Annotated in this window: 58 protein-coding genes and 1 tRNA gene; 32 read left to right on the top strand and 27 right to left on the bottom strand. The window is 66.1% G+C overall.

Annotated elements, in window-relative coordinates; all coding sequences use genetic code 11:
* Nucleotides 1–294 precede the first annotated feature (294 nt).
* The 3 genes from J2X50_RS12425 to J2X50_RS12415 all read left to right on the top strand — a co-directional run bounded on the left by J2X50_RS12425 (nt 295) and on the right by J2X50_RS12415 (nt 2714).
* Complete coding sequence (locus tag J2X50_RS12425) at nt 295–933, top strand: PAS domain-containing protein (protein ID WP_429095264.1); 639 nt, start codon at nt 295–297, stop codon at nt 931–933.
* A gap of 119 nt (nt 934–1052) precedes the next feature.
* Complete coding sequence (locus J2X50_RS12420) at nt 1053–1670, top strand: PilZ domain-containing protein (RefSeq protein WP_429095261.1); 618 nt, start codon at nt 1053–1055, stop codon at nt 1668–1670.
* Between the two features lie 441 nt (nt 1671–2111).
* The gene (locus J2X50_RS12415) at nt 2112–2714 is read left to right on the top strand and encodes a transglutaminase-like cysteine peptidase (RefSeq protein ID WP_429095259.1); all 603 of its coding nucleotides are present in this window, start codon (nt 2112–2114) and stop codon (nt 2712–2714) included.
* A 104-nt stretch (nt 2715–2818) separates the two neighbouring features.
* Here J2X50_RS12415 and J2X50_RS12410 read toward each other — a convergent pair whose 3' ends face one another.
* Nucleotides 2819–3349 carry a gamma carbonic anhydrase family protein gene (locus J2X50_RS12410; RefSeq protein WP_429095256.1) on the bottom strand — a complete coding sequence of 177 codons (531 nt, stop codon included), beginning with the start codon at nt 3347–3349 and terminating at the stop codon, nt 2819–2821.
* A gap of 203 nt (nt 3350–3552) precedes the next feature.
* Here J2X50_RS12410 and J2X50_RS12405 point away from each other — a divergent pair, with 203 nt between their 5' ends.
* Nucleotides 3553–4278 (top strand): hypothetical protein, encoded by a 726-nt coding sequence (locus J2X50_RS12405; RefSeq protein WP_429095254.1) that lies wholly within the window; start codon nt 3553–3555, stop codon nt 4276–4278.
* A 30-nt stretch (nt 4279–4308) separates the two neighbouring features.
* Here J2X50_RS12405 and J2X50_RS12400 read toward each other — a convergent pair whose 3' ends face one another.
* Nucleotides 4309–4512 (bottom strand): DUF3126 family protein, encoded by a 204-nt coding sequence (locus tag J2X50_RS12400; protein WP_067961526.1) that lies wholly within the window; start codon nt 4510–4512, stop codon nt 4309–4311.
* 127 nt (nt 4513–4639) lie between these two features.
* Complete coding sequence (gene cysE, locus J2X50_RS12395; RefSeq protein ID WP_429095251.1) at nt 4640–5488, bottom strand: serine O-acetyltransferase; 849 nt, start codon at nt 5486–5488, stop codon at nt 4640–4642.
* 154 nt (nt 5489–5642) lie between these two features.
* On the opposite strand from cysE, the gene J2X50_RS12390 reads away from it, so the two are divergent.
* Both J2X50_RS12390 and J2X50_RS12385 read left to right on the top strand, forming a co-directional pair.
* Nucleotides 5643–6425: an enoyl-CoA hydratase-related protein gene (locus J2X50_RS12390; RefSeq protein ID WP_429095248.1), complete on the top strand. Its 783-nt coding sequence runs from the start codon at nt 5643–5645 to the stop codon at nt 6423–6425.
* A gap of 4 nt (nt 6426–6429) precedes the next feature.
* Nucleotides 6430–7020: an HD domain-containing protein gene (locus J2X50_RS12385; protein ID WP_429095246.1), complete on the top strand. Its 591-nt coding sequence runs from the start codon at nt 6430–6432 to the stop codon at nt 7018–7020.
* Between the two features lie 2 nt (nt 7021–7022).
* Here J2X50_RS12385 and J2X50_RS12380 read toward each other — a convergent pair whose 3' ends face one another.
* From J2X50_RS12380 to J2X50_RS12370, 3 genes are all read right to left on the bottom strand, one after another.
* Entirely contained in the window at nt 7023–7793 is a 771-nt protein-coding gene (locus J2X50_RS12380) for an alpha/beta fold hydrolase (protein ID WP_429095553.1), read from the bottom strand.
* 21 nt (nt 7794–7814) lie between these two features.
* Entirely contained in the window at nt 7815–8336 is a 522-nt protein-coding gene (locus J2X50_RS12375) for a DUF192 domain-containing protein (protein ID WP_429095244.1), read from the bottom strand.
* Nucleotides 8337–8403: 67 nt separating this feature from the next.
* Nucleotides 8404–8973 (bottom strand): cold-shock protein, encoded by a 570-nt coding sequence (locus tag J2X50_RS12370; RefSeq protein ID WP_429095242.1) that lies wholly within the window; start codon nt 8971–8973, stop codon nt 8404–8406.
* A gap of 247 nt (nt 8974–9220) precedes the next feature.
* On the opposite strand from J2X50_RS12370, the gene J2X50_RS12365 reads away from it, so the two are divergent.
* Nucleotides 9221–9658: a VOC family protein gene (locus J2X50_RS12365; protein ID WP_429095241.1), complete on the top strand. Its 438-nt coding sequence runs from the start codon at nt 9221–9223 to the stop codon at nt 9656–9658.
* 48 nt (nt 9659–9706) lie between these two features.
* On the opposite strand, the gene J2X50_RS12360 is transcribed toward J2X50_RS12365, so the two are convergent.
* Together J2X50_RS12360 and ilvA are read right to left on the bottom strand one after the other, a co-directional pair.
* Nucleotides 9707–10246 (bottom strand): DUF1697 domain-containing protein, encoded by a 540-nt coding sequence (locus J2X50_RS12360; protein WP_429095238.1) that lies wholly within the window; start codon nt 10244–10246, stop codon nt 9707–9709.
* On the bottom strand, nt 10243–11499 hold the full coding sequence (gene ilvA / locus J2X50_RS12355) for a threonine ammonia-lyase IlvA (RefSeq protein WP_429095235.1): 1257 nt from the start codon (nt 11497–11499) through the stop codon (nt 10243–10245). Before ilvA ends, J2X50_RS12360 begins: the two co-directional genes overlap by 4 nt.
* A 146-nt stretch (nt 11500–11645) precedes the next feature.
* On the opposite strand from ilvA, the gene J2X50_RS12350 reads away from it, so the two are divergent.
* A complete protein-coding gene (locus J2X50_RS12350; RefSeq protein ID WP_429095232.1) occupies nt 11646–13103 on the top strand; it encodes a TrkH family potassium uptake protein in 1458 nt (485 codons plus the stop codon).
* A 180-nt stretch (nt 13104–13283) separates the two neighbouring features.
* Nucleotides 13284–14366, top strand: coding sequence for an alpha/beta hydrolase (locus tag J2X50_RS12345; protein ID WP_429095230.1), 1083 nt, complete (start codon nt 13284–13286; stop codon nt 14364–14366).
* 136 nt (nt 14367–14502) lie between these two features.
* Here J2X50_RS12345 and ade read toward each other — a convergent pair whose 3' ends face one another.
* Nucleotides 14503–16314 (bottom strand): adenine deaminase, encoded by a 1812-nt coding sequence (gene ade / locus J2X50_RS12340; RefSeq protein WP_429095227.1) that lies wholly within the window; start codon nt 16312–16314, stop codon nt 14503–14505.
* 125 nt (nt 16315–16439) lie between these two features.
* On the opposite strand from ade, the gene J2X50_RS12335 reads away from it, so the two are divergent.
* The 6 genes from J2X50_RS12335 to J2X50_RS12310 all read left to right on the top strand — a co-directional run bounded on the left by J2X50_RS12335 (nt 16440) and on the right by J2X50_RS12310 (nt 23546).
* Nucleotides 16440–18284, top strand: coding sequence for a sensor histidine kinase (locus J2X50_RS12335; protein WP_429095225.1), 1845 nt, complete (start codon nt 16440–16442; stop codon nt 18282–18284).
* Entirely contained in the window at nt 18281–19639 is a 1359-nt protein-coding gene (locus J2X50_RS12330; RefSeq protein WP_429095222.1) for a sigma-54-dependent transcriptional regulator, read from the top strand. Before J2X50_RS12335 ends, J2X50_RS12330 begins: the two co-directional genes overlap by 4 nt.
* A 214-nt stretch (nt 19640–19853) precedes the next feature.
* A complete protein-coding gene (locus J2X50_RS12325; RefSeq protein ID WP_429095219.1) occupies nt 19854–20831 on the top strand; it encodes a tripartite tricarboxylate transporter substrate-binding protein in 978 nt (325 codons plus the stop codon).
* 246 nt (nt 20832–21077) lie between these two features.
* The gene (locus tag J2X50_RS12320) at nt 21078–21539 is read left to right on the top strand and encodes a tripartite tricarboxylate transporter TctB family protein (protein WP_429095216.1); all 462 of its coding nucleotides are present in this window, start codon (nt 21078–21080) and stop codon (nt 21537–21539) included.
* A 10-nt stretch (nt 21540–21549) separates the two neighbouring features.
* Nucleotides 21550–23061: a tripartite tricarboxylate transporter permease gene (locus J2X50_RS12315; RefSeq protein ID WP_429095214.1), complete on the top strand. Its 1512-nt coding sequence runs from the start codon at nt 21550–21552 to the stop codon at nt 23059–23061.
* 167 nt (nt 23062–23228) lie between these two features.
* The gene (locus tag J2X50_RS12310) at nt 23229–23546 is read left to right on the top strand and encodes a hypothetical protein (protein WP_429095211.1); all 318 of its coding nucleotides are present in this window, start codon (nt 23229–23231) and stop codon (nt 23544–23546) included.
* A gap of 123 nt (nt 23547–23669) precedes the next feature.
* On the opposite strand, the gene J2X50_RS12305 is transcribed toward J2X50_RS12310, so the two are convergent.
* Complete coding sequence (locus tag J2X50_RS12305; protein ID WP_429095210.1) at nt 23670–24437, bottom strand: hypothetical protein; 768 nt, start codon at nt 24435–24437, stop codon at nt 23670–23672.
* Nucleotides 24438–24668: 231 nt separating this feature from the next.
* Here J2X50_RS12305 and J2X50_RS12300 point away from each other — a divergent pair.
* Nucleotides 24669–24753: transfer RNA gene (locus J2X50_RS12300), tRNA-Leu, on the top strand.
* 89 nt (nt 24754–24842) lie between these two features.
* Here J2X50_RS12300 and J2X50_RS12295 read toward each other — a convergent pair.
* Nucleotides 24843–25412, bottom strand: coding sequence for an NUDIX domain-containing protein (locus J2X50_RS12295; protein ID WP_429095207.1), 570 nt, complete (start codon nt 25410–25412; stop codon nt 24843–24845).
* A 256-nt stretch (nt 25413–25668) separates the two neighbouring features.
* Between J2X50_RS12295 and J2X50_RS12290 the strand changes: the two genes are divergently transcribed.
* A complete protein-coding gene (locus J2X50_RS12290; RefSeq protein WP_347966576.1) occupies nt 25669–25791 on the top strand; it encodes a hypothetical protein in 123 nt (40 codons plus the stop codon).
* 101 nt (nt 25792–25892) lie between these two features.
* On the top strand, nt 25893–26132 hold the full coding sequence (locus J2X50_RS12285; protein WP_429095206.1) for a DUF2188 domain-containing protein: 240 nt from the start codon (nt 25893–25895) through the stop codon (nt 26130–26132).
* Nucleotides 26133–26175: 43 nt separating this feature from the next.
* Here the strand turns inward: J2X50_RS12285 and J2X50_RS12280 are convergent, their stop codons facing one another.
* Nucleotides 26176–27150, bottom strand: a complete 975-nt coding sequence (locus tag J2X50_RS12280; protein ID WP_429095203.1) for an alpha/beta fold hydrolase — start codon at nt 27148–27150, stop codon at nt 26176–26178.
* Between the two features lie 226 nt (nt 27151–27376).
* Nucleotides 27377–28006, bottom strand: a complete 630-nt coding sequence (gene wrbA, locus J2X50_RS12275) for an NAD(P)H:quinone oxidoreductase type IV (protein ID WP_429095201.1) — start codon at nt 28004–28006, stop codon at nt 27377–27379.
* A gap of 179 nt (nt 28007–28185) precedes the next feature.
* Between wrbA and J2X50_RS12270 the strand changes: the two genes are divergently transcribed.
* The 5 genes from J2X50_RS12270 to J2X50_RS12250 all read left to right on the top strand — a co-directional run bounded on the left by J2X50_RS12270 (nt 28186) and on the right by J2X50_RS12250 (nt 35604).
* A complete protein-coding gene (locus J2X50_RS12270) occupies nt 28186–28926 on the top strand; it encodes a competence/damage-inducible protein A (protein WP_429095199.1) in 741 nt (246 codons plus the stop codon).
* A 95-nt stretch (nt 28927–29021) separates the two neighbouring features.
* Nucleotides 29022–29861 (top strand): universal stress protein, encoded by an 840-nt coding sequence (locus tag J2X50_RS12265; RefSeq protein WP_429095196.1) that lies wholly within the window; start codon nt 29022–29024, stop codon nt 29859–29861.
* Between the two features lie 114 nt (nt 29862–29975).
* Nucleotides 29976–30473, top strand: coding sequence for a xanthine phosphoribosyltransferase (gene gpt / locus J2X50_RS12260; protein WP_340037532.1), 498 nt, complete (start codon nt 29976–29978; stop codon nt 30471–30473).
* A 156-nt stretch (nt 30474–30629) separates the two neighbouring features.
* Nucleotides 30630–31115 (top strand): NUDIX hydrolase, encoded by a 486-nt coding sequence (locus J2X50_RS12255; RefSeq protein ID WP_429095193.1) that lies wholly within the window; start codon nt 30630–30632, stop codon nt 31113–31115.
* Between the two features lie 682 nt (nt 31116–31797).
* The gene (locus tag J2X50_RS12250; RefSeq protein WP_429095192.1) at nt 31798–35604 is read left to right on the top strand and encodes a vitamin B12-dependent ribonucleotide reductase; all 3807 of its coding nucleotides are present in this window, start codon (nt 31798–31800) and stop codon (nt 35602–35604) included.
* A 353-nt stretch (nt 35605–35957) separates the two neighbouring features.
* On the opposite strand, the gene J2X50_RS12245 is transcribed toward J2X50_RS12250, so the two are convergent.
* Nucleotides 35958–36227 carry a GIY-YIG nuclease family protein gene (locus J2X50_RS12245; RefSeq protein WP_429095189.1) on the bottom strand — a complete coding sequence of 90 codons (270 nt, stop codon included), beginning with the start codon at nt 36225–36227 and terminating at the stop codon, nt 35958–35960.
* A gap of 199 nt (nt 36228–36426) precedes the next feature.
* Here J2X50_RS12245 and J2X50_RS12240 point away from each other — a divergent pair, with 199 nt between their 5' ends.
* Nucleotides 36427–36609 (top strand): YegP family protein, encoded by a 183-nt coding sequence (locus tag J2X50_RS12240; protein ID WP_340037538.1) that lies wholly within the window; start codon nt 36427–36429, stop codon nt 36607–36609.
* Nucleotides 36610–36685: 76 nt separating this feature from the next.
* On the opposite strand, the gene J2X50_RS12235 is transcribed toward J2X50_RS12240, so the two are convergent.
* The 6 genes from J2X50_RS12235 to J2X50_RS12210 form a co-directional block, all read right to left on the bottom strand.
* Nucleotides 36686–36934 carry a hypothetical protein gene (locus tag J2X50_RS12235; RefSeq protein WP_429095187.1) on the bottom strand — a complete coding sequence of 83 codons (249 nt, stop codon included), beginning with the start codon at nt 36932–36934 and terminating at the stop codon, nt 36686–36688.
* Nucleotides 36935–37022: 88 nt separating this feature from the next.
* Nucleotides 37023–37487, bottom strand: coding sequence for an aminoacyl-tRNA deacylase (locus J2X50_RS12230; RefSeq protein WP_429095184.1), 465 nt, complete (start codon nt 37485–37487; stop codon nt 37023–37025).
* Nucleotides 37488–37741: 254 nt separating this feature from the next.
* Complete coding sequence (locus tag J2X50_RS12225) at nt 37742–38659, bottom strand: alpha/beta fold hydrolase (protein ID WP_429095182.1); 918 nt, start codon at nt 38657–38659, stop codon at nt 37742–37744.
* 1068 nt (nt 38660–39727) lie between these two features.
* Nucleotides 39728–40213, bottom strand: a complete 486-nt coding sequence (locus J2X50_RS12220; RefSeq protein WP_429095179.1) for an SRPBCC family protein — start codon at nt 40211–40213, stop codon at nt 39728–39730.
* 89 nt (nt 40214–40302) lie between these two features.
* On the bottom strand, nt 40303–40551 hold the full coding sequence (locus J2X50_RS12215; RefSeq protein WP_347966717.1) for a ParB N-terminal domain-containing protein: 249 nt from the start codon (nt 40549–40551) through the stop codon (nt 40303–40305).
* Nucleotides 40552–40620: 69 nt separating this feature from the next.
* Entirely contained in the window at nt 40621–41094 is a 474-nt protein-coding gene (locus J2X50_RS12210; RefSeq protein ID WP_340037546.1) for a hypothetical protein, read from the bottom strand.
* A 226-nt stretch (nt 41095–41320) separates the two neighbouring features.
* On the opposite strand from J2X50_RS12210, the gene J2X50_RS12205 reads away from it, so the two are divergent.
* Nucleotides 41321–41491, top strand: a complete 171-nt coding sequence (locus tag J2X50_RS12205) for a hypothetical protein (protein WP_340037548.1) — start codon at nt 41321–41323, stop codon at nt 41489–41491.
* A 67-nt stretch (nt 41492–41558) separates the two neighbouring features.
* Nucleotides 41559–42602, top strand: coding sequence for a DUF1176 domain-containing protein (locus J2X50_RS12200; RefSeq protein ID WP_429095175.1), 1044 nt, complete (start codon nt 41559–41561; stop codon nt 42600–42602).
* Nucleotides 42603–42653: 51 nt separating this feature from the next.
* On the opposite strand, the gene J2X50_RS12195 is transcribed toward J2X50_RS12200, so the two are convergent.
* The 7 genes from J2X50_RS12195 to J2X50_RS12165 form a co-directional block, all read right to left on the bottom strand.
* A complete protein-coding gene (locus tag J2X50_RS12195) occupies nt 42654–43508 on the bottom strand; it encodes an alpha/beta hydrolase family protein (protein ID WP_429095551.1) in 855 nt (284 codons plus the stop codon).
* Between the two features lie 267 nt (nt 43509–43775).
* Nucleotides 43776–45386, bottom strand: a complete 1611-nt coding sequence (locus tag J2X50_RS12190) for an NTP transferase domain-containing protein (protein WP_429095172.1) — start codon at nt 45384–45386, stop codon at nt 43776–43778.
* On the bottom strand, nt 45383–46093 hold the full coding sequence (locus J2X50_RS12185; protein ID WP_429095169.1) for an XdhC family protein: 711 nt from the start codon (nt 46091–46093) through the stop codon (nt 45383–45385). Before J2X50_RS12185 ends, J2X50_RS12190 begins: the two co-directional genes overlap by 4 nt.
* Nucleotides 46094–46097: 4 nt before the next feature.
* Nucleotides 46098–46433, bottom strand: coding sequence for an XdhC family protein (locus J2X50_RS12180; protein ID WP_429095166.1), 336 nt, complete (start codon nt 46431–46433; stop codon nt 46098–46100).
* Between the two features lie 20 nt (nt 46434–46453).
* Nucleotides 46454–47698, bottom strand: coding sequence for a vWA domain-containing protein (locus tag J2X50_RS12175; protein ID WP_429095163.1), 1245 nt, complete (start codon nt 47696–47698; stop codon nt 46454–46456).
* A gap of 173 nt (nt 47699–47871) precedes the next feature.
* A complete protein-coding gene (locus tag J2X50_RS12170) occupies nt 47872–48801 on the bottom strand; it encodes an AAA family ATPase (protein ID WP_429095160.1) in 930 nt (309 codons plus the stop codon).
* Nucleotides 48802–48820: 19 nt separating this feature from the next.
* On the bottom strand, nt 48821–49315 hold the full coding sequence (locus J2X50_RS12165) for a flavin reductase (protein WP_429095158.1): 495 nt from the start codon (nt 49313–49315) through the stop codon (nt 48821–48823).
* Between the two features lie 155 nt (nt 49316–49470).
* Here J2X50_RS12165 and J2X50_RS12160 point away from each other — a divergent pair, with 155 nt between their 5' ends.
* The 6 genes from J2X50_RS12160 to J2X50_RS12135 form a co-directional block, all read left to right on the top strand.
* Entirely contained in the window at nt 49471–50532 is a 1062-nt protein-coding gene (locus J2X50_RS12160) for a branched-chain amino acid ABC transporter substrate-binding protein (RefSeq protein WP_429095155.1), read from the top strand.
* On the top strand, nt 50529–51536 hold the full coding sequence (locus J2X50_RS12155) for a P1 family peptidase (RefSeq protein WP_429095152.1): 1008 nt from the start codon (nt 50529–50531) through the stop codon (nt 51534–51536). Before J2X50_RS12160 ends, J2X50_RS12155 begins: the two co-directional genes overlap by 4 nt.
* 71 nt (nt 51537–51607) lie before the next feature.
* On the top strand, nt 51608–52318 hold the full coding sequence (locus tag J2X50_RS12150) for a DUF2259 domain-containing protein (protein ID WP_429095149.1): 711 nt from the start codon (nt 51608–51610) through the stop codon (nt 52316–52318).
* 14 nt (nt 52319–52332) lie between these two features.
* Nucleotides 52333–52860, top strand: a complete 528-nt coding sequence (locus J2X50_RS12145) for a hypothetical protein (RefSeq protein WP_429095146.1) — start codon at nt 52333–52335, stop codon at nt 52858–52860.
* 60 nt (nt 52861–52920) lie between these two features.
* Complete coding sequence (gene purB, locus J2X50_RS12140; protein WP_429095144.1) at nt 52921–54222, top strand: adenylosuccinate lyase; 1302 nt, start codon at nt 52921–52923, stop codon at nt 54220–54222.
* Nucleotides 54219–55033, top strand: an 815-nt coding sequence (locus tag J2X50_RS12135; protein ID WP_429095141.1) for a hypothetical protein, incomplete at its 3' end; no start/stop codon positions are given. The genes purB and J2X50_RS12135, both read left to right, overlap by 4 nt.

The following is a 55033-nucleotide window of genomic DNA, read 5'->3' as shown; positions in this document are numbered from 1 at the left end:
GCCGTCCAGGGTTTTCCCCTGAACGGCTGGTCGAGCCCCCTTGCCCGCCCCCAAACCTTTGACTGAAGTGCTGCCGGCCGCCAGGCGGCCAACATCATGGAGTGACCGCAGCCTGCCACGCGGCGCCCGCCGCGGCAACGTAAACCACTTGTTAACCTTAACGTCCCCCACCCGTTAACAACTGTTACTGTGACTGGCACGGGTCCTGCTCCGCCGCTCATGTAGTTCTCAAGAGTGAAGCGATTCTGTCCAGCGATGGCACATCCCGAACAGGATCGCTCGGAGCGGAGCAAGATGAAACAGAAAGGATCGCTGGCACTGTTCCAGTATTGGAACCGCCTTCGCGACGGCCGGCCCGCACCCAGACGCACGGAAATCGAGCCTGCCGACATCAAGGGCCTCCTGGCCGACACCTTCATCCTCGAACGCGATGCCCGCGGCGAGGCCGTGTTCCGGCTCGCGGGCACGCGGCTGTGCGCCACCTTTGGGCGCGAACTCAAGGGATTCTGGTTCCCGTCGCTGTGGCGGCAGAAGGACCAGCGCCTGATAGCGCGCCTTGCCTACGGCGTGTTCCAGCAGAAATCGGTGGTCGTGATCGGCTTCGAGGGCTTCACCGCGAGCCGGCGCTGCGCGACCTTCGAAATGCTGCTCCTGCCGCTCGACGGCGGCGTCGAGAACCCGCGCAGCCTGGGCGCCCTGTCGAGCGCCGACCGCCCCTTCTGGCTGGGCTCCGACCCGATCACGGACGCCTCGATCGAGAGCGTGCGCGTCGTCGACCCGAACGTCGAGCCGATGTATCTGAAGAACCGTCCCGCCGTGACCGTCCCCTCGCTGGCGCCCAGCGATGCGACGCTCGAGGGCGAGACGAACCCGCTCGACGGGGCGCGCCGCATCCGCCACCTTTTCGTGCTCGAAGGCGGACGCGAGGAATAGCCGGAAGCGGCTTCCGCAGGGGTAGCCGCTACGCGCTTTATTAACCTCTTTGGCGCTAGCTTGTGACGATGGCTCCCTGCCGCTCACGGCCCTTGGGAGTTTGCGGCAAAGAGGGTGAAATGAGGCCAGCGGCGACCGAATACGCGCCGTCACGAGCGGAACGGCGCAACTTCCAGCGCGTCCGCGTCAAGATTTATGGCCGGTTCATGCTCGAGGATCGCAGCGAGCATGCCGGACAGGTCATCGACATGTCTCCCGGCGACGTCGCATTCCGCACCGATCACTCCGGCGCTCCGGGCGAGAAGGTCATCGCCTATATCGACCATATCGGCCGCGTCGAGGGCGTGGTGACGCGCCGCCTGCCGGACGGCTTCGCGATGACGGTCATCGCCTCCGAGCGCAAGCGCGACAAGCTGGCTGCGCAGCTGACCTGGCTTGCCAACAAGCACGAACTCGACCTGCCCGAAGACCGCCGCCACGAACGTGTCGCGCCGCGCAACCCGGTCAGCGTCCTGCAGCTCACCGACGGCCGGCAGTATCCGTGCCGCATCATCGACCTGTCGCTGTCGGGCGCCGCCATCGAGATCGAGGTCAAGCCGGCCATCGGCGTCCAGGTCATGCTCGGCACGATGCGCGGCCAGGTCGTGCGTCACTTCCAGGACGGCGTCGCCATCGAATTCGCCGTCGTCCAGCGCCCCGAGACGCTCGACTCCGAGTTCAACCGGCCCCGCGCCTAGGGCCTGCTCCGTTCCGATCGAACCGGAATGGGGCCCCGCTTTCCCGACGAAGCCTCGTTTCTTTCGAAAACCGGGTCCTGCCTTTCTGGATCATGATCCTGCCGGATAGGTCGGCGCCTGCGACATCTCGTCCGGCACCGGCCAGCCGCGTCCCAGTACCGTTGCAGCCACCCAAAGTCATCTCCGGCTGCCCGCACCCTGCATACGGGACCCTGCCCCATTTCGGCACAGACCTGCCTTGCCGTGCCGAAACGGATCAGGAAAGGCTTGGCGTCTCGTGCCATTTCGATAAAATTCTCATCAAATTCTCCTAAAAATTTATTCTTATTCTATTCTTGATTTCAGAAATTCATGTTTTGTTTTTACTCAACATCTACTTCGCTGCTTTGCGTGAAATAAATCCGCACCTGTCATTGTCCTCTCGAACGGGGAGACAATCACATGAACAAGCGACAGGGATGGCTGGTTCTTCTGGCCGCCACACTCCAGGCCGGTGCGATCGGCAGCGCGCTGGCCGTGCCGTCGGTCATGCAGACCAACGGCCGCACGACCCAACCGGTCGGCCACTACGAATTGTGCAAGCGGCTTCCGGACGAGTGCAACCAGAAGACCGACGTCCGCGCGCCGGTGGAACTGACCCGCACGCTCTGGCAGGCGATGGTCGACATCAACAACGAGGTCAACACCGCGGTCGCCCCGCGCACGGACATGGAAATGTGGGGCAAGGAAGAGGTCTGGTCCTATCCCGCCAGCGCCGGCGACTGCGAAGACTACGCGCTGGAAAAGCGCCGCAAGCTGATGGAACTCGGCGTGCCGGCGGGCGACCTGCTGCTGACGGTGGCGCGCCAGCCCAACGGCGAGGGCCATGCCGTGCTGACCGTCCGCACCAGCATGGGCGAGTACATCCTCGACAATCTCGATCCGCGCATCATGGCCTGGGACGAGACCGTCTACACCTATCTGAAGCGTCAGTCGGAGCGGAACTCCGGCGTCTGGATCGGCATCAACGATGGCCGCGCCGACTCCGTCGCGTCGGTTCGCTAGGCCACTCCGGGAAAACCCGGTCGCGTCCCCACCCTCCCCGTCCCCAACGACCGGGTTCAGGAGCCGGCCCCCATCCAGGGCCGGCTCCGTTTTTTTGCCCCGGTTCAGTCGGCCAGCTTCAGCCCGGCCTTGAAACGCTTCTGGTTGGCGACATAGTCCGCCGCCGACTTGCGCAGGCGGTCGGCCGCGGCATCGTCGAGCGTGCGCATCACCTTGGCGGGCGAGCCGACGATCAGCGAATTGTCGGGAAACTCCTTGCCCTCGGTCACCAGCGCGCCCGCACCCACCAGGCAGTTCCTGCCGATCTTCGCGCCGTTGAGCACGATGGCGCCCATGCCGATCAGGCTGTTGTCGCCCACCGTGCAGCCATGCAGGATGGCGCGATGGCCCACGGTGCATCCCTCGCCGATGGTCAGCGGATAGCCCGGATCCGTGTGCATCACCGTGTGTTCCTGGATATTGCTGCGCGCCCCGATGGTGATCGGCTCGCGGTCGCCGCGGATCGCCGCGCCGAACCAGACACCGACGTCGCGGCCGATCCTGACGTCGCCCACCACCGACGCGTCCGGCGCGATCCAGTTGCTGTCGCGATCCTCGAACCTCGGCTCGGTTCCATCTAGTGCATAGAGCGGCATCTTGAATTCCCTTCCCATTGTCCGGGCGCAAACTATGGAGCACGGGTCCGCATGGCAAGCGCCGGGCGCATTAACCGCCGCTTAACCATGCCGGCGCAATGTCGGAGCGATAGTGGGCCCTCCGCAGCGCGTGTTCGCAGGCGTAAGCCCTGCGCCGGCTGATAGGCCGGCAAGGCACAGGGCAGCCGATCCTGGAGACATCGATGAACCAGCAGGCGACGAACGACCCGGATTTCGAGGTCGTCGATGCTGCGCCGATGGTGAAGATCTTCTGCGCGCTTGCGGTGCTGGCGCTGCTGTCGCTGGCGATCAGCGCCGCCGGCCGCTGGTTCGGCCATGCGATCGAGATGGGGGGCCACAGCGACGACACGACGATACGCACCGTCGTGGTCGGCGGCGAGGCGATCGCTACCCCGGCCAACACGATCCGCTTCGACAAGGCACGCCGCGACGGCCCGGCAAGCCGGCTCGACCTCTATCTGCGCTGGCCCGAGATGGACGGCTACAGCACCGCCGCCCGCGATGCCTTCAACAATGCCGATGGCCGCAAGCGCATCATCTTCCTGAGCTTCGAGCCACGCATGATGGCGCGCGACATGAGCGGGCGGCTCGGGCCGATCTACGACGCGCTCACCGTCAAGCCCGGCGTGCCCGGACCTGAAGGCATGACGCTGTTCGGCTTCTCGGGAACTTCCGGCTATCTCAACGAGGTGCTGGCGGTCGCAGCCCGCCCGGGCGAGCCCGCCTTCGTGGCCCGCTGCCTCGGCGGCGCGGCCGCCGAGGAATCGCTTGCTCCTTGTGAACGCGACGTCTTCGTCGGCAAGGATCTCAGCCTGACCTACAGGTTCCCGCGGGAACTGCTGGGGGAATGGCGCGCGCTCGATGCTGCGGTGCTGGCGACGGCGAACGCGATGCTCGTCGCCAGGTGACTGCCGCGCGACAGGCCGCGCGGCCTTCGATCAGCCCAGGTCGACGTCGAGGATCGCCATCGAGAAATTGTAGTCGCCGTCGTCCTCGTCCTTGAAAACGATACCAAGGAATTCGTCGCCGATATAGACCTCGGCCGAGTCGTCCTTGCGCGGACGAGCCTTGACCTGGAGGTTCGGGTTCTGGAACTGGCGCTTGAAATAAGCGTCGAGCTTTCGGATTTCTTCCGGCTTCAACTGGCTTCTCCGGCTTGTAGTTTGAGAGAGGCGCTTCTGGCACGCCCGGTATGACGATGTAAAGGCAAGGAGCCGTCCGGGCTGCGCAATTCACCTATTCCGCGCAGCCAGGACGAACCGGCGAACGTCAGATGTCGAAGGTGACGACGTGATCCATGCTCTGCGACGGCAGCAACTGGTCCATCTGGCTCGACGGCCGCTCGCAGCCGGTTTCGCCGACCACGCGCGCGGGCACGCCGGCAACCGTCTTGTTGTGCGGCACGGGCGACAGCACCACCGAACCGGCCGCGATCTTGGCGCAATGGCCGATCTCGATGTTGCCGAGGATCTTGGCGCCGGCGCCGATCAGCACGCCGTAGCGCACCTTGGGGTGGCGGTCGCCGCCGGCCTTGCCGGTGCCGCCCAGCGTCACGCCGTGCAGGATCGACACGTCGTCCTCGATGACGGCGGTCTCGCCGACGACGAGGCCGGTGGCATGGTCGATGAAGATGCCCTTGCCCATGCGCGCGGCCGGGTTGATGTCGGTCTGGAACACCGACGACGAGCGGCTCTGCAGGTAGAGCGCGAAATCCTTGCGGCCGCGGTTCCACAGCCAGTGCGCCAGCCTGTGCGTCTGGATGGCATGGAAGCCCTTGAAATAGAGAACCGGCATCAGGTAGCGGTCGCAGGCCGGGTCGCGGTCGTAATAGGCCTGGATGTCGGTGCGGATGATGTCGCTCCACTCCTGCCTGTCCTCGAGCATGGCATAGAAGGTCTGGCGCAGCAGGTCGGCGCCGAGGTCCTGATGCGCCAGGCGCTCGGCCAGGCGGTGGATGACCGCCTCCTCCAGCGTGTCCTGGTTGAGGATCGTCGCATAGAGGAATGCCGCAAGCAGCGGGTCGCGCGCCACAGCGTCGGCAGCTTCGTCGCGCACCGACTGCCAGATCGGGTCCAGCGGCTTCAGCGCGCCGTGGCGCGCAGCGGTTATGGTGTTCATCGACGGTCTCCGTTCACAGTCGGCTTGTGCATTCCCGCGCCGGACATATAAGCCACATGCTAACATGATTGAACTCAATTTTCCTTAGCGGAGGATCAGCACGTTTCGTTGGTGCGGCTGCTGAAGGATTTGGTTCACGGATATTCGAGGCATCATGGAAAGCGAGCCCCTCAGGGTCACGACCAGCGATGGCATGGCGACCATCGTCATCAACCGCCCGGCGCGCAAGAACGCCGTCACCCAGGCGATGTGGACCGAACTGGCCGCGACCGTGAACGGGCTCTCGGCCGATCCCGAGGCCAGGGTGATCGTGCTTCGCGGCGCCGGCCAGGATTTTTCCGCGGGCGCCGACATCGCCGAATTCGACACGCTGCGCGGCTCGCCCGACAGCGCCCGCCTCTACGAAGCCGGTAATTCGGCGGCCTTCGCCGCGCTCCGCAACTGTTCCGTACCGGTGATCGCGGCGATCCGCGGCATCTGCTTCGGCGGCGGCTTCGGCCTGGCGGCGTCCTGCGACCTGCGCCTTGCCACGGCCGACGCCGTGTTCGCCGTGCCCGCGGCACGCCTCGGCCTCGCCTATCCGCAGGACGCGATGGGCGACATCGTCTCGGCTGCCGGCCCACAGATGGCGCGCTATCTCACCTACACCGCAGGCCGCATCGACGCGCCGGCAGCCCTTGCCGCCGGCTTCCTGCTGGAAATCGTCGACGACGCGCGCTTCGACGCACGCATCGAGGAGATCGCCCGGGGCATCGCCCGCAACGCGCCGCTGTCGGTCAAGGCTTCGAAGGCCGCCATCCGCGCCGCGCTGAGCCACGATCCGGCGGAGGCCGCCCTCGCCCGGTCGCTCGGCTGCGCCACCTTCCCGAGCGAGGACTACGCCGAAGGCCGCGCCGCGTTCCACGACCGGCGCGCGCCGCATTTCAAGGGGCGCTGACGCCATGCCGATCCTCGACGCCGCGACGAAGTCGGAACTGACGAAGCTCTACGAGGCGGCGGACCGGCACTACCACGGCCTCCGCCACATCGAGGCCCTGCTTGCGCTGCTCGAAGGGCACCGCCAGGCCTTCGCCGATCCCGAGGCGGTCGAGGCGGCGATCTGGTTCCATGACGCCATCTACGACAGCCGCCGCAGGGACAACGAGGCGGCAAGTGCCGAACTCGCCGCCGACAGGCTTCGCAGCCATGTCGACGACGCGCGCCTTGCCCGCATCGTCGACATGATCGAGGCGACCGCGACGCATCAGGTGCCGGATTTCGAGCACGAGGCAGCGCGGCAGGATGCGGCGCTGTTCCTCGACATGGACCTGTCGATCCTCGGCGCGCCCGCAAACGCCTTTGACGCCTACGAGGCGGCCGTCAGGCGCGAATATGGCTGGGTCAGCGAGGCAGACTGGCGCGCCGGCCGCGCCGCGGTGCTGCGGAACTTCCTCGCCCGCCCGCGCATATTCCACAGCGACATTTTTGCCCGGCGCTTCGAGGCACGGGCACGCGCGAACATGGAGCGGTCGCTTGCGGTCCTGGAGGCCTGAACTCAGAGCGGATGCTCGGCGTAGAACTCAAGCACCCTCTTCTTGAAGGTTCGGTCGCCGACGGCCAGCATATGGTCGCGGCCTTCGATGTCGAAGCTCTCGGCATTCGGTATCAGCGCCGCGAGTTCGGCGGCCGAACCGCCGATGTCGTCGGTGGTGCCGACCGCGACCAGCGTCGGCTGGGTGATGCGGGCCATGTCGTCCTCTGACAGCAGCTCGCGCGAGGTGGCGATGCAGGCGGCGAGCGCCCGCTTGTCGCTGCGGGTCTGGTCGGCGAAGGCGCGGAAGGATTTTCCCCGGCGATGCGTGATGGTTTCGGGGTCTTCCGCCAGCAGGGCATCGGCGATCGGGTCCCAGTCGCCGACGCCGTCGACCATGCCGATGCCGAGCCCGCCGAACACCAGCGTCGCCACCCGTTCCGGCGCGGCGAGCGCCAGGAACGCCGAGACGCGCGCGCCCATCGAATAGCCCATCACATGGGCGCGCTCGATGCCGAGATGGTCGAGCAGCGCCACCGCGTCGCCGGCCATCTTCGAGGGCGTGTAGTCGGCCTCGTCGTAGCTCTTCGACGACAGGCCATGGCCGCGATGGTCGAAGGCGATCGCCCGGTAGCCCGCTTCCGTCAGGGTCTTGAACCAGCCGGGCGACACCCAGTTGACGAAGTGGCTCGAGGCGAAGCCGTGGATCATCAGCACCGGCGCGCCGCTGCCCGCCGCCACCGGCGGCTGGTCGAGAAACGCCAGGTCGAAGCCTTCGTGCGAGAAATGATCCACAGCCATGTCGATCCCTGCCGTCTATCCCGGATTGGCCGCGCCGGCCTCGGCGATGACGCGGTGCTTCAGCTGGTCGCCGTCCTTGATGCCGGCCTTCTCGGCCGTGCCGGCCTTGAGCTCGAGCACGAAGCGCACCGGCTCGTCGGGCGCGATCACCGCCTCGGAGAAGGGTTCGCCCTGCTGGATGTCGCGCACCTTGCCGTCCTCGCCGATGAACAGAAGATCCAGCGGCAGCGGCGTGTTCTTCATCCAGAAGCCGACCGGCTGGGTCTGGTCGAAGACGAACAGCATGCCCTGGTCGTCGGCGAGATCCTTGCGGAACATCAGCCCCATCGACCGCTCCGCCGGCTCGTCGGCCACTTCGATGCGGAACGAAACGTCGCCCTTGGCCGTCACCGCGACCAGCGGATCGGGATCCTGCGGCAGTGCCATCGGCTGGCTTTCCGCCAGTCCCGGCGATGTCCAGGCGAGCGACAGCGCGACCACCGCCGCAGCGGTCGCGGCGCCGATCGCGCCAGCCAGCAAAAATCTACGTCTGTTCATGAGTTCCCCCGCCCGGCCGCATGCGGCCGGCAATCCGAGCCCTGCCTTCGACCGCGCGCTGAACCGCTCAGTGCGCGACCGGCAGGGTCCCTAGATCGGGGTGAATTTCGGCAGCCATAAGGCCTTTGTCGCCTTTGCCGTAGCGGACGAGCACGACCTGGCCGGGGCGCAGCTCGGTGACGCCGTAGCGGCGCAGCGTCTCCATGTGGACGAAGATGTCCTCGGTGCCGTCGCCGCGGGTCAGGAAGCCGAATCCCTTGGTGCGGTTGAACCACTTCACCAGGGCGCGCTCGAGCCCGCTCTCGGGGGTCACCGCCACATGCGTGCGCTGCTCCTGCATCTCGGCCGGGTGGACGGCCGTTGAAGTGTCCATGGAGAGCACGCGGAAGGCCTGCAGGCCACGGTCGCCCTGCTTGGCGAGGCAAACGACGCGGGCGCCCTCGAGCGCGGTCTGGAAGCCGTCGCGGCGCAGGCAGGTCACATGCAGCAGCACGTCGCTGGTGGCACCCCGGTCGGGAAGGATGAAGCCGTAGCCCTTGGCCACGTCGAACCACTTGATGGCGCCGGAAACCTCGACGAGACCCACATTGTCGGTGCCGTCATCCGCGAAAGCATCCCGACCAGTGTTGTCATGCATCAAGAGAGAGGCCTTTTCCCCCATCAGAACGCCCCCTTTTCCTTGCAAACGCCGCTACTGATTCTTGACGTAAGATTAACACTTCCGCTTTGGACATGCGCAAGGGCCGGTCAGCCATTTTTCAACTTCGTCCCGAGAATAGAGAGACCCGCCTGAACTTCGGCGCACAAAAGTCGCAGGCTGGCTTGCCGAGCCCGGCGGGCCCGCCCTATGTATCGGCACGCTCCCGAACAGTTGAGGAACCGAGATGCGCTATCTGCACACAATGGTCCGCGTCGCCGACGTCGACGCTTCCCTGGATTTCTACTGCAACAAGCTCGGGCTGAAGGAAGTCCGCCGCCACACCAACGAAAAGGGCCGCTACACGCTGATCTTCCTGGCCGCGCCCGGCGACGCGCCGGCCGCCGACCAGCGGGCGCCGCTGGTGGAACTCACCTACAACTGGGATCCGGAAGACTACAAGGGCGGCCGCAATTTCGGCCATCTCGCCTACGAGGTCGACGACATCTACGCCACCTGCCAGAACCTGATGGACAAGGGCGTCGTCATCAACCGCCCGCCGCGCGACGGCAACATGGCCTTCATCAAGTCGCCCGACGGCATCTCCATCGAGCTGCTGCAGAAAGGCGAGCGCAAGGTCCCGGCCGAGCCGTGGCTGTCGATGCCCAACACCGGTTCCTGGTAGGCGCTTCGCCCGCCGGGCAGGCCAGATTGCAGCCGACCGAAGGGCGCCTCAGGCGCCCTTCGCCATTTCAACGAGCGCAAGCACGGTGCGCCAGTTGCGCGCCGTCGCCGGCACCTTGAGCACGCGTGGTAGAACCTCGGCGAACTTCGACTTGCCGAGGCCGTCCGGTGCGTGCAGGTAGAGCACGTCGCCGATCACCTCGAACCGATCCGGCCCGGTGCAGCGCTCGGCCACCGGCCCGATCTCCGCCGCCGTCGGTTCGCGCTCCAGCACATAGGCGTGCAGCCTGGTAGGGTCGCCCGCCACCTCCGGATAGGGATTTTTCGCGACGGCATTTTCGAACCAGGCGGCATCGCGCACCATGATGCGCGAGCGGAAACCCCAGCGCGCCTCGAAGGCGGCCTCTATCCTCTTGCAAAGCGCTGCCGCATCACCCTCGCCCGCCGTGAAGACAACGTTGCCGCTCTGGATGTAGGTCGCGACGTCGCCAAAGCCCTGGTCCTCGAAGAAGGCCCGGAGCTCCGCCATCTTCACGATGCGGTTGCCGCCGACATTGATACCGGAAAACAGCGCCACATACACGGTCATATGATGAAGCCGCCGAGCGTCTCGTTGTCGGTGATGTCGTGATATTGCACGCCCTCGACGTCGAAGCGCGCCTTGAGCAGGTCGAAGTTGCGGCGGTCCTTGGTCTCGATGCCGATCAGCACCGAGCCGAAGTTGCGGGCCGACTTCTTGAGATATTCGAAGCGGGTGATGTCGTCGTCCGGCCCGAGAAGTTCGAGGAAGTCGCGCAGCGCGCCCGGCCGCTGGGGAAAGCGGATGACAAAGTATTTCTTCAGCCCCTCGAAGCGCAGCGCCCGCTCCTTGACGTCGGGCAGCCGCTCGAAGTCGAAATTGCCGCCGGACACCACAGCCACCACCGTCTTGCCCTTCAACTCCTTCTTCGAAAAATCCTTGAGCGCGTCGATGGCAAGCGCGCCGGCGGGTTCCAGCACGACGCCCTCGACATTGAGCATCTCCACCATCGTGGCGCAGAGCCGGTTCTCCGGCACCAGCCTGACAGCGTCGGCGGGAAAGTCCTTGAGGTGGCGCAGCGGCTCGCGCCCGATCTCGGCAACGGCGGCGCCGTCGACGAAATTGTCGACCTTGGCTAGCTTGACCCGCTTGCCGGTGGCAAGGCTGTCCCTCAGGCTCGGCGCGCCGGCCGGCTCGCAGAAGACGAAGCGCGGGGCATCGCCCGTCTCGGCGAGATAGCGCGTCACCCCCGCCGCCAGGCCGCCGCCGCCGACGGGCAGCAGCACCATGTCGGGCGACTTGCCGCCGGGCATCTGCGCCGCGATCTCGAGCGCCACCGTCGCCTGGCCCTCGATGATGTCCTTGTGGTCGAAGGGCGGCACCATGTGGCCGCCGGAATGGTCGGCGAATTCGAGCGCGGCGCGGTAGCAATCGTCGAAGAAGTCGCCCACCAGCCTGATCTCGACGAACTCGCCGCCGAACAGCTTGGTCTTGTCGATCTTCTGCTGCGGCGTCGTCACCGGCATGAACACCACGCCCTTCTTGCCGAAGTGCCGGCAGACGAAGGCGAAGCCCTGGGCATGGTTGCCCGCCGAGGCGCAGACGAACAGTTCGGCATGGTTGCCGGCCGCCAGCGCCTTGCGGAAGAAGTTGAACGCGCCCCTGATCTTGTACGAGCGCACCGGGGTCAGGTCTTCGCGCTTGAGCAGCACGCGCGCGCCGGTCTTGCGCGACAGATAGTCGTTCAGCTGCAGCGGCGTTTCGGGGAAAAGCTGCCTTGTTGCCTTGGCCGCCAGAGCAACCCGTTCGGCAAAGCTGGTCATGGCGACGGCACTCCTGGATTTCGGCCCGGCAAATGCTGTGGCCCGCATGGATGCGCTATTGCATATTCGACGGCGGGAAGCCACTGTCCGGCACCCGCCGCAAGGTCCAGCCGGCTCGCCGCGATCAAAACTGGGGACACGTCACGGTGAACAGAATTGCCGTCCGCGCCGCGATCCATGTGGCCGCGGTCTTTGCCATCTATCTCTCGGTCGCAATGCTCATACCGGCTGCCGTCGACCTGTTCTACGGCAACGACGACTGGCGCTCCTTCGCCTTCACGGCCATGTTCATGGGGGCCCTGGCGCTGGCGATCGCCCTCGCCACCCAAGGCCATAAGCCGCCGGCCAACACGCGCTTCGGCTTCCTTTTGGTCAATTTCCTGTGGCTGACGCTGGCGATCGCGGGCGCGGTGCCGTTCATGACGTCGTCGCTGCAGCTCAGCGTCACCGACGCCTTCTTCGAATCGGTTTCCGGCATCACCACCACCGGCTCCACCGTCATCAGCGGCCTCGACGATGCCCCGCCCGGCGTCCTCATCTGGCGGTCGCTGCTCAACTTCATGGGCGGCCTCGGCGTCATCGCGCTCGGCCTGTTCCTGCTGCCGTTTCTCAACATCGGCGGCGTGTCCTACTTCAAGATCGAATCCTCCGACATCGAGGAGCGCCCGTTCGAACGCTTCCAGACCTTCGCCGTCAGCCTCATCGGCATCTACACCGCGCTCGTCACCGTTTGCGCCTTCGCCTATGCGGCGGCCGGCATGGAGGCCTTCGACGCCGTCAACCACGCCATGTCGACGCTTGCCACCGGCGGCATGGCCACCAGCGACACCTCCTTCATCCGCTACGCCGACGAGCCGGCGATCCTGTGGGTCGGCACCGTCTTCATGTTCGTGGGCAGCCTGCCCTTCTCCATCATGATCCTGTTTGCCGTGCGCGGCCGGCTCGACGCGCTGCGCGACCCGCAGATCAGGGTCTTCGCCGGCTATTGCATCGTCTTCGCCGTCTCGGTCGCCGTCTATCTCAGCCTTAGGACCGGCATGCCGTTCCTGACCGCGCTGACCCACACCGCCTTCAACTTCATGTCGGTGATCTCGACCACGGGCTTTGCCAGCGACGACTACACTCTCTGGGGACCATTCGCGGTAGCCTGCATCTTCGTCGCCACCTTCATGGGCGGCTGCTCGGGATCGACAACCGGCGGCATCAAGGCCTATCGCTTCCTCATCCTGTTCGAGCTGCTCGCCAACGGCCTGCGCCGGCTCATCTACCCCAACTCGGTGACGCCGGTGCGCTATGGCGACCGCATCGTCGATGCCGACATGCAGCGCGCAGTCGTGCTGTTCATCGCTTCCTTCTTCGTGCTCTGGGCCATCGGCACGATCCTGATGGCCGCGACCGGTCTCGACCTCGTCACCTCCATGACCGGCGTGCTCACGGCGCTGACCAATGTGGGACCGGGCCTCGGGCCGATCATCGGGCCGGTCGGCAACTTCTCGTCCCTGCCGGATGCCGCGAAGTGGATCTCGTCGGCGGCCATGCTGCTCGGGCGTCTCGAAATCCTTGCCGTACTGGTTGTCTTCACGCCAACTTTCTGGGGTCGCTAATTTCGTGAACAGGACCTGAGAAGTCCCTGTTTCCACCGCAGTTTTGGCATTCGGGCAACACCTGCCGCGCAATTGCCCCGGCGGTTGTCCTTTTCGGCTGGACCCGACTTACTTCCGCCACTATCAGCCGCTCCGGAGGAAGCTACCTTGCATGTACTGCCCCGTCAGCGAGATCAAGAAGTGTTGCCGTCCAAGTTCATCATAGTCGCCGCCGCCCTCTTCCTGTCCGGTTGCATCAGCCAGCCGTCGGGCGAGCTGTTGACGGGATCGGTCGTCAACGTCCCGGTCACCGAGATCGCCGGCAACCATGCCATCTTCATCGCCTCGACGCGCGAGCGCGCCGCCGACGACAAGCAGGTCTTCGACCGCGGCCGCTCGGCGATGCTCAACTTCGCGCGCGTCAACGTCACCGTGCCGAAAATCCACAAGGTCGGCCAGATCGAGCTGCGCAAGAGCGGCAAGGAGGCCGATCCGAGCAAGTACTTCACCGCCACCGACGCGGTCACCTTCGAGACGCAGCCGGAATTCGCCAAGGCGCTCAGCTCCGACATCGCCGCGCGCGGCGGCCGCGCCATGGTCTTCGTGCACGGCTACAACACCTCCTTCGACGCCGGCGTCTACCGCGCCACCCAGATCGCGCAGGATTCGGGCTACACCGGCACGCCGGTGCTGTTCTCCTGGGCTTCGGGCGGCAGCACGACCGACTATGTCTACGACAAGGAGAGCGCCTCGGCCGCCCGCGACCAGCTCGAGGCGACGCTGCGCATGCTGGCCCAGTCGGGTGCGCGCCGCATCGATATCGTGGCGCATTCCATGGGCACCTGGGTCACCATGGAGGCGCTGCGCCAGCTGGCGCTCACCGGCGACCGCGACCTCGGCGGCAAGCTCGGCGACGTGGTGCTGGCCTCGCCCGACATCGACGTCGACGTGTTCAAGAGCCAGATGCGCCGCTACGGCAAGCCGACCAAGCCGTTCTTCCTGATGCTGTCGGACGACGACCGGGCGCTCAAGCTGTCGGGCCTCATCGCCGGCTCCAAGCCGCGCCTCGGCGACTACAAGAACGCGGCCGACCTCGCCGAATACGGCGTCATTGTCGTCGACCTGTCGAACACCAAGAGCGGCGACGCCTTCAACCACACCAAGTTCGCCGACAACCCCGAGATGGTGAAGCTCCTCGGGCAGCGCCTGCGCACCGACGACGGCTTCGCCAGCGACCGCGAGGTCACCGACCGGCTCCGCCTGCTCGAAGGCGGGTTGATGTAGCCTCAACGCGGGCGACTCCCTCCCTGTCGTGGGGGGGGGGAGGTTCAAGCGCTGCCGCCTGCTGGTCCCCAGACAGCGGGCGGGCTATTACTCCCGCCCTTGGTCCCTCCCCCTTGCGGGGAGGGAAATTCGGCATTCACACGAACAGATCGACCTTCTCGAATTTCGTCACGTCGACCAGCCCGACATCGGAAATCCTGAGTTCCGGAATGACCACCAGCGCCAGCAGCGAGTGCTGCATGTAGGCGTTGTTGAGGCTGCAGCCCATGTCGCGCATGGCCTGCACCAGCCTGTCGGCCTTGGCCGCGACGATCTCGGCGCGCTCGTCCGACATCAGCCCGGCGATCGGCATCTCGACCAGCGCCAGTTCCTTGCCCTCCGAGAACAGCACCACGCCACCGCCCACCTCGCCCAGCCGGTTGGCGGCCAACGCCATGTCGGCCTTGTTGGTGCCGACGACGATCATGTGATGGCTGTCATGCGCCACCGTCGAGGCCATGGCGCAGTCCTTCATGTAGCCGAAGCCCGAGACGAAGGCGTTGGTCACCTGGCCGGTCGCCCTGTGGCGCTCGACCAGCGCGATCTGGCAGACGTCGTTGCGGCGGTCCATGCCGACGAGCCCGTTCTCGACCGAAAGATCCGCCTCCAGCGCCCGTGTCGGCGCCTGGTTCTCGATCACGCCGATGACGCGCACGCGGACCTCGTTCGCGCCCTCCGGCGCCTTGATGTCGAAGTCGCCGGCGGCAAGCTTCTTGCCGAGCTTGACCGTGTTCTTCGCGGCGGCGGGGTAGGCATAGGCGGGAATGTCGATCTCCAGCTTGCCGGCCCTGGCCACGCGCACGCCACGGGCGAACACCTCGTCGATCCTGATCTCGGCGAGGTCCGAGACGATCAGGAAGTCGGCCAGCCTGCCGGGCGCGATCGAGCCGATCTCGCGCTCCAGCCTGAAATGCTGGGCGGTGTTGATCGTCGCCATCTGGATCGCAGTCACCGGCTTCAGGCCCTGCTGGATGGCGTGGCGCACCACCCGGTCCATGTGGCCGTCATGCACCAGCGTGCCGGAGTGGCTGTCGTCGGTGCAGAGGATGAAGTTGCGCGGATCGATGCCCTGCTCGGTCACGGCCTTGATCTGGCTGGCCACGTCGTACCAGGCGGAGCCCAGCCTGAGCATTGCCTTCATTCCCTGGCGGACGCGGGCGATGGCGTCCTCGGCGCGCGTTCCCTCGTGGTCGTCCTCCGGGCCGCCGGCGACGTAGCCATGGAACGGCAGGCCGAGATTGGGCGAGGCATAGTGGCCGCCCACCGTCTTGCCGGCCTTCACGGTGGCGGCGATCTCGCCCGACATCACCGGATTGTTGGCGGCGACGCCCGGGAAGTTCATCACCTCGCCGAGGCCGATGATGTTCTCCCAGCCCATCGCCTCGGCGACGTCGTCGACGGTGAGCACGGCACCCGCATTCTCCAGCCCCGGCGCCGAAGGCACGCAGGACGGCATCTGCACATGCACGTTGATCGGCATCGCCAGCGCCTCGTCATGCATCAGCCGCACGCCCTCCAGGCCCAGCACATTGGCGATCTCGTGCGGATCGATGAACATCGAGGTCGTGCCGTGCGGGATGACCGCGCGCGAGAATTCGGTCACCGTCACCATGCCGCTCTCGACATGCATGTGGGCGTCGCACAGGCCCGGCACGAGGTAGCGCCCGCCGGCATCGACCACCTTGGTGCCCCCGCCGATGGCGTGGCTGGCGTCGGGGCCGCAATAGGCGAAGCGGCCGGCGGTGATTGCAAGATCGGTACCGGCGATGATCTCGCCCGAATGCACGTTCACCCAGCGGCCGTTGCGGATGACGAGGTCGGCCGGGCGGCGTCCCATGGCAACATCGACCAGTTGCGGCGCGGATTCCGTCCACGGGCGGGGTTTGGCAAATCGTGCGGTCTTCGGCATTTCGGGGATTCCTCTGGACTTTCGCCCCGACTGTAGCGAAAGCCGCGCGGGAAAACAGGGGCTTGGTTGTCTGCGTTGCCGGCCCCGCTATACTTCGGACCCGACAATGGGTTAGCGCCACGCCAATGCCGAAATTCCTGAGAGGTCGCCGCTGGATCCTGCCCGGCCTTGCCCTGGCCGTCCTGGCGCTTGCGATCGTGGTTGTCGGCGGCGGGCTCGCCAGGCGCATGTACATGGACGAGACCGCCGCCCGCGGCGAGACGACGCTGCGCCTAGCGGTCGCGGCGCTCGCCGGCAACATGAACCGTTTCGAGCCCCTGCCCGAGCTCATCGCCGACAATGACGACATCAAGGATCTCGTCAGCGATCCGGACAATGCCGGGCTGCGCGCCCGCGCCAACGATTACCTTAAGGAAATCAATGCGCTGCTCAAGTCTTCGGACATCTACGTTCTGACCCCCGGCGGCGACACCATCGCCGCCAGCAACTACGACCAGCCGATCAGCTTCGTCGGCGAGAACTTCTCCTACCGTCCCTACTACCAGGATGCGATCCGCGGCGATCTCGGGCGCTTCTTCGCGCTCGGCACCACGTCGCTGAAGCGCGGCTACTACTTCTCCTCCCCCATCCGGATCGGCATGGAGATCCGCGGCGTGGTCGTCTTCAAGGTCGACATCGACGGCATCGAGGCGTCCTGGAAGGGCGGCGAGCACCAGATCATCGTCACCGACCCCGAGGGCATCATCTTCATGACCGGGCGGCCGGAATGGCTCTATGCGGGCGTCCTGCCGCTGACGCCCGAACGGCTGGCGCGCACCGAGGCCTCGCGCCGCTACGCCGACGAGATGCTGCGCGAATTGCCCGTCACTCAAACGGTGTCCGAAACCGGCCATCCGCTGATGACGATCGACGAGGGCGGCAGGTCGCGCGAATTCATCGAACTCGCCGAGGCGATGCCGCAGGAAGGCTGGACGGTGCGGGTGCTTGCCGACACCGCCTCGGCCAAGGCCCAGGCGCTCACCGCCGTCATCTCGGCCCTGCTCGCGCTCAGCCTCGCCACGCTCGGCGGCGCCGTGATCCTGCAGCGCCGCGCCCGCCTCGCCGAGCGCCTGCAGCTGCAGCAGAGCGCCCAGGTCGAGTTGGAACGGCGCGTCGAGGAGCGCACCTCCGACCTTGCCCTGGTCAACAGCCGCCTCGAGACCGAGGTCGCCGAGCGCCGCGCCACCGAACAGCAGCTGCGCCAGACCCAGGCCGACCTCATCCAGGCCGGCAAGCTCGCCGCGCTCGGCCAGATGTCCGCGGCGCTCTCGCACGAATTCAACCAGCCGCTCGCGGCGGTGAAGACCTATGCCGACAATGCCGCCGTGCTGATCGACCGCGCCCGCATGGACGAAGCGCGCGACAACGTCTCGCGCATCTCCAGCCTCGCCGACCGCATGGCCTCCATCAGCCGGCATCTCAGGAACTTCGCCCGCAAGCCCAATCAGAAGCTCGGCCCCGTCAGCCTCGACGAGGTGATGCTCGACACCCAGGAGATCGTCGCCTGGCGGCTCAAGGCCGCCGACGCCACGCTCTCGGTCGATCTCGGACCGGTGCCGCTGGCGGTCAGGGCCGGGTCGGTGCGCCTGCAGCAGGTGCTGGTCAACATCATCACCAATGCGGCTGACGCCGTGGAAGGCCGCCTCGACCGCCGCATCGAGCTCACGGCACGCCGCAATGGCGGCAAGGTCACCATTGCCATCCGCGACCATGGACCGGGCGTGCCGGCAGCCGTCGCCGACCGCATCTTCGATCCGTTCTTCTCGACCAAGGGCGTCGGCAAGGGCCTTGGATTGGGCCTTTCGATTTCCTACAACATCGTCAAGGACTTCAGGGGGAGTCTTGGCGTAGTGAATCACCCGGAAGGCGGAGCCTTGTTCACCATCGAGCTCGACGCGGCACGGCCGGCCGCCCGTGAGGCGGCGGAATGAAGCCGCCCGTCGTGCTGCTCGTCGAGGACGAGGACGAGCTGCGCCGATCGACCGCGCAGTCGCTCGACCTTGCCGGCTTCACCGTCCAGGACAGCGCGTCGGCCGAACGCGCGCTCGACTTCATCACCCAAGGCTTCAACGGCGTGGTCATCTCCGACATCCGAATGCCGGGCATGGACGGAATGTCGCTTCTGGGCCGCATCCGCGAGATCGATGCCGACATCCCCGTCATCCTGTTCACCGGCCACGGCGACGTGCAGCTCGCCGTCCGCGCCATGCGCGAAGGCGCCTATGATTTCGTCGAGAAGCCCTTCGCCACCCAGCACCTGGTCGAGATGGCGGCGCGTGCCATCGATCGCCGCAAGCTGGTGCTCGAGAACCGCGAGCTGCGCGCCGTCGCCGGCAAGCGCGACGACATCGAGGCCCGGCTGCCCGGCCGCAGCCAGGTCATGGTCGACCTGCGCTATAAGCTGCGCGCCGTCGCCGCCACCGATGCCGACGTGCTGGTCATCGGCGACACCGGCACCGGCAAGGAAGTGGCGGCGCGCGCCCTGCACGACATCAGCGGCCGTGCCACCAGGCCCTTCGTCGCCATCAACTGCGCCGCCCTGCCCGCCACCCTCATCGAAAGCGAGCTGTTCGGCCACGAGGCCGGCGCCTTTCCCGGTGCGCTGCGCCCGCGCTACGGCAAGTTCGAGCATGCGCGCGGCGGCACCGTCCTGCTCGACGAGATCGGCTCCATGCCGGCCGACCTGCAGGCCAAGCTGCTGCGGGTCATCCAGGAACGGGTCATCACCCGCCTCGGCTCCAACGAGGCCATCCCGCTCGACGTGCGCTTCATCGCCACCAGCAAGGCCGACCTCGACGCCGAAGCCGGCGCGGGCCGCTTCCGGGCCGACCTGCTCTACCGCCTGAACGTGGTCACGCTGCGCATGCCCGACCTGGCGACCCGCCGCGAGGACGTGCCGCTGCTGTTCCTGCAGCTGGTGCGGGAGGCGGCGGCGCGCTACCGGCGCGACGACGTCGAGGTGCCGGCTCAGGTCGTGGCCGACGTCGCCCGCCGCGACTGGCCGGGCAATGTGCGCGAGCTGCGCAACGCGGCCGACCGCTTCGTCCTCGGCCTGGGACTGCAGCAGCCCGCCGAAGCCGAAGCCAACGGCGCTGCCGAAAAGCTGGCCGACCGCGTCGCCGAGTTCGAGAAGAAGGCCATCTCGGCCGCCCTCCTCGCTCACGGCGGCAGCCTCAAGCCGGTCTACGAGACGCTCGGAATCTCGCGCAAGACGCTCTACGAGAAGATGCAGCGCTACGGCCTCGACAAGAACCGCATCGGCGGCATCGAGGGCTCCGACGGCTAGCGCCGAGGCGATGTGTGGAATTCCACACACACCCGGAAGCCGATGTTACCGTTTCCACCCATCATGGACACCGGGGCTTCATTTTAGCTGCCGGCAAACCGTCCGGCGCGTTGCGCAAAGCGGCCTGTCCTCGCCCTAATCGCTCATCCACTGCCGGTGCCGGGAGGATCTGCGGCGCGGGTGGAGGTCACGAACAAGACCCTGGGAGGATTCCGTGAAGAAACTTTTCGCCTCGCTGGCGACCGCCGCCGCCGTCGCCATTTTCCCGCTCGCAGCCGACGCGCAGACCTATCCCGAGCGCACCATCACCGTGGTGGTGCCGTTCTCGGCCGGCGGCCCGACCGACACGGTCACCCGCCTCGTCGCCGAATCGATGTCCAAGGACCTCGGCCAGCAGGTCATCGTCGAGAATGTCGGCGGTGCCGGCGGCACGCTGGGCGCGGGCCGGGTCGCCAGTGCCGATGCAGATGGCTACACGCTGCTGCTCCACCACATCGGCATGGCCACCAGCGCCACGCTCTACCGCAAGCTCGCCTACGACACGCTGAACGCCTTCGAATATGTCGGCCTCGTCACCGAGGTGCCGATGACCATCGTCGCCCGCAAGGACCTCGAGCCGGCCGACCTCAAGAGCCTGGTCGAGTATGCCAAGGCCAACAAGGACACCGTCACGGTCGCCAATGCCGGCATCGGTGCTGCCTCGCATCTCTGCGGCATGCTGTTCATGAGCGCCATCGGCACGCCGCTGGTCACCGTCCCCTACAAGGGCACCGGCCCGGCCATGACCGACCTGCTCGGCGGCCAGGTCGACATCATGTGCGACCAGACCACCAACACCACCAAGCAGATCCAGGGCGGCACCATCAAGGCCTACGCCGTTACCTCGCCGGCGCGTCTCGACGTCCTGAAAGACGTTCCGACCACCAAGGAAGGCGGCGTCGAAGGCCTTGAAGTCGGCATCTGGCACGGCCTCTACGCCCCCAAGGGAACGCCGGCCGAAGTGACCGAGCGCCTGTCCAAGTCGCTGCAGGCGGCGCTGAAGGACCCGAACGTGATCGCCCGCTTCGCCGAGCTCGGCACTACGCCGTCGCCCGAAGCCGATGCCACCCCGGCTGCGCTGAAGGCCAAGCTCGAAAGCGAGATCGCCCGCTGGAAGCCGATCATCGAGGCCGCCGGCCAGTACGCCGACTGAGCCGTTCGCCGGCTAGGGGATGGGTCAGTGCTGCCAAGCGCCCCTCATCCGCCTGCCGGCACCTTCTCCCCGTGAACGGGAGAAGGCAGACCGCCGCACTCCGCTTCGCCAGGGCATCGCCGACTTGCGCGCGGCGCCTGATGCCAGGTCCCTTCTCCCCGCCTGCGGGGAGAAGGGACCTGGCAGGCGGATGAGGGGCGGCATTCCGCTCTACTGGTCCAGCCATCCAAATGAGGCGATCAGCCCATGAACAAGCTTTCCATCGACCCCACCAACGGTGCCTGTGGCGCGCTGCTCACCGCCGCCGGCGCCTTCTTCGCCTACCAGGCGCTCGGCCTCGAACTCGGCACCTCGCTGCGCATGGGCCCGGGCTACTTCCCGCTGGCGCTGTCGCTGGTGCTCATCGCGCTCGGCCTCGTCATCCTCGTCCAGGCGACCCGCGTCGAAGGCGAGCCGATCGGCCCCATCGCCTGGCGCGGCATGGCCTTCATCCTGCCGGCGCCGATCTTCTTCGGGCTTACCGTGCGCGGCCTCGGCTTCGTGCCGGCGCTGTTCGTCACCTGCCTGATCGCCGCCTTCGCCTCGTCGCGCATGAAGCCGCTTGCCGCAGTAGTGCTCGCTTCTGCAGTCACCTTGTTCTCGGTGGCGGTGTTCAGCTACGCGCTCGGCCTGCCGTTCCAGCGCTTCGGCCCCTGGCTGCCATTCTGAGGAGGATGCGATGGAACTCTTCAGCAATCTCGCGCTCGGCTTCTCGACCGCTTCCACGCTCGCCAACCTCGGCTTCTGCCTGATCGGCGTGCTGCTCGGTACGCTCATCGGCGTGCTGCCCGGCATCGGCGCCACCGCCACCATCGCCATGCTGTTGCCGATCACCTTCCAGATCGGCGATCCGGTGTCGTCGCTGATCATGCTCGCCGGCATCTATTACGGCGCGCAATATGGCGGCTCGACCACGGCCATCCTCATCAACATGCCCGGCGAATCCTCGTCTGCCGTCACCGCCATCGACGGCTACCAGATGGCCCGCCGCGGCCGCGCCGGAGCGGCCCTCGCCATAGCGGCGATCGGCTCCTTCTTCGCCGGCACGGTGTCCACCTTCCTTGTCGCCATCTTCGCGCCGCCGCTCACCGCCATCGCGCTGCAGTTCGGCGCGGCCGAATATTTCTCGCTGATGGTGGTGGGCCTGGTCTCCTCCATCGCGCTCGCCCACGGCTCCATCGTCAAGGCGCTGGCCATGGTCGTGCTCGGCCTGCTGCTCGGCCTCGTCGGCACCGACATCTACACCGGCACGCCGCGCTTCACCCTCGGCATCCGCGAATATGCCGACGGGCTGAACTTCGTCGCCGTCGCGGTCGGCGTCTTCGGCATCGCCGAAATCCTGCGCAACCTCGAGAGCGAAAAGACCCGCGAAGTGCTGATGGCCAAGGTTTCGGGCCTGATGCCGACACGCGAGGACTTCCGCGCCATGGCGGCCCCGATCCTGCGAGGCACGGCAATCGGCTCGGCGCTCGGCATCCTGCCCGGCGGCGGCGCGATCCTCGCCGCGTTCGCCTCCTACACGGTGGAAAAGCGCGTTTCCAAGAACCCCGAGGAATTCGGCAGGGGTGCCGTCGCCGGCGTCGCCGGGCCGGAATCGGCCAACAATGCCGGTGCGCAGACCTCGTTCATCCCGATGCTGACGCTGGGCATTCCGGCCAACCCGGTCATGGCGCTGATGATCGGCGCGATGATCATCCAGGGCATCGTGCCCGGCCCCAACGTCGCCACCGAGCAGCCGGCGCTGTTCTGGGGCATCATCGCCTCGATGTGGATCGGCAACCTGATGCTGATCGTGCTCAACCTGCCGCTCATAGGGCTGTGGGTGAAGCTTCTGACGGTGCCCTACTACGTGCTGTTCCCGATCATCATGGCGTTCTGTGCCATCGGCGTCTACAGCGTCAATTCCAACGTCTTCGACCTCTATGCCGTCGCCTTCTTCGGCCTCATCGGCTACGCGCTGGTCAAGCTGCGCTGCGAGCCGGCACCGCTGCTGCTCGGCTTCGTGCTCGGGCCGCTGCTCGAGGAAAACCTGCGCCGCGCCATGATCCTGTCGCGCGGCGACCCGACGACCTTCGTCACCCGGCCGATCAGCGCGCTGCTGCTCGCCATCGCCGCCGCCGTTCTGGTCGTGGTGCTTTTGCCGGCAGTGCGCAAGAAGCGCGACGAGGTCTTCGTCGAGGAAGACGCCTGACGGCGATTGCACATTTCGCAGCGCTACCAACGGGCGGATCTTCCGCCCGTTGGCTTTTGGACAGTTGCCGCAGCGCGCCCGGCTCTGCTTCAGTGGAATAAGCGGCCGACTGGCCAGGCAAGGTCGCGCCGGTTCCAATCCCGGCACGGTCTTGCTAGGTTGCCCGGATGCAGACGAAAGCACTCGCTCTCGCCCTTGCCCTGGTCTCGGGTTGTGCCACGCAGCCAGGCAACGGCCCCGCAGATGCCTCGAAATACGGCGCGCTGTCCTGTTCGGAACTCAACAACGAGATCGGCGACACTTCGAAGAGCATTTCGGCCACCGCGAAAAGTCGAGGACGTGTCACCGCCTGGAACGTGCCGTTCTGGGCTCCGGGAGGGACCAAGGCCATCGAGCTCATCCAGGACAGACAGACGGCGAAAATCGAACGGCTCCAGGCCGAGCAGGCCGCGATAGGCGCCGCCCGCAGGCGCAGCTGCAACTAGGCGAAGGGCGATAGCAATCGGCGTGAATTACAGACCGCCCTCCTGCTTCACTCTCCTGTTCTCGATCCGAGCCTGCCAGATCGATGTTGTCGACGTGTGCCTCATCGAAGCGCTGCAAGAACCTCAGTTGCGGCTTCGTAACGCGTCAAAAATGTCGGATGCCAAATCGATGACAGTTCGTGAGTCCGCAACAAGCGTCGCGTGAAACTTTATCGGGGTGGCCTTGTCGCCCCAAGAATGCTGAATAACGGGTACAAAGGCCCTTACCCGACGTTGCCGTCTTCGAAGCTTCTGAACTAGGGCAGAGTTACCATCTACAGCTGCAGCCAAGATATCGGCGTCCAGGGCGGCATCCTCGGCAACATTGCGAGGAGAAACGGCATAAGGCGGCACGTAAGGCGGTATCCTATGCGCCAAGGCGTGCCGGTAGTCGCTATTCTGTTCAAACCACTTTGAGAAGTCCCGGAGTTTCGCTTGGATGGCGGTAGGCAGGGAACCGACAACGACTTCGTTTTCTGGTCGAAGCCCGATCTGGCTCCTAGCCAGCGGTTGCCCATTACTTTTGGTCAGCCCCGTTTCGATAGTCCAAATCCACGCAAGATTATCAATGGCGCCGTATGTTGCTATCAAAAACGATGAAAAGTAAATCTCCGCATCCTCTCGTCGCTGTTTTCCGGGTAATTGCCGCGACTTTGGTGGGATGAGCTCGAATACACGACCGAGTGATCGATGAAGGACTTGGAGACGCCTGCAAAGACCGTGGCGCCCAAATTCTCTTCCACGGTCAGTTCTATAGGGGTGATCTACTGCTCTGTCTATGAATTCCAAGATTGCGTTGAGTGTCTTCGCCCTCGCCTCCCATAGCTCAGCCACCTGAGTGTTCGAGTACACGCACCCCTCCTATCCAAGAGGGCTATCTGAACATCAGATGGCAACAAGTCAAAGTGAATGGGGCCACGAGCAACGCCGATCTACAACTCCCGCCCGCCGCACGGTGGCGGCTGGGCAACCATCGCCCCCTACGGTCTTGGCCGCCCCAGCCTGTGCCGCGAAGCACGAAAACAACATAGTTCGCGGCGAGCCGATTGACGAAACCGTTCAACTAGACGAGACGGATAGCAGGCGGACGTGGCGGAACTGGTAGACGCAAGGGACTTAAAATCCCTCAGCCTCGGCTATGCGGGTTCGATCCCCGCCGTCCGCACCACTTCCTGCGGTTTGCAGGGCGCCCCCCGTTCGCGGCTTGAAACGCTACCGTTCGCCCGACGCGCCGCCATTCGCCGGACGACCGCAAGATCACCGTCGCGCATCTTCGCCGCGCTCGAGAGCGGCGAGGTGCTGCAGCAGCACGATCGTCTTGAGGTCGCAGATCTCGCCCGAGCGGACCTTGCCGAGCGCCTCGGCGAAGGTCATTTCGACGACCTCGATGTCCTCGTGCTCGGTCGCGACCCCGCCGCCGTCCGAAACCTTGTCGGCAGCGCCATAGGTGGCCAGGAACAGGGCGATCCGCTCGGTGTTGGCGCCGGGACTGACATAGGCCGTGGTCACATGCGCGCAATTGCCGATGCGGTAGCCCAGTTCCTCCTCGGCCTCGCGGATGGCCGCCGCTTCGGGTGCGTCCAGGTCGAGCTTGCCGGCGCATACGGTCAGCACCCAGGCGTCGGCCCCGGCGCAATACTGGTTGACCAGCAGCACGTTGCCGCGCTCAAGGTCGAACGGCAGCACCGCCGCCGCGTCGCCGCTGGTGAAGACCTCGCGGATCAGGGTCGCGCTGCCGCCATCGAACCGGTCGACCGCGAGCACGCGGCGCTCCAGCGTCGCCCAACCCTGGTACAACATGCGGCTTTCGACAATCCTGCTCTTCATGGTCTTCTCGCCGATCCGTCCGTGGCCGTTCGAGGTGGGGCAGGATAGTCGCCCGGCCAATGCCGCGAGGTCAAATCCGGGTCCACCGGACCACTGATGTTTCCGCCCGGCAACGGGCGGACACGGCTCCGAAACAAATCCGCGCTGTTGCTAAAATAGCACTTGGCGGCGTTTTCGATTCGGCAAAACGTCTTTCCGAAATTGCAGATTGTTACAGGGTGAAATACAACTTCACCGCGTAGAAGTAAGAGGGGATATGCGTATGCAGTACAACTGGGAACGTGCGCCGTACTTCTGGGAGAGACACCGCACCGCCTGCTACGGCGTGGCAGCCGCGCTCTGCAGCGCCTGGGTGATCCTGTCCATCGTGCCGCTCTGAGGCGAAAGTCGCCCCTGCCCCGCCGCATTTCGGCGGCGTCCGTGCAACCAATCGCCCCCGTCGACGTTTGAGCGGCCATGACCGCCAATCGAGGATCGACGATGGCCAAGCTCCTCTACGAAATCGTCCAGCACGACGGCGGCTGGGCGTACAAGGTCGGCGAGACCTATTCCGAGACGTTTCCCAGCCACGAGGATGCCCTGCGCGCCGCCGAGACCGCGGCCGCCGAGCAGCGGGTGGCCGGCTCGACCGACGGCATCCAGTACGAAGACGCCGACGGCCGCTGGCACGACGAGGTCGCCCGCGGCGACGACCGCCCGGACACGGAAGTCTCCGACTAGCCTGGCCGGCGGTCAGGAGACTTGGGCACGCGTGGCGGGCAGGTCACTGCCCTTGGGCAAAGGCCCGTCCGGCGATCCGCCGGATGAAGTCGGCGACCCGGCGCGGCTCGATGAACTGCGGCATGTGGCCGAGTCCCTCGACCAGTTCGAGATCGAGATTGCCGATGCGGCCGACCAGCGGCTCCCCGTTCAGCCTGTAGTCGAGCACGCGGTCGGCCTTGCCGAAAAGCACACCGACCGGCATGGCGATCTCCTCGTAACGCGCCTCGACGGCGCCGAGATCGTGCTCGATCGCCACGAGATCCGAGGAGGTCGCGTAGATGTGGCTCGGGCGCAGGCCGGCCAGTCCGCCGCCGGCGATGCCATAGTCCTTGGTCGGCGCCTGCGGCCCGAACACGAAGGCGAGCGTCTGCGCCGCATATCTCAGCGACGTCGGCACCCACAGCGTCTGCGCAAGGGTGGACCTGAGCAGGGGCGAGCGCACATAAAGCGACCGGAATTCTGGCCGCACCTCGTCTTCGAGGTGGGTCAGCGGCGCAAGCAGAGCCAGGCCGGAGATCGCCTGCGGATGCTGCAGCGCCAGCGTCAGCGCGACTGCGCCGCCCAGCGAATGGCCGACGACCAGCGGCTTCTCCAGCCCCAGCGCGTCGATGAAGCCGCGCAGCAGTTCCGCCTGCTCGGTCAGCCGGCCGGTGAAGCCGGACGGCCGCGCCGAATAGCCCGAACCGGGGCGGTCGAGCGCGACGAGCCGATAGTCCTGGCCGAGTTCGGCAAACAGCGTGCCACGGAAATGATGCGACTGTCCGCCCAAGCCGTGGACGAACAGGATCGGCCTGCCCTTTCCCTGTTCGAAGTAGTGGATGCGATGATCGCCGAGGTCGAGGAACTTGCCCGACGCGGGCACGGCCCGCTCGGCCTCGCCGGCGATGCGGCGGGTGGCGAGCACGAAATAGCCGCCGGCGAATGCGGCGACGAGAACCACGGCCGTGCCGAGCCAGAACAGAAACGAGGCGACCACCAGAAGCTCTCCGCCGAAGACCGGCCGCCACCTTAGAGCAATTCCAGGAAAAGTGCGCAGCGGTTTTCCGTCCGGAATTGCGTCAAAACAAAGAGATAGAGTGTTTCCGCGATTCGAAGAAAAGCGGAAACATTCTAGCGCCGGGCGCCGCTCCGGCAAGGCCCGCCCAAACGCAAAACGGGCGGCCCATGGGCCGCCCGTTCGAACATGTCGTCCGCAAAAAGGCTTACGCGGCTTCCTGCGCCGACTTGGTGCCCTTGCCGTGCAGGCGCATGGTGATCTCGGCCACGCGCTTGCCCTGGAAATGGGCGCCTTCGAGCTCCTGCGCGGAGGGCTGGCGCGAGCCGTCGCCGTCCGAGGTGGTGGTCATGCCGTAGGGGGCGCCGCCGCGTACCACGTCGTTGCCCATCTGGCCCTGGTAGGCATAGGACAGCGGCACGATGACCATGCCATGGTGCTGCAGGTGGATCTGGGCATTGATGAGCGCGAGTTCGGCGCCGCCGTGCTGGGTCGCGGTCGACACCATCACCGAGCCGACCTTGTCGAGCAGCGCGCCCTTGGCCCAGAGCGGGCCGGTCTGGTCGAGGAAGTTCTTCATCTGCGAAGCCATGGTGCCGTAGCGGGTGGCGGTGCCGATGATGATGCCGTCATAGTCGACCAGTTCGAGCGGATCGGCGATCGGCGCTTCCTGGTCGAGCTTGTAGTAGGCGGCCTTGGCGACGGCTTCGGGCACCAGCTCGGGAACGCGCTTGATGGTCACGTCGGCGCCGGCGGCACGCGCGCCTTCGGCGGCAGCCTTGGCCATCTGTTCCATGTGGCCCCAGCTCGAATAGTAGAGAACAAGAATCTTAGCCATTTCATCTCTCCAGCAGGAAATCTCGTTGCGCCGTCTCGGGTCGGCGATGGCCAAGATGTAATGCAAAGCCCGATCAGCGAAAGCGCTCCTAACCGTGACGCATCGTTCACAGATCGGCGACTATTGCCGCCTTGCGCTGCGGCCTGTATCTGACGTGGGCCCACAATGGAGCGCGCGAAATGACCGACATCGTCACCGCAGCAATGATCGTCATCGGCGACGAGATCCTGTCCGGCCGCACCAAGGACAAGAACATCGGCCACCTCGCCGACATGATGACCGCCATAGGCATCGACCTCAAGGAAGTGCGCGTAGTCCCCGACGAGGAGGACGAGATCGTCGCCGCCGTCAATGCGCTCAGGGCGCGCTACACTTACGTCTTCACCACCGGCGGCATCGGACCGACGCATGACGACATCACCGCCGATTCCGTCTCCAGGGCGTTCGGCGTGCCGTGCGAGTACGAACCGCGCGCCTATGCCATGCTCGAGGCCAACTACGCCTCGCGCGGCATGGAGTTTTCCGAGGCGCGCAAGCGCATGGCGCGCATGCCGCGCGGCGCCGACCTCATCCTGAACCCGGTTTCGGTCGCGCCCGGCTTCCGCATCGGCAACGTCCATGTCATGGCCGGCGTCCCGTCGATCTTCCAGGCGATGCTCGACAACGTCGTGCCGACGCTCAGGACCGGCACCAGGCTGCTCTCCACCACCATCCCCTGCCCCTATGGCGAAGGCACGATCGGCGGGCCGCTGGCCGCGATCCAGAAGGCGCATCCCGACACCATCATCGGCTCCTACCCGAAATATCTCGACGGCAAGTTCTGGACCGAACTCGTCGTCCGCTCGCGCTCGCAAGAAGCAATGGAGCGCGCGAGCGCCGCCATCGAGGCAATGCTGTCGGAAATCGCGAAAGCGGCGTAGTATTGGGTTGACGTCGATCAACCCGGAACAACAGCGGGCACGATACTGTTTCTTTGTCGAACCAGGCTTTTGAGGTTCAAGCAAAGGAGGTTGCCATGCCGTTCAAGACCATCGTCGCCATCATCCAGAGCGAGCGCGACGTCGCCCGCGTCCTGGACGTGGCAATCCCCTTCGCCGAGCGCCACGAAAGCCACCTGATCGGCGTCCATGCCGAGGCGCTGGCGATGCCCTACACCACGGCGGTGGGCTTTCCCGACACGGAGTTCATCCAGGCCAACGCGGAACTGTGCAAGGAGCGGGCCGAAAAGATCGAACGCGCCTATCTCGCCCGCATGGAGCCGGCGGGGCTGTCCTACGAATGGCGCAGCTTCGAGAGTTTTTCCGGCGACAGCGCCCTGTCGGGGGTCGAGAGCGCCCGCTGCGCCGATCTCGTGATGGTCTCGCAGGGCTCCGCCGAAACAAAGGACTCGATCGCCGCCGACATCGATTCCCTGATCTACGAGGCCGGCCGGCCGGTGCTCGTCGTCCCGCATTCGGGACCGCTCATCTCGACCTTCAACCGCCTGGTCGTCGCCTGGAACGGAAGTCGCGAGGCAGCGCGCGCCGCATTCGACGCCCTCCCCTTCGTCATCGAGGCCAACCACACCGAAATCCTCGTGGTGGACCCTTCGGACACCGACGCCCGCAGCAAGGATTCCGCCGGAACCGAGATGGCGGCGGCCTTCTCCCGCCATGGCGCCAAGGTGTCGGTCAGCCTGCAGGAATCCCGCGGCCACTCGGTCGACGCCGTCATCCACGACAAGGTCGTCGAGAGCGGCGCCGACCTCCTGGTGATGGGCGCCTACAGCCATTCGTGGCTGCGCGAGTTCCTGTTCGGCGGCATCACGCGCAGCGTCTTGCAGGCCGGCGACGTGGCAGTCCTGCTTTCACGCTGACGTTTCCCCCGATTTTGCGCGGCCCCGCTTGCCAAGAGCGGGGCTTTCCGGCTAATTCCGCCTGCATTCCCCAGTTTTCGCGCGCGTTTGGCGCGCCATCAGGAGTGCGCGTCGATGTCCCTTCCCGAAAAAGCCTTTCCCGTCTCCTGGGACCAGTTCCACCGCGACGCCCGCGCGCTCGCCTGGCGCCTGTCCGGCGTCAACGGACAGTGGAAGGCGATCGTCTGCATCACCCGCGGCGGCCTGGTGCCTGCTGCCATTATTTCGCGCGAACTCGGCATCCGCGTCATCGAGAGCGTGTGCGTGGCCTCCTACCATGATTATGACTCGCAGGGTCAGCTCCACGTGCTCAAGGAAATCACCCCCAGCCTGCTCGAGGGCGAGGGCGAAGGCATCCTGATCGTCGATGACCTGACCGACACCGGCAAGACCGCGGCCATCGTGCGCGCCATGATGCCGAAGGCGCATTTCGCCACCGTCTATGCCAAGCCCAAGGGCCGGCCGCTGGTCGACACCTTCGTCACCGAGGTGTCGCAGGACACCTGGATCTACTTCCCCTGGGACATGGGCTTCACCTACCAGAAGCCGATCGCCGACGATCACAAGGGTTGATCGCCCGTTTTCGGGTCCTCCCCGATAATCCGACCACATTCGACGCCCGGCCAGCTGGCCGGGCGTTTTCGTTATCAGTCTATTTACTTTTGTTACGGAGGATTAACCCTACAATCGGTGAAACGGCAGTTGAGTCACGGACTCGGGCAGGCGCCTATGCTGATGAATCACAACTACCTGGTCGAGCGTTTGCGCCGGCTCTTCGGAGCCTCGGCCTGCCGGCTCCAGGTTGCCGCCCTGCCCTGGCACCGAACCGCATCGGGCGGCATCGAGATCATGTTGATCACCAGCCGCGACACCGGGCGCTGGGTCCTGCCCAAAGGCTGGCCCGAGGAGTCCGAGCGACTGTGCGAGACCGCCGCGCGCGAGGCGAGCGAGGAAGCCGGCCTGAGCGGCTCGATCGATACCCACGAGACCGGGCGCTACTACTACAGCAAGGAGCTTGCCGGCGGCGAACATGTCGCCTGCGAGGTGCTCGTCTACCCGCTCGAGGTGCGCAAGGTCGCGGAAAAGTGGAAGGAGCGGCGCCAGCGCACGCGCAAGTGGGTGACCCCTAGCGAAGCCGCCCGCATGGTCAACGAAGCCGATCTCGGCCGCCTCATCCTCGCCTTCGGCGCGGCGCAGGCCAGGATCGCCGCATAGGACATCTTGCCGCCGGACGGAATCGTCTGGCGTCGCGCGAATACGACCGGACCCGCCGCCTGGCGGCCGGATCCATGGTCTGGGGCGCTGTCCCCGTCGCTCCGGTCGCCCTCTCCGGAGGGGCGCCATTCTCCCCGTTATCCACACTTGCCGCACACAAGATATTGGGGTCATAAAATCTGCATAAACGACTTCTTGACGTTGCCCCCCGAGTCGCTTTTTATGACTCAAGCGCGCTTGTTGAGCGTGCGGCCGGAAAGTTTCGAGCCCGGTCTTTTTTCCCAGCTTTGGTGAGTTCTCGCTCGCATTTGCACCTGCCCAGGCGGGGTGCGGACGCGTGCGTTTCCGGGGTGCCAAGGGGTTGGCGGATAAAAATTGGGGACTGGCGGAAATCTTCTGTTAATACTATATTTAGTGTTTGCAGGCAGTCTGGACGCTAGATAGTGTGAGTTGCCCTCGATGAGGGAGTCGCAACCAAAGTTTCAGTTCGACGGGTCCGAGGCGGCTCGCAGGCTGGCGGGAAAGGCCCTCCGCAAGGAGATTTTCCAGTCGGTCGGCAGCTAATTCGGAAAATGGCAACCGGCCGCTCGGACGGCCGGAGAGAACGGGCGCGCGTCGTTCGCAATCACTACGGGCAATCCCCGGCGAAAGACGCTATATATAGACAAAAGGAAATCGACCGATGCAGATCGAGCGGCGTTTCACCAAGGATGGACAATCGGCATATGCGGAGATCGAATTCCGCAAGGCGATTTCGGAAATCAAGAACCCGGACGGTTCGATCGTCTTCCGGCTCGCCGACATCGACGTGCCCGCCCAGTTCAGCCAGGTCGCGGCCGACATCCTCGCCCAGAAGTATTTCCGCAAGGCCGGCGTTCCCGCGCGCCTGAAGAAGATCGAGGAGAACGACGTCCCCTCCTTCCTGTGGCGCTCGGTTCCCGACGAGGCCGAACTCGAAAAGCTGCCCGAGAACCAACGCTACGGCTCCGAGACCGACGCCCGTCAGGTCTTCGACCGTCTCGCCGGCACGTGGACCTACTGGGGCTGGAAGGGCGGCTACTTCAAGAGCGAGGCCGATGCGCGCGCCTTCCGCGACGAACTCGCCTACATGCTCGCCACCCAGCGCGTGGCGCCCAACTCGCCGCAGTGGTTCAACACCGGCCTGCACTGGGCCTATGGCATCGACGGCCCCGGCCAGGGCCACTTCTATGTCGACCCCTTCACCGGCAAGCTGACCAAATCCAAGTCGGCCTACGAGCACCCGCAGCCGCACGCCTGCTTCATCCAGTCGGTCGCCGACGACCTCGTCAACGAGGGCGGCATCATGGACCTGTGGGTGCGCGAGGCGCGCCTGTTCAAATACGGCTCGGGCACCGGCTCGAACTTCTCGCATCTGCGCGGCGAAGGCGAAAAGCTCTCGGGCGGCGGCCGCTCGTCGGGCCTGATGAGCTTCCTCAAGATCGGTGACCGCGCAGCCGGCGCCATCAAGTCGGGCGGCACCACCCGTCGTGCGGCCAAGATGGTCGTCGTCGACGCCGACCACCCCGATATCGAGGCCTATATCGACTGGAAGGTGAAGGAAGAGCAGAAGGTGGCGGCCCTCGTCACCGGCTCCAAGATCGTGCGCCAGCACCTGACCAGGATCATGGCGGCCTGCGTCAACTGCGAAGGCCAGGACGACGACTGCTTCGACCCGAGCGTCAACACCGCGCTCAAGCGCGAGATCAAGGCCGCCAAGAAGAGCGCGGTTCCCGAGAACTACATCAAGCGCGTCATCCAGTTCGCGCGCCAGGGCTACACCTCGATCGAGTTCTCGACCTACGACACCGACTGGGATTCGGAAGCCTACCTCACCGTCTCCGGCCAGAACTCCAACAACTCGGTCTCGCTCAAGGACAACTTCCTGCGCGCCGTCGAGGACGACGGCGACTGGCACCTGACCGCCCGCAAGGACGGCAAGGTGCTGAAGACGCTGAAGGCCCGCGACCTGTGGGAGAAGATCGGCTACGCCGCCTGGGCCTCGGCCGATCCGGGCCTGCACTTCAACACCACGATGAACGACTGGCACACCTGCGCCTCCGCGGGCGCCATCCGGGCGTCGAACCCGTGCTCGGAATACATGTTCCTCGACGACACGGCCTGCAACCTCGCCTCGATCAACCTCCTGCCCTACCGCATGGAGAACGGCGAGATCGACATCGCGGCCTACGAGCACACCGTGCGCCTGTGGACCGTCGTCCTCGAAATCTCGGTGATGATGGCGCAGTTCCCGTCCAAGGAAATCGCCAAGCTCTCCTACGAATACCGTACGCTCGGCCTCGGCTACGCCAACATCGGCGGCCTGCTGATGACTTCTGGCATTCCCTATGACTCCGACGAGGGCCGCGCCATCTGCGCCGCGCTCACCGCGATCATGACCGGCATCGCCTACGCCACCTCGGCCGAAATGGCCGCCGAGCTCGGCGCCTTCCCCGACTACGACCGCAACGCCCAGAACATGCTGCGCGTCATGCGCAACCACCGCCGCGCCGCCTATGGCGACAAGGACGGCTACGAGAAGCTGTCGGTCAACCCGGTGCCGCTGGTCGCCTCCGACCTCAAGCAGCAGGAACTGGTGAGCCACGCCCGCGCTGCCTGGGACCGCGCCATCGAGCTCGGCGAGGAGCACGGCTACCGCAACGCCCAGGCGACCGTGATCGCGCCCACCGGCACGATCGGCCTGGTCATGGACTGCGACACCACCGGCATCGAGCCCGACTTCGCGCTGGTGAAGTTCAAGAAGCTCGCCGGCGGCGGCTACTTCAAGATCATCAACCGCGCCGTTCCCGAAGCGCTGCGCACGCTCGGCTATTCGGAAAGCCAGATCGCCGAGATCGAGGCCTATGCGGTGGGCCACGGCAACCTCAACCAGGCCTCGGGCATCAACCCCTCGACGCTCAAGGCCAAGGGCTTCAGCGACGAGAAGATCGAGGCGCTGAACGCCGCGCTCAAGAGCGCCTTCGACATCAAGTTCGTGTTCAACAAGTGGACGCTGGGCGAGGACTTCTGCAAGGACGTGCTCGGCTTCACCGACGCTCAGCTCGACGACTTCGCCTTCGAGATGCTGCCGGCGCTGGGCTTCTCCAAGAAGGATATCGAGGCCGCCAACATCCACGTCTGCGGTGCCATGACGCTGGAAGGCGCGCCCTTTCTCAAGGACGAGCACCTCGCGGTGTTCGATTGCGCCAATCCCTGCGGCAAGATCGGCAAGCGCTATCTCTCGGTCGACAGCCACATCCTGATGATGGCCGCCGCCCAGCCCTTCATCTCGGGCGCCATCTCCAAGACCATCAACATGCCCAACGAGGCGACGGTCGACGACTGCAAGAACGCCTACATGCTGTCGTGGAAGCTGGCGCTGAAGGCCAACGCGCTCTACCGCGACGGCTCCAAGCTGTCGCAGCCGCTGAACGCCTCGCTGATCGCCGACGCCGACGAGGACGAGGACGACGCGGTCGAGGCGCTGGTCGCGGCTCCCGCCGCCGCCAAGGCCGTCCAGGTCACCGAAAAGATCGTCGAGCGCGTCATCGAGCGGCTCTACCGCGACCGCGAGAAGCTGCCGAACCGCCGCAAGGGCTACACCCAGAAGGCCGTCGTCGGCGGCCACAAGGTCTACCTGCGCACCGGCGAGTTCGACGACGGCCGCCTGGGCGAGATCTTCATCGACATGCACAAGGAAGGGGCCGCCTTCCGCGCGATGATGAACAACTTCGCCATCGCCATCTCGCTCGGCCTGCAGTACGGCGTGCCGCTCGAGGAATATGTCGAGGCCTTCACCTTCACCAAGTTCGAGCCGGCCGGCATCGTCATCGGCAACGATGCGATCAAGAACGCCACCTCGATCCTCGACTACGTGTTCCGCGAGCTGGCCGTTTCCTATCTCGGCCGCAACGACCTCGCCCATGTGGACACTTCCGACTTCGGCAACACGGCACTCGGCCGCGGCATCAACGAAGGCAAGGCCCTGCCCTTCTCCAAGGGCCTGACCCGCGGCGCCCCGCTCAAGGTCGTCTCCGGCCTCGCCGGCGCCGACCCCAAGGGCTCGGCCACGCCCGCCGCGGCACCCGTGAAGGCCGCGCCGACCGCGTTCGCGGGCTCCAACGTGCGCGCCATCTCGTCGGGCGCCACGGTGACGGCGCTGAAGTCGGTCACCTCGGAGCTGCGCGAGGAATCGACCGCCTACAAGCGCGACTACGAGGAGCGCGCCAGGGAGTTCGCCGAGGACGTCGCCGAGGAAGAAACCGTGACCGAGACCACCTCGGCGCTGTTCTCCGACACTGCCGCCAACGAGGCGGCGGAAGCCAAGAAGCTGGCCGCCGCCCGCCGCAGCCAGGCGATGATGCAGGGCTACACCGGCAACGAATGCCTCGAGTGCCACAACTTCACCATGGTGCGTAACGGCACCTGCGAAAAGTGCGACACCTGCGGCGCCACCAGCGGCTGCAGCTGAGGGGCAGCCCCGGCAGCTGCTACTACGCTACTACTACTCCGACGGCTGCAACTGAGGGGCAGCCCCCGGCGGCCTGGATAGCATGAGACGAACCTGCTTCGGCCCGATCTCAAGATCGGGCCGAAGCTGCGAGGGGCGGAGTTCGAAGGCCTTCGTCATCCTAGGGCGGAGCAGGAGCGCAGCTCCGTCGCGAAGACCCTAGGATCCATGCCGTGCCATCGCGGCATGGCTCAAGCGGTCCAGAACGCGGGCGATCTTCCCTGACCGTCGCGCGCCTCGCCACCCTCACGGCATGGATCCTCGGGTCAAGCCCGAGGATGACGAGGGCGGAGAGACCGCTCCCGGCAATTGCCTCACCAGCCCAGCCCGCGAAACAACTCGTGCCAGTCTGGATTGGTCCTTTCGATCAGTTCGATCTTCCATTGGCGCGGCCAGCGCTTCAGCGATTTCTCGCGCTGGATGGCGTCGCGGATGTCGAAATGTTCCTCGTACCAGACGAGGCGATGCACGCCGTGCCGGGCAGCGAAGCCGGAGCCCTGGCCCGCCTTGTGCTCCGGCATCCTGCGCGCCAGGTCGTTGGTCACGCCGATATAGATCGTGCCGCGCTTCTGGCTGGCGGTCATCTAGACGAAGCCGGTCATGCCAAGACCTCGACCCAACGGGCATGCAACGCCGCATTCCCTCGGCACTCCGAATTGCCTGCAGCCGCCATCCCGGCAACCCGCCCGCCGGTTTCAACACCCTACAGTTGCAGCCAATTCGTGGAACCTGCAACCAGAATCGCCATAGGTCATGTCTTCTCGAGCAACAGGAGCGTGCGAGATGGCAAGCTGCACCGACCGGACTGGCGATACCTGGGAAATCTACAATTCAACCGACGGCTGGCGCTGGCGGCGGACCGCCTCCAACGGGCGCATCGTCGGCTCGGCGACCCAGGGCTATTCGAACAGAAGCGACTGCGTCGCCAACGCCCAACGCAACGGCATGACCTGCAATCCGGGCTGAACGCCACCGCAAGGCCGTCGCCGGCCGCGCCGGCATGGCGACGGCGCGCGTTCCCTGTTTGGCGATTGGGGCGCCCTCACCTGCACGCGGCGAGGCAGGCATTCTGCCGGCCGGCTGCCCGCATCGACGGGGCAAAGCTCCTTGCGCCGGCGCCGAGGCGGCTTTTCTCCGTTGCCTGCCGCGCCAGCAGGCGGATGTCGTCGGCACTGTATCCGTCGCGTTCCATCAGGGTCAGGATGATGGGTTCGCGCAGCAATTCCTCAAGCGTCGGTTCCGGGTGACCGGCCATAGTCGCCTCCGTTCGTGACCATTCGACCTCACGCATCCTAGGCGCCAACCATGACCGGCGAATGGCGGTTGCGTGACACCAAGCGGGCATTTCGTTGGCCGCCCACCAGCCTGGAACGCCCCAGCTACCAGCTGATGCGCGCCTGCGGCATGCCGTACATCAGCCTGCCGAACTCATCGGCGGTGACATGCACCAGCGTGCGGTGGTCGCCGCCCTCGAAATAGACGTCGCCGCCGCGGCGTAGCTGCTCGTCGATGACGCAGGCCACCCGGTATGGCACGCCGAGGATCGGCACCGCGCCCTCCTCGCAGTCGGGGAAAAGCGAACTGGCCTCGTCCTCGGTGGCCAGCCTGATCTTGTCGCCGATGATCTCGCGCATCCGCGCCAGATCGACGTGGCGGGTTGCCGGCAGAACGGCCAGCACATAGCCGTCGTCCCATTTCAGCACCACACCCTTGGCGATCGCGTTCCCGGGCACGTGGCAAGCCTCGGCCGTCATCATCGAACAGCCGGTCCGCGCATGCTTGGTGGCATCGTAATGGATGTGGTTGTCCTCGAGATACTCTTGCACTGTCAATGAGATAGCCATGACCACTTTCCTCCGCGGCAACATCGCCTCACTGCGGCCGGAAATGGCGAAAGCGTGCGGCACGCGCCGCGCGGCAAGGGTTCGGCCGCCTCATCGCCAGCCATGTCTCGGGGTCGGCTGGCCGCATCCTACGATGCCCGCATGGGGCATTCTCAGCGTGGCGGAACGATACATCCCCTCCCCCCCGCGGGGCAAGGGTCTTGGCCGCGCTGGTCCGGACCGGGCCCGCGCGGCCTGAAAGCCGGATCCCCGGCCTACTGCGCTTCCTTCACCTGCTCCTCCCAGGACTTCACCTTGGTCTCGCCGTTGAGGAAGGGCAGCGCCATCGCCGCCAGTTCGGGAGCGAAGAAGACGTCGTAGTGGGTGCGGTTGGGGATGATCGCCAGCCGGTTCTGCGACATGTTCTCGCGCATCCAGCCGGCGTCCTTCAGCCCGCCGCCGAGCAGCTGGTAGAACTTCACGATGTGCTCGGGGCGATACATGTCGCCGTCGCCATAGACCAGCATCACCGGCATCTTCAGCGTCTTGACGTCCTCGGACCAGTCGAAGGGCGTGCGCATCAGCTCGCCCATCAGGTCGAGCAGCTTCGGAAAGTCCTCGACCTTCGGCGCGACGGCCGCATAGGACTGGTACATCGGCGTCGGCTTCATCATCTCGGCCATGCCGGCGCCCACCTGCGCCTGCATCGGCAGCATTTCCGGATAGAAGCCGTCCTGGGCGAAGCCGGCCGAGACCAGCACCAGGCGGCGCACCATGTCGGGATGCTGCACCGCCAGCCGCATGGCGACGCCGCTGCCCAGGGAATAGCCCATGGCGTCGACCTTGGCGTAGCCCAGCTGCTCGAGCAGCCCGGCCATGTCGTCGCCCATGTCGATCAGGCTCATCTTGCGGTCGGTCAGGGCGGTGCGGCCGTGGCCGTAGAGGTCGACCGCGATCACCTGCCTGTTCTTCGACAGGGCCGGCAGCACCGGCCCGAACATGTCGATCGAGCCCAGCCCGCCGTGCAGCAGCAGCAGCGGTTCGCCCTCGCCGCGGATCTCGTAGTAATAGTTGACGCCGTTGACCTTGGCATAGCCGCTCTTGACCCCGTCGGCGGCCGCCTGGGCCAGTGCCGCGCCGCCGACGATGATCGTCATTGCGGCCGCGAGCAGCATGGTGATGAAACTGCGCATCTGTCGTCCTTCCTCGTTTTGCGGACCGCTCCGGCCCTTCGCCCCCTAGGACGAACCGACCGTAGCAGACCCGACATGGTGGAGAAAATTTTCCGAGGCGTGTTGGAGCACATCCGCCCGGGTTGTGGCTCTGGGGGTTGGCGGAAGCACCAACGGGCGCTCGTCTTCCCAGGGCGGAGAAGGAGCGAAGCCGGCGTGGAGACCTTTTCCACGGTCTGGCGATTTTGCCTTCAACGCCGCGATCCTTCCCACCCCCCTCTGTCCTGCCGGACATCTCCCCCACAAGGGGGGAGATTGGGCCGTCATCAACGCCCCTCCCAACCACCAGCGTTGCAGGAGCATTTCCTTGAGAGGCAGGCAGAAGCGGGCGAGACGCCGGAGCCGCCAATCTCCCCCCTTGTGGGGGAGATGTCCGGCAGGACAGAGGGGGGTGGGAAGGATCGCAACCTTGAAGATTTGCTCTCCGCGCACGCCAGTTTGGCAGTAACTCTGTCAGCAATGTGCGTGGAGAAATTCTCCCGTTTTTCCACCCCTCCAAAACCTCCCGTATCCTTGTGCCATCGCCCTTGTCGGGACCTGGTGCGCACCGGGTGTCAGGGAGGGCGGCGGTGACCTCCCGCCACGGCTGCGGTAGCCGTGGCTCCGAGGGCCCGTCGACAGGCCGGCGTCGTCCGGCACGCGCCGCAAATGGCGGGTGCCGGAGGATGCGGAGAAGCCGCGGGTTCAGGCCACGAAAAGACCGTGGGACGGACCTGTGACCGGCCGACCGAGGGACAGACACCGGGCGGGGCGCGGGGTTCGCGCCACGTATCAATCTATCGGACGGCTCGGCCGCGCGCCCCGCTTCCCGAACCACCTCCCTCCAACGGGAGTGTTCTTTGACAATGGCCAGGCGCGAAAGCGAGCGTGGCAATGGATAGGTATGCGGGACAGCCCCCCCTCTGGGTTGAGCCCGTCGAAGGGCCGCCCATCTCCCCCACAAGGGGGGAGATCGGGCCGTCACCGACGGCCAAAAACAAAAAGGCCAGGCCGATGCCGACCTGGCCCTTTGCGACCATAAAGTCGGCCTCAGAGCGTCCTGGCGAGCGCCTCGAGCTGCTCGGTGCACAGGCCCCAGCCCTCGTGGAAGCCCATCTTCTCATGTGAATCGCGGTCCTCGATCGACCAGTGCCTGACGGTGGCGGTGTATTTGGTCTTGCCGCCGCCGGCGTCCTCGAAGGTCAGGATGCCCACCATGAAGGGCTTTTCGGAAGGCTCCCAGGCACTGGTGAAGGCGTCGGTGAACACCAGCTTCTGGTTCGGCACGACCTCGAGGTAGACGCCGGAGCTCGGATAGTCGACGCCCTCGGGGCTGCGCATCACGACAGCGCTCGTGCCGCCGGCGCGGGCGTCGAGCCTGGCGCTCGCCGTCGTCCAGGGCAGCGGCGCGAACCACTTGGGCAGCAGCGCAGCATCGGTCCAGCAGCGGAAGACCTTCTCGCGCGGCGCATCGATGATGCGGCAGAGGACGAGTTCGCGGTCGCTGGCGGGAGTGGCTTCAACAACGGTGGTCATGGGAAATCTCCGAATGAGGTCAAGTTCCACCACAAGGACGTACGGCGTCCAGCGGCTCCTACACCGCACGGTGTAAAATCTTCGCGAGGTCAATGCCGGCGGGCATGCACCAGATAGGCGTCGATGGCCGTCTCGCCCAGCCATTTCGCGGCTTCGAGCCGGTGCAGCCCCTCGATCAGGACATAGCGGTCGCCGTCGACACGCACCTGGATCGGCATCTTCATGCCGTTTTCGAGGATGTCCTCGGCGAGATGGCGCACGGTCTCGGGGTGCAGCGTCTTGCGGCGCGCGGCGGGCACGTAGATGGCATCGAGAGGGATACGCTGAATTCTGAGCATGGAGGCTCCCGCACAGGCACGAGGCATAGATTTTCGCAGATGGGCCGCGCTGTCGAGAGGCTTCGGCGGTCAGGGCTTCTTCTTCGCCGCGCGTCGCCTGGCATCGTCGATCAGCATGTTGGCGAGTTGCATGCGCACCATGGCGCGCTGGCGCAGATGCGGGGCTACGCGGTCGGGATGGTTGGCGAGCGCGAAGCTGCGGCGCATCTTGGCAAGCTCGGCGGGCTTGGCCTCGGCCAGTCCGAGTTCGGCGGCGATCGCATCCGGATCGATCGATGGCGGTTCGGGCTCGTCGGCGGCCGCGGTTTCGGTCTTCATCATGTCGAGCAGCGACACGAACTCGTCTTCGAGCGCAGCCCCCGCCTCGCGGTACTCGGCGACGACCGTCTGCCCGTCGACACGGATGCGGCCCGAATGGAGCTCTTCGGCGACGGCGAGATAGTCGAAGGGGATGGTCGGCGCAGGCGCAACCTCGGTCCGCTCCGATGCGACGATCAAGTCGTCGAGCAGCGAAGCGAAATCGCGACTGGTTTCGGTGCCCATGCAAGCCCCTCCCGCACGAAACGCATGATACGGCAAAACTTGCCGGAACATAGTCCAAGCCGGTTAAAAATCGCTTCGAGGCAATCGCCGCATCTTATTGGATTCCGGACAGGTTCGGCGGCTGCCCGGGACCGGCTCTGCATGGCAGACATGCTTATGTTGCACTGCACAATCGGCGAAGAATCGCCTATATGTAGCTGAGGGAGGACCAACAGGAGCCTGAGAGATGGGTTTCTACACCGAATTGTTCGCCCGGCCGCGCCCCCGCGAAGAGGCCCGCTACCGCGCAGCGCTGGCGCTGCTCAACGCCATGAGCAATGCCGACCGTTTCGACATCGGCATCAAGCCGGCGGATTTCCCGCGCATCGCCCGCGAAATGTCGGCACGCCAGGCGTGACGGGCCTTTCGCGTCACTGCGCTGCCGCAATCCATGATGCATGATTGCGGCAGGCAGGAGATTCGCGATGAGGACCTTTTCTTCGACCAGCGCCGCCGCCCTGGCCCTGACCGGGCTCTGGTCTCTGCAGTCACTGGCGGCTGAAACGCCCTATCTCGACGACCGGTCCGACCCCGCGGCCGTGGTGCGCTCGCTCTACAACGCCGTCAGCCGCAAGGAATATGCCCGCGCCTGGGACTATTTCGGCGACACCAAGCCCGCCACGGACTTTTCGAGCTTCGCCAAGGGGTACGAGACGACCAGCCGGGTCGACGTCGAGACCGGCCCGGTGAGCGAGGAAGGGGCTGCCGGCAGCATCTTCTACAACATCCCGGTCGCGATCCGAGCCGTGAACGCCGACGGCTCGGAACAGGTCTTCGCCGGCTGCTACACCGCCCGGCAGGTGAACGCCTCGATCCAGGAGCCGCCATTCCGGCCGATCCAGCTCGACAAGGGCAGCCTCAAGCCGGCCGACGGCGAGCTTGCCGACGCCGTCCCCAAGCAGTGCGGCGAAGCGCCGCCGCCCGAGACCGACGCGGTGCTCGAGCTTGCCAGGAAGCTGTTCGCGACCAGCCGCAAGGGCCAATGCGACGCCGGCGACGGCAGCCGCGACGACGCGGTCGCGAACTACACCATCTCCTATCGCAACAAGACCGACGCCGATGACGCCGCGCCCAGCACGGCCCGGCTGTTCCGCTTCTTCTGTTCGATGGGCGCCTACAACGAAACCCATGTCTACTATCTCTGGAACGAGATCGAAGGCGTGCGCGAGCTGCATTTCGCGGTGCCCGAACTCGACATCAGCTACGAGAACGACAACACCGAAGGCAAGGTCGAGAGCGTCGACATCATCGGCTATCGCTCCGAGGGCGAGCTGGTCAACTCGTTCTACGACGAGAAGAAGCTGTCGATCGCCTCGCACTCGAAGTGGCGCGGCGTCGGCGACGCCTCGTCGGACGGGCTGTGGATCTTCCGCGACGGCGCCTTCACGCTGATCAAGTACGACGTCGACGCCTCCTATGACGGCGAGATCAACCCGGAGAACGTGCTCGACTACGACACCGGGCCGTGACGACCAACTGACGGCTTCCGGACGGAAAACCGCTTCGCGCTTTTCCCGGAATCACTCCAGGATCCAGTTGAGCGTCTCGCGCCAGTCGGTCATGCGGATCGGCGTGCCGTGGGTGCCGGTCTCGAAGCGGACGAAGCGCGCCGGATAGCCTTTGCTCTTGGCCAGGATCGAGCGGAAGAAGGCCTCCTGCTTCTCGACCGGGAACACCGGATCCTCGCTGCCCTGGCCGAAGAACACCGGCACCTTGGCGGCGAAGGCCGGGGACTTGAGGAAGCCGTCGTCCCACAACGAGCCGAGCAGCATCAGCCCGCTCAGCCGCCTGGCAACGTCGGCGTTGCGCGCCAGCCCCCAGCACAGCGCCCCGCCCATCGAGCCGCAGGCGACCACGATCCTCGCGCCGGGCGACCGCGCGGCGTAGTGATCGATCAGCGCCGCCACCTCGGCCACGCCCTTGTCGCCGAAGTCGGAGAAGTCCGGCGACAGATAGAGCCCGCCATTGGCGACCATCAGGTTCTTGATGCGGTTGAAATTGCCGCCGAAGGTGAAGTCGTCGACCCCCTGCTTGCGGCTGCCGCCCTGGCCGTGGAGGTAGAGCACGATGACCGCAGCACCCTCGGTCTTGCCGACGGCGAAATGCCGGATGTCGCCGGCGTCGGTCTTGAGCACCAGGTCCTGCTGCGCCCGGCGGACTCCGGTGGAGACATATTTTCCCTGCACGCGGCGTTCCGGCACCTGGTCGCGCTCATCGATGTCACGCGCCTCGCGATAGTCGACGACGCGGTAGGTCTCGCCCTCCGAGGACAGCAGCGACGGATAGGCGAAGAGCTCGTCCTTGTAGGGGGCGAGGGTCTGGGCGTGGGCGGGGAAGGCGAAGGTGGCGAGCAGGACCGGTGCCACCGCACGCAATAGGCAGGCAGAAAGCCGGTGGAACCTTGCGCTCCTGCGCACCCCCCTCTGTCCTGCCGGACATCTCCCCCACAAGGGGGGAGATTGGCTGTCGTCGGCGCCTTCGCCCTTCTGCAACGTCGGGTAAGCGACGCCGGCAAAGCTGCTGATCTCCCCCCTTGAGGGGGAGATGGCCGACAGGCCAGAGGGGGGCGCGAAGGAGTGCAACTTTGAATCGAGCGACATAGCCAAGGCTTGGCTAGCCGACAGTCCATTTGTCAACAGCGTTCAATCCTGCAGCACTCCGCCGGCCGTCCGCAGCGCTTCGGGCGTGTCGACGTCGACGGCGGCACCAATGCCGATCTCGACGTCGATGACATCGACGCCCTCGCCCTCGATCAGGTGGCGGGCGCCGGTGTCGCCTTCGAGATGGGCGACGGCGGCGAACAGCGCCCTGGGCAGGATCACGGGATTGCCGCGCTTGCCGCCATGGGTGGCGCGGACGACGGCGCGGGCCCCGGCGCGTTCGAAGGCTTCGATCAGGCGGTCGAGATCGCCCGGCAGCACCTCGGGCATGTCGCCGAGCACGATCAGCGCGCCGGCGGCATCCTCGGGAAGTGCGGCGACGCCGGCCTTCAGCGAACCGGCGAGGCCGCTGGCGAAGTCGGGGTTGTGGGCAACGGGCAGGTCGAGCCCGGCGAGCGCCTCGCGGATGCGGCCGGCCTGGTGGCCGGTGACGACCACTGCCGCCTCGGCCCTGGAGGCGAGAACGCGTTCGGCCGTGCGGCGCACCAGCTGCTTGCCCTGGAACAGGGCCAGGAGCTTGTTGGGCCCGCCCATGCGACTGGAGCGCCCGGCGGCGAGCAGCACGGCATGGACCTTCGGCGGAACGGGCACGGCTGGCGCCTCGCGCGGCTGCGGCCGCGACGGAATTTCCATGAGCAGGCCCCCTACCCCCATGCCGCCGATGTCGGCCGCGGTGATCTCGAGACCGGCGATCAGGCGGTCGAGCACCCAGTCGAAGCCGTTCTCCTTGGGGCTGCGGGCGCAGCCGGGGGCGCCGAGCACGGCGGTCTCGCCGATATGGCCGAGCACCAGCAAATTGCCGGGATCGACGGGCATGCCGGAACGGGTGACGCTGCCGCCGGCGGCGCGGATCGCCGCGGGGATGACGTCGTCGAAATCGGCGAGCGCCGAGGCACCGAAGATGACGAGCAGGTCGTGATCGCGGGCAAGCACCTTCGCGGCCTCCGCTACGGCGCCCGCCTCGTGCGGCGTGCGCCGCTCCGCGGTCATACGGCTGCCGGAACGCGCGAGCCGCTGCTCGGTGACGCGGGCGGTCTTGTCGAGCACGCTCGCCTTCACGCTCGGCAGCACTGTCTGGATGACGCCGACGCGCCTGGCGACGAACGGATTGACGGCGAAGATCTCGCGGCCGGCGCACAGGTCGACCACCTTGCGCACCAGCTCGCCGGCCACGGCGAAGGGGATGATCTTGACGGTCGCAACCATCTGGCCCGCCTCGACGGTGGCATGGCGTGCAAGCGTCGCGACCGTGATCGACGGATCGACCGCGTTGATGGCGTCGATCAGGGCGGCATCGACGGTGAAGACGCCCGCCAGGCCGGCATGCAGGTTGACGCGACCGGTGGCGGCCGGCTTCGCCTCGACATGGCGATGGCGCATGGCGGCGGCGATCGCCGTGGCGGCTTCGTCCTCGCCGAGGTCGCCCGGCTCCAGGGCGGCGACGACGACCTCGCGCAGGCCCGTGGCCTGCAAGGCTGCGACGTCGTCCGCACCGAGAACGTGGCCCTTGCGGTAGCGACGGTCGCCGGCAGCGGTCGCGTGGGCCAGCACCGCGCCCTGGGCTTCACTAACCGGGACGGGTCCGAACTTCACGCCGCCTCGCCTTTCGTGTCGCCGGCGAGCCCGCGCGAGCGGAAGGCGGCGATGACCTGCGCCAGGACCGCGACGGCGATCTCGGCCGGGTTGGCAGCACCGATGGCGAGCCCGATCGGCGCGTTGATGCGCTCGATCTGCTCCGGCGTCGCGCCCATGGCGAGCAGCCGTTCGACGCGCCTGGCATGGGTTTTCCGGCTGCCCAGCGCGCCCACGTAGAAACACCCGGCGTCGAGCGCGGCCTTGAGCGGATAGTCGTCGATCTTGGGATCGTGGGTGACCGCCGCGAGTGCCGCGTAGCGGTCGAGCGGATGATCCCTGAGCACGTCCTCGGGCCATTCGGCGCTGAGCTCGACGTCAGGAAAACGCTCGCCGCTGGCAAACGCCGTGCGCGGGTCGATGATCTCGAGCGGGAAGCCGGCGATCCTGGCCATGGGCGCGAGCGCCTGGCTGATGTGCACGGCGCCGATCACCACCAACCGCGGCTGCGGCAGGTGCACGTTGAGGAAGAAGCTGCGGCCCTCGGCCTCGACCATGCCCGAAGCGCCGGTGCGAAACGCCCTGGCGATGGCGGCACCGAGTTCGCCGGCGACCGCATCGCCCTCCCTGACGACGCGGTCGCGGCCGTCGCCGAGATCGGTGACGACGATGGCCGCGCGCCGGGCCCGGCGCTCGGCATTGAGGGTCTTGAGAACATACGGATCCATTCGATCACCCCAGCCGCTCGACATAGACCCGGATGCGGCCGCCGCAGGAGAGCCCGACCCGCCAGGCCGTCTCGTCGGCGACGCCGAATTCGAGCATCCTGGGCTTGCCGCTGGCAATGACGTCCAGCGCCTCTGAGATCACCGCGCCCTCGACGCAGCCGCCGGAGACGGAGCCGTGAAAGGTACCCTCGGCATCGATGACGAGGTGGCTGCCGACGGGACGCGGCGCAGAGCCCCAGGTCTCGACGACGGTGGCGACCGCCACGTCCTTGCCGTCCTTCATCCAGCCCTCCGCGATGATCAGCGGATCGCGGGCCTCGTCCAGGAACTTGCTTGGCATCGTTTCCTCCCTTCCGATGCTCACGCCGCGCGGCTCAAGCCGGCAAGCCATCGCCTCGGATCGCTGCTGCGCGAAGCGGGCGCGCCGAGCGAAGCGCAGAGATCGCCGAGCGCGTTGAGATTGTGGACCGCACGGAACTCGTCGACATGCGGCAGCATGGCGCGCACGCCGCGGGCACGCGCCTCGAAACCGTCGAAGCGCAGCAGCGGGTTGAGCCAGATCAGCCGCCGGCAGGACTTCTTCAGCCGCTCCATCTCCTCGGACAGGCCGGCGACGTCGTCGCGCTCCAGCCCGTCGGTGATGAGCAGGACGACCGCGCTCTGCCCCAGCACCCGCCGCGACCACAGCCGGTTGAACTCGCCGAGCGCGTCGCCGATGCGCGTGCCGCCCGACCAGTCCTTGACCATGGCCGCGCAGCCGGCCAGCGCCTCGTCGGGGTCGCGGTGGCGCATCTGGCGCGTGAGATTGGTGAGCCGCGTGCCGAAGACGAACGTATTCACGCGCCGACGCTTCTCGGTCAGCGCATGCAGGAAATGCAGGAAGATGCGCGTGTACTGGCTCATCGAGCCCGAAATATCGGCAAGCACGACGAGCGGCGGATGCACCTCGCGGGCCGAACGGAACTTCGGCAGGATCAACTGGCCGCCGGTGCGGGCAGCCGCACGCAACATCGCGCGCGGATCGGCCTTGGCACCATGCGGGTCGGGCTTGAAGCGGCGCGTGCGCACCAGGTCGAAGGGCAGCCTCAGCGCTGCGATCTCGCGTCGCGCCCGCGCAAGCTCGGCGGCGCTCATCTGGGCAAAGTCCTTGGCGCGCAGCACCTCGTTGCCGGAGACCGTGAAGCGCGCGTCGACCTCGATTTCGGGAATCTCGCGCGGTGGCCGGGCGTTCTCGTGACCCTCGAACATTGCCTGGCTGACGCGGCTTTCGGCGGCGCGCGGCTTCTGCTTTTCGCGGTGATCGAGCGCCACGGGTGAAAACATCGCCAGCATCTTCTCGATCAGCTCGCGCGACTTCCAGAACAGGCGGAAGGCCTCGTCGAAGGTGGCATGGTCCTCGTGGCGGGTGACGAGCACGGCGTGCAGCGTCCAGTAGAAATCGTCGCGCGTGCCGATGCCGGCGGCGAGCACCGCCTCGATGGCGTCCTTGACCGAGGCCGGGCCGACCCGCATGCCCGCCTTGCGCAGCGCACGGGCGAAATAGACGATGTTGTCGGCAATGCGACCTTCGGGCTGGATGACGATGGGCGGGGACGCTTTGGTCATACCCCCACCCCTAACCCCTCCCCACAAGGGGGAGGGAGACTTGGAGAGCGGGCGTCCCACCTGACAACCCACCGAATCGCGTCGCGCAAAACCGGCGCGAACGCAGCAGAATTTCCCCTCCCCCTTGTGGGGAGGGGTCAGGGGTGGAGGTAAACGCGAGCGCTTCCATCGCCCTACTCCGCCGCCGCCAGCTCCGCCTTCACCTCTTCGAGGATGCGGCGGCCCTCGCCCTGTTCGATGCGGGCGATGTCGTCCTGGTATTTGAGCAGCACGCCGATGGTGTCGGACACGGTCTCGGGATCGAGCGCTATCTTGTCGAGCTCGGTCAGGGCGCCGGCCCAGTCGATGGTCTCGGCCACGCCCGGCACCTTGAACAGCTCGATCTCGCGCAGCCTCTGGATGAAGCGGACGACCTCGGCCGAAAGCCGGCGGTTGGCTTCGGGCACCTTGCGGCGGACGATCTCGAGCTCGCGCTCGGCATTGGGATAGTCGACCCAATGGTAGAGGCAGCGGCGCTTCAGCGCGTCGTGGATCTCGCGCGTGCGGTTGGTAGTGATGATGACGATCGGCGGCTCCTCCGCCTTGATGGTGCCAAGCTCGGGCACCGTCACCTGGTAGTCGGAGAGGATCTCGAGCAGGAACGCCTCGAACGCCTCGTCGGTGCGGTCGAGCTCGTCGATGAGGAAGACGGGAGCCGCACCCTCCTTGCCGGTCAGCGCGTCGAGCACAGGGCGGCGGATCAGGTATTTCTCGGAGAAGACGTTCTTCTCCATGTCCCTGCGGTCGACCTTGCCTGTAGCCTCCTCCATGCGGATTTCGATCATCTGCGCGGCATAGTTCCACTCGTAGACGGCGGAGGAGACGTCGAGACCCTCGTAGCACTGCAGGCGGATCAGCCTGCGGCCGAGCGCGCTGGCCAAAACCTTGGCGATCTCGGTCTTGCCGACCCCGGCCTCGCCTTCGAGGAAGAGCGGGCGGCGCATGCGCAGGCTGAGGAAAAGCACGGTCGCAAGCGCGCGGTCGGCGACATAGTCGGCGCCGGCGAGCATCGCGAGCGTCTCGTCGATCGAATTGGGCAGGGGACGAGGCGCAAGATCGGTCATGGTGCTTCCGAAGATCGGCCTAGAGCACGTGGTAGCTGCGGCCGTGGTAGATCAGGGGACGGAGGTTATCGCCGATGCGCAGGCCTGTCACCCTGCCGAACATGATGCGGTGGGTGGCCATTTCCTTGGCGTCGACGAGCTCGCAATCGAACACCGCCACCGCATCGATGAGCACCGGGGCGCCGGAAGCCAGCACCTCCCACTCGGCCATGGCGAACCGGTCTTCCGGCGAAAGGCCCGTGACGCCGGAAAATGCGACGGCCAGCGGTTCGTGCCTGGCGGCCAGGGTGTTGAGGGCAAAGTTGCCGTTCTTGACGAAGGCGTCGTTCTTCGGGTTCTCGCGATTGACGCAGACGAGCACCGTGGGCGGATTGTCGGTAACGGAGCAGGCGGCAATCACGGTCGCGCCGCGCCTGCCGGCCGCCCCATCGGTGGTCACCAGATGCACCGCACCGGCAAAGTGGCTCATCGCGTCGCGGTAGGCCTGCGGCCCGACTTCAAACTTCTTCAGCACCAAACTTTTCCTGCGGTGGAACCTGATCGCTATATATGGCCGCATAATTGAGCCCACAAGCAAATGGGCCACAAGTGCATTGCGCTTGTCCGGGCCAGGCAGTAGGTCAAGCAGGCTGCGTAAATATACGCACGCCGAGGATATTGTTGGATCGAATGCGACCCGCTGCGGGCATCATCACGGCATGTGCGGCCTCGTTGCTTGCACTCGCCGCCAAGGCCGAACCGGCCAGGATCGGTGTGGCAGCGCCGCTATCCGGCGCCCCCGGCATATTGGGCGGGCAGGTCCGATCGGGCGCGGTGATCGCCGCCGAGTCGCTCGGCGTGGCGCTCGACGTCATCGACGATCGCTGCACCGCCGACGGCGGCACCGCGGCGGCCCAACGCTTCGTCGAGGCCAAGGTCACGATCGCGGTCGGGTTTCTGTGCTCGGAAGCCCTCGAAGCCGCCCTGCCCGCGCTGAAGCAGGCGGGAATCCCGGTCATCACCGTCGGCGTGCGCACCGACGGCCTGACCGACCGGCGCGAGAAGACCGGCTGGCCGGTCTACCGGCTCGGCCCGCGCGGCGACGGCGAGCGCGACACGGCAGCAGCGATCCTGACGAAGATGTGGCGCAACGAGCTGTTCGCCGTCGTCGACGACGGCACGATCTATGGCCGCGAGCTCGCCGAGAGTTTCCGCGTGGCGGCCGAGCAGTCCGGCCTCAAGCCGGTGTTCGTCGACACTTTCAGGCCGCAGCTCGACAACCAGCTGGCGCTGGTGGGCCGCCTGCGCAAGGCGGGCGCGACGCATGTGTTCGTGGGGGGCGACGGCGAGGACATCGCGGTGATGGCGCGCGACGCGGCCGTGCTCGGCACCGACATGGTGTTTGCCGGCGGCGAGACGCTGCGCCTCGCCGACCGTGCGGTTCCGCCCGCCGAAGGCACGCTGATGATCGCTCCGGCGGAATGGACGAGCATGGCAGCGCCCGCGGTCATCTCGGCCTTCGAGGCCCGCAAGGCGACGACCGACGGCTATGCGCTGCCGGCCTATGCGGCGGTGGAGATCGCCAACGCCGCGGCCACCAGCGGCAAGCCGCCCGCCGAGGCGCTGGACGGGGGCGATTTCGACACGGCGCTGGGAAATATCCGTTTCGACGCCAAGGGCGACCTGGCCGCAAACCCCTACCGGCTGTTCCGCTTCGACGGGACGAACTACGTGCCCCTGGAAACGCAATGACGCTGAAAGCCGGACCGCTCAACCTGATCACCGACGTCGCGGGCCTGACCGTCGGCAATGCCGCCGACCAGAAGGTGAAGTCCGGCACCACGGTGGTGGTTTGCGACACGCCCGCCACGGCCGCCGTGCAGGTGCTGGGCGGCGCGCCGGGCACGCGCGAGACCGACCTTCTGGAACCGCACAACACGGTCGAGACGATCAACGCCCTCGTGTTGTCGGGCGGCTCGGCCTTCGGCCTCGACGCCGCCTCGGGGGTGCAGGCGGCGCTGCGCGAAAAGGGCATCGGTTTTGCCATGCGCGACCAGGTTGTCCCGATCGTGCCGGCGGCAATCCTGTTCGACATGCTGAACGGCGGCGACAAGGACTGGGGGCGCTATCCGCCCTATCGCGAGCTCGGCTACGAGGCGACGCAGGCGGCCACGCGAAAATTCGCGCTCGGCACGACGGGTGCAGGGACCGGCGCGCTGACCGCAGGGCTCAAGGGCGGCCTCGGCTCGGCCTCGACCGTGCTGCCCAACGGGGTGACCGTCGGCGCGCTGGTCGCCGTCAACGCCACCGGATCGGTGACCGTCGGGCGGAGCAGGCATTTCTGGGCGGCTCCCTTCGAACTCGGCGGCGAATTCGGCGGCCTGGGTTACCCCTCGCCGATGCCTCAGGATGCGGCCCGCGTCTTCAAGAAATACGAGAAGGACGACGGCGCAGTGGCCAATACCACGATCGCCGTGATCGCCACCGATGCGGTGCTGAGCAAAGCCGGAGCAAAGCGGCTGGCGATCGCCGCCCATGACGGCTTCACCCGCGCCGTCTGGCCGGTGCACACGCCCTTCGACGGCGACCTCGTGTTCGGGCTGGCGACAGGGGCGAGCGGGATTTCGGTGGGGCAAGCGGATATCGTCGATTTCTACGCCGCGGCGGCCTCGACCATGGCGCGGGCGATCGCACGCGGAGTGCATGCGGCGACCGCCGCTCCCGGCGATGTGATGCCGCCATGGTCGGCGCGGTGATGCAAATTCCTTTTTAATCGGTAGTTTAGCGCATTCGCCTGAACGACTGATTCAATCCAGGGAGAGGTGGCGTGGGTAGCTGGAAGCTCTTTTGCCTCGCGGGCGCGCTGTCGCTGGGCGTTTCGCAGGCCGCCGTGGCGGGCGACGCGTCCGAGCTCAACGTGCTCGGCTTCAGCGCCGACGGCAAGATCTTCGCCTTCGAGGAGTTCGGCATCCAGGACGGCTCCGGCTTTCCTTACGCCAACCGCTTCTACATCGACACCGCCACCGACAAGTTCATGCCCGGCACGCCGGTCAGGGTGCGCCTCGACGACGAGGCCGCAGGCCTTGAAGCGGCGCGCGCCGAAGCCCGCAAGCAGGGCGCCAAGGTGGTCGCGGACGAGGTGCTGGCCGAGAACCGCGGCTATCTGGCCGGCTTCAACGCGATCACCGAGGCCAGCGCCGACCCGTACCGGATGACGGTCAACCCGCGGCCGGTGTTCCCGCCGATCGACGAGCAGCTCGAGTTCCGGCTGGAGGAGGTCTCGCTCGGCGAGATCGAGCGCTGCCCGTTCGGCCCGATCAAGGGCTTCAAGCTGTCGCGCGTCGACGCCAAGGCAGGCGACAAGGTGCTGCAGGAAGACACCTCGGTGCCGCAGAGCCGCGGCTGCCCGACCGGCTACCGGATCGGCGGGGTGCAGACCTTCGAGGGCGGCGCGGTCCATGCCGTGCTCGTCTCGGTCATCGGACAGGGTTTCGAGGGACCGGACCACCGCTGGCTGGCCGTGACCGGCAGGCGGTGAGACCGCGGCGCGCCTTGGCCCGGACGGAAGCACCGGCTGCTGCCGACGACGGCTTCTGGCCACGGCTGCGCAAAGCCATGCCGGCGCGGCGGACGGCGCTGGCGGGTTCGCTCGCGTGGGGTGCGGCGATGGGCGCGAGCGCGCTCGTGTCGCTGCTGTTCGTCCATTGGGAGACCCCGGCGCTGATGCGCTCGGTCGTCGCACTGTTTGCCGTGGGCGGGGCCATCGCCTTTCCCCTCGCCTGCACCATCGCCCTCATGGTTTCGCGCGGCCGCAACCGGCAGACCGCGTTTGCCGCCGCCTTCGTGTCCTTCGCAGCAGTCACGATCGGGCTTACCGCGCTGATCTACGCGCTGCAGTACCGGCGCTATTATGCCGAATGGCATGCCGCCCCCTTCACCATGACCTGGACGCTGCAACTCGTCTTCACCGGCCTCGTCGCGCTCTACCAGTTCGCCGTTCTCGGCATCCGGCTCTATTTTCCGCTCGGCATGGCAGCGCTTTTCGCGGTCGCGCTCTGGTTTGCCCGACGTTCGCGTTGAGCATTGGGCCAGCCTCTGTTAGGGGAGCCGCAACGAAACCGCAGCAGGACGAGCCCCGCCATGATCCCTCGCTATTCGCGGCCCGAGATGGTCGCCATCTGGTCTCCCGAAACGCGCTTCCGCATCTGGTTCGAGATCGAGGCCCATGCCTGCGACGCGCTGGCCGAAATCGGCGTGATCCCCAAGGAAGCGGCGAAGACGATCTGGGAAAAGGGCGGTGCCGCCAAATTCGACGTCGAGCGCATCGACGAGATCGAGCGCGTCACCAAGCATGACGTCATCGCCTTCCTCACCCACCTCGCCGAGTTCGTCGGCCCGGATTCGCGCTTCATCCACCAGGGCATGACCTCGTCGGACGTGCTCGACACCTGCCTTTCGGTGCAGCTGGTGCGCGCCACCGACATCCTGCTCGCCGACGTCGACGCGCTGCTTGCGGCGCTGAAGCGCCGCGCCTTCGAGCACAAGGACACCGTCACCATCGGCCGCAGCCACGGCATCCATGCGGAGCCTACGACCTTCGGCGTCAAGCTGGCGCTGGCCTATGCCGAGTTCTCGCGCTGCCGCGAGCGCCTGGTGCATGCCCGCGAAGACATCGCCACCTGCGCGATCTCGGGCGCCGTCGGCACCTTCGCCAACATCGACCCGCGCGTCGAGGAGCATGTCGCAGCCAAGCTCGGCCTGAAGCCGGAACCGGTGTCGACCCAGGTCATCCCGCGCGACCGCCACGCCATGTTCTTTGCCACGCTCGGCGTCATCGCCTCGTCGATCGAGCGCCTTGCCACCGAAATCCGCCACCTGCAGCGCACCGAGGTGCTGGAAGCGGAAGAGTATTTCTCGCCGGGCCAGAAGGGCTCGTCGGCGATGCCGCACAAGCGCAACCCGGTGCTGACCGAGAACCTGACCGGACTTGCCCGCATGGTCCGTTCCTATGCGGCACCGGCGATGGAGAACGTGGCGCTGTGGCACGAGCGCGACATCTCGCACTCGTCGGTCGAGCGCATGATCGGCCCGGACGCGACCGTCACCCTCGACTTCGCGCTCGCCCGCCTCACCGGCGTCATCGACAAGCTCGTCGTCTATCCCGACAACATGCTGAAGAACCTCAACAAGTTCCGCGGGCTGGTGCATTCGCAGCGCGTGCTGCTGGCGCTGACCCAGGCCGGCGTGTCGCGCGAGGACGCCTACCGGCTGGTGCAGCGCAACGCCATGAAGGTGTGGGAGGAAGGCAAGGACTTCCTGGAAGAGCTGCTCGCCGACAAGGAAGTGACGGCGGCGCTGCCGGAAGCCGCGATCCGGGAAAAATTCGACCTCGGCTACCACACCAAGCATGTCGACACGATCTTCAAGCGGGTTTTCGGATGACCAAAGACGGGAGACACTACGTCACGCATTTCGGCGTGGTGTCTCTCACCACCGAGGAGCTGTCGTCCTTGGATGCAAATGAACGAGACTTCATTCTGGCGTCATCGTTCATCACGAATGACATTCGATTCTATTGGTCGCTTATGGCGAGATCGCCAATTGATGCAGGTGAAGGCAATCGCGATCTGGCCGCGATGCAATATATTCGCTGGCTGTGGAGTACGAGAAAGCTAGCGAGCGTGTTGTTTGAAGCAATTGACACTCTTGACCACCTCCGCGGACGAGTAACATTGGCGCGTGCTGAAGGGGCAGTTATCAAGAAGGGGCTTCGTTCCAGCAAGTGCTTTGCGGTGGCCAAGGAGTACCGCAACAGGTCGGCCCACCATTTCGCGAAATACGGCCTGGACTTTGACCTCGCCAATTTCGATGAGAAGGCGGAGCATCGGCACTTTGCTCACCCGCAGCAGGGCAACAGCATAAGCGAGCTCGGCGAACAGATATTTACATTGCCGACGCTGCAAAAGATTGCCCCGGGAGTAACGCCTGAACATTTCGACAAATGGTGCCAGGACTGCGCCAGCCAGATAACGAGATTTTGCGACAAGGTCACCGCAGAAATTCTCACGATCAGATTCCCCGACAAGACGTACGTTACCAAGTCTCTCCATGTTGCCAATGAAGCGGAGGCGCCGGACCATAGGTGGCCGCTGTTCTTGGAGTCCGTTTGGAAAGTCAGGGATGGGCATTCCGGCGTAGGAGGTTGCCGCCCATGGCGACGAGGATCATGGCCTGGGAGACGTCAATCCGCTTC

It is taken from the genome of Aminobacter sp. BE322, assembly GCF_050433525.1.
Classification (GTDB): domain Bacteria; phylum Pseudomonadota; class Alphaproteobacteria; order Rhizobiales; family Rhizobiaceae; genus Aminobacter.
Note: the sequence above shows the minus strand (reverse complement) of the source record. Positions and strands in the feature narration are given on the sequence as shown.

What these genes read in the sequence shown, in the direction of transcription:
- J2X50_RS12425 (WP_429095264.1), top strand. Translation starts at nt 295, where the DNA reads ATGAAACAGAAAGGATCGCTGGCACTGTTCCAGTATTGGAACCGCCTT.
- J2X50_RS12420 (WP_429095261.1), top strand. Translation starts at nt 1,053, where the DNA reads ATGAGGCCAGCGGCGACCGAATACGCGCCGTCACGAGCGGAACGGCGC.
- J2X50_RS12415 (WP_429095259.1), top strand. Translation starts at nt 2,112, where the DNA reads ATGAACAAGCGACAGGGATGGCTGGTTCTTCTGGCCGCCACACTCCAG.
- J2X50_RS12410 (WP_429095256.1), bottom strand. Translation starts at nt 3,349, where the DNA reads ATGCCGCTCTATGCACTAGATGGAACCGAGCCGAGGTTCGAGGATCGC.
- J2X50_RS12405 (WP_429095254.1), top strand. Translation starts at nt 3,553, where the DNA reads ATGAACCAGCAGGCGACGAACGACCCGGATTTCGAGGTCGTCGATGCT.
- cysE (WP_429095251.1), bottom strand. Translation starts at nt 5,488, where the DNA reads ATGAACACCATAACCGCTGCGCGCCACGGCGCGCTGAAGCCGCTGGAC.
- J2X50_RS12390 (WP_429095248.1), top strand. Translation starts at nt 5,643, where the DNA reads ATGGAAAGCGAGCCCCTCAGGGTCACGACCAGCGATGGCATGGCGACC.
- J2X50_RS12385 (WP_429095246.1), top strand. Translation starts at nt 6,430, where the DNA reads ATGCCGATCCTCGACGCCGCGACGAAGTCGGAACTGACGAAGCTCTAC.
- J2X50_RS12375 (WP_429095244.1), bottom strand. Translation starts at nt 8,336, where the DNA reads ATGAACAGACGTAGATTTTTGCTGGCTGGCGCGATCGGCGCCGCGACC.
- J2X50_RS12370 (WP_429095242.1), bottom strand. Translation starts at nt 8,973, where the DNA reads ATGCATGACAACACTGGTCGGGATGCTTTCGCGGATGACGGCACCGAC.
- J2X50_RS12365 (WP_429095241.1), top strand. Translation starts at nt 9,221, where the DNA reads ATGCGCTATCTGCACACAATGGTCCGCGTCGCCGACGTCGACGCTTCC.
- J2X50_RS12360 (WP_429095238.1), bottom strand. Translation starts at nt 10,246, where the DNA reads ATGACCGTGTATGTGGCGCTGTTTTCCGGTATCAATGTCGGCGGCAAC.
- ilvA (WP_429095235.1), bottom strand. Translation starts at nt 11,499, where the DNA reads ATGACCAGCTTTGCCGAACGGGTTGCTCTGGCGGCCAAGGCAACAAGG.
- ade (WP_429095227.1), bottom strand. Translation starts at nt 16,314, where the DNA reads ATGCCGAAGACCGCACGATTTGCCAAACCCCGCCCGTGGACGGAATCC.
- J2X50_RS12335 (WP_429095225.1), top strand. Translation starts at nt 16,440, where the DNA reads ATGCCGAAATTCCTGAGAGGTCGCCGCTGGATCCTGCCCGGCCTTGCC.
- J2X50_RS12330 (WP_429095222.1), top strand. Translation starts at nt 18,281, where the DNA reads ATGAAGCCGCCCGTCGTGCTGCTCGTCGAGGACGAGGACGAGCTGCGC.
- J2X50_RS12320 (WP_429095216.1), top strand. Translation starts at nt 21,078, where the DNA reads ATGAACAAGCTTTCCATCGACCCCACCAACGGTGCCTGTGGCGCGCTG.
- J2X50_RS12315 (WP_429095214.1), top strand. Translation starts at nt 21,550, where the DNA reads ATGGAACTCTTCAGCAATCTCGCGCTCGGCTTCTCGACCGCTTCCACG.
- J2X50_RS12310 (WP_429095211.1), top strand. Translation starts at nt 23,229, where the DNA reads ATGCAGACGAAAGCACTCGCTCTCGCCCTTGCCCTGGTCTCGGGTTGT.
- J2X50_RS12295 (WP_429095207.1), bottom strand. Translation starts at nt 25,412, where the DNA reads ATGAAGAGCAGGATTGTCGAAAGCCGCATGTTGTACCAGGGTTGGGCG.
- J2X50_RS12290 (WP_347966576.1), top strand. Translation starts at nt 25,669, where the DNA reads ATGCGTATGCAGTACAACTGGGAACGTGCGCCGTACTTCTGGGAGAGA.
- J2X50_RS12285 (WP_429095206.1), top strand. Translation starts at nt 25,893, where the DNA reads ATGGCCAAGCTCCTCTACGAAATCGTCCAGCACGACGGCGGCTGGGCG.
- wrbA (WP_429095201.1), bottom strand. Translation starts at nt 28,006, where the DNA reads ATGGCTAAGATTCTTGTTCTCTACTATTCGAGCTGGGGCCACATGGAA.
- J2X50_RS12270 (WP_429095199.1), top strand. Translation starts at nt 28,186, where the DNA reads ATGACCGACATCGTCACCGCAGCAATGATCGTCATCGGCGACGAGATC.
- J2X50_RS12265 (WP_429095196.1), top strand. Translation starts at nt 29,022, where the DNA reads ATGCCGTTCAAGACCATCGTCGCCATCATCCAGAGCGAGCGCGACGTC.
- gpt (WP_340037532.1), top strand. Translation starts at nt 29,976, where the DNA reads ATGTCCCTTCCCGAAAAAGCCTTTCCCGTCTCCTGGGACCAGTTCCAC.
- J2X50_RS12255 (WP_429095193.1), top strand. Translation starts at nt 30,630, where the DNA reads ATGCTGATGAATCACAACTACCTGGTCGAGCGTTTGCGCCGGCTCTTC.
- J2X50_RS12250 (WP_429095192.1), top strand. Translation starts at nt 31,798, where the DNA reads ATGCAGATCGAGCGGCGTTTCACCAAGGATGGACAATCGGCATATGCG.
- J2X50_RS12245 (WP_429095189.1), bottom strand. Translation starts at nt 36,227, where the DNA reads ATGACCGCCAGCCAGAAGCGCGGCACGATCTATATCGGCGTGACCAAC.
- J2X50_RS12240 (WP_340037538.1), top strand. Translation starts at nt 36,427, where the DNA reads ATGGCAAGCTGCACCGACCGGACTGGCGATACCTGGGAAATCTACAAT.
- J2X50_RS12235 (WP_429095187.1), bottom strand. Translation starts at nt 36,934, where the DNA reads ATGCGTGAGGTCGAATGGTCACGAACGGAGGCGACTATGGCCGGTCAC.
- J2X50_RS12230 (WP_429095184.1), bottom strand. Translation starts at nt 37,487, where the DNA reads ATGGCTATCTCATTGACAGTGCAAGAGTATCTCGAGGACAACCACATC.
- J2X50_RS12225 (WP_429095182.1), bottom strand. Translation starts at nt 38,659, where the DNA reads ATGCGCAGTTTCATCACCATGCTGCTCGCGGCCGCAATGACGATCATC.
- J2X50_RS12220 (WP_429095179.1), bottom strand. Translation starts at nt 40,213, where the DNA reads ATGACCACCGTTGTTGAAGCCACTCCCGCCAGCGACCGCGAACTCGTC.
- J2X50_RS12215 (WP_347966717.1), bottom strand. Translation starts at nt 40,551, where the DNA reads ATGCTCAGAATTCAGCGTATCCCTCTCGATGCCATCTACGTGCCCGCC.
- J2X50_RS12210 (WP_340037546.1), bottom strand. Translation starts at nt 41,094, where the DNA reads ATGGGCACCGAAACCAGTCGCGATTTCGCTTCGCTGCTCGACGACTTG.
- J2X50_RS12205 (WP_340037548.1), top strand. Translation starts at nt 41,321, where the DNA reads ATGGGTTTCTACACCGAATTGTTCGCCCGGCCGCGCCCCCGCGAAGAG.
- J2X50_RS12200 (WP_429095175.1), top strand. Translation starts at nt 41,559, where the DNA reads ATGAGGACCTTTTCTTCGACCAGCGCCGCCGCCCTGGCCCTGACCGGG.
- J2X50_RS12185 (WP_429095169.1), bottom strand. Translation starts at nt 46,093, where the DNA reads ATGGATCCGTATGTTCTCAAGACCCTCAATGCCGAGCGCCGGGCCCGG.
- J2X50_RS12180 (WP_429095166.1), bottom strand. Translation starts at nt 46,433, where the DNA reads ATGCCAAGCAAGTTCCTGGACGAGGCCCGCGATCCGCTGATCATCGCG.
- J2X50_RS12175 (WP_429095163.1), bottom strand. Translation starts at nt 47,698, where the DNA reads ATGACCAAAGCGTCCCCGCCCATCGTCATCCAGCCCGAAGGTCGCATT.
- J2X50_RS12170 (WP_429095160.1), bottom strand. Translation starts at nt 48,801, where the DNA reads ATGACCGATCTTGCGCCTCGTCCCCTGCCCAATTCGATCGACGAGACG.
- J2X50_RS12160 (WP_429095155.1), top strand. Translation starts at nt 49,471, where the DNA reads ATGCGACCCGCTGCGGGCATCATCACGGCATGTGCGGCCTCGTTGCTT.
- J2X50_RS12155 (WP_429095152.1), top strand. Translation starts at nt 50,529, where the DNA reads ATGACGCTGAAAGCCGGACCGCTCAACCTGATCACCGACGTCGCGGGC.
- purB (WP_429095144.1), top strand. Translation starts at nt 52,921, where the DNA reads ATGATCCCTCGCTATTCGCGGCCCGAGATGGTCGCCATCTGGTCTCCC.